This is a genomic window from Bacillus cereus group sp. Bc010 (assembly GCF_027716745.1).
Classification (GTDB): Bacteria; Bacillota; Bacilli; order Bacillales; family Bacillaceae_G; genus Bacillus_A; species Bacillus_A pacificus.
Genome location: NZ_JAQFUY010000003.1, coordinates 1 through 57671, shown reverse-complemented (window position 1 = coordinate 57671; position 57671 = coordinate 1). Strand labels below are relative to the sequence as shown.

Below are 57671 nucleotides of genomic sequence, written 5' to 3'. Positions count from 1 at the left end.
AAGGTGTAGTGCGCCGTGAAGTAGTACAATTAATTACGCCAGGAACGATGATGGAAGGGCGTACGATTGATGAGAAAGAAAATAACTTTTTAGCCGCATTAACACATTTTGAAGATGGATCATATGCGTTAGCTTGTAACGATTTAACGACTGGGCAAAATACAGTAACGTTATTGACTGGTTCAGTAGAAGATATTTTATTAGAAGTGTATGCAACTGGTTCGAAAGAAATTGTTGTAGATTCTTCCTTTTCTAAAGATGAACTAAACAAGTTAACTGAAACGTTAAAAATGACGATTTCATATGAAGATGCAACGGCAATTCCTGAAGGGCTAGAACATCTTGTGAAAAATGTTTCACAAGCAAAGTTAATTAAAGCAGTTGGGCGCTTATTTAACTATGTAATAAGAACGCAAAAACGTTCATTAGATCATTTGCAGCCTGTGGAAATTTATTATACGAATCAATTTATGAAGATTGATGTGCATTCAAAGCGAAATTTAGAGCTGACAGAAACACTTCGAACGAAAGAAAAAACAGGATCATTATTATGGCTATTAGATAAGACGAAGACTGCTATGGGTGGTCGTATGTTAAAACAGTGGATGGAACGTCCACTTATACAGAAAGAACGAATTGAAGAGCGTTTAGAAATGGTTGAAACGTTTGTAAATGATTACTTCTTGCGTGAAGATTTAAAAGAAAAGTTAAAAGAAGTATATGATTTAGAACGTTTAGCAGGGAAAGTTGCATTCGGTAATGTAAATGCAAGGGACTTATTACAGTTAAGACGATCTTTACTGCAAGTACCAGCTATTTTAGAAGCGATTAGTTTGTTAGATAACGCGTATGCAGCGAGATTAATTCAAGGTGCAGATCCATGCGAGAGCTTAACAGAATTACTAGGAAGAAGTATTCAAGAAAATCCACCGCTTTCTATTAAAGATGGAGATATTATTAAAGATGGTTATAATGACAAGCTTGATCAATATCGTTACGTGAGTAAAAACGGAAAAACGTGGATTGCTGAGCTTGAAAAACGAGAGCGTGATATTACAGGAATTAAATCGTTAAAAATCGGATACAACCGTATTTTCGGTTACTACATTGAAGTAACGAAAGCGAACCTTGGAGCATTACCAGAAGGCCGTTATGAGCGTAAACAAACGCTTGCTAATGCGGAACGTTTCATTACAGATGAACTAAAAGAAAAAGAAACATTAATTTTAGAAGCTGAAGAAAAAATTGTACAACTAGAATACGATTTATTTACAGCGCTTCGTGAAGAAGTAAAAGTATTTATTCCGAAATTACAGCATTTAGCGAAAGTGATTAGTGAATTAGACGTACTGCAAAGTTTTGCGACAGTGAGTGAAGAGGAACAGTTTGTAAAACCTGTACTAACAATGAAGCGCGAAATCTTTATTAAAGATGGTCGTCATCCTGTCGTTGAAAAAGTATTGAACGGGAAATTGTATGTACCGAATGATTGTATTATGCCAGAGAATATGGATGTATTTTTAATTACAGGACCGAACATGTCTGGTAAAAGTACGTATATGAGACAATTAGCACTTGTAACGGTTATGTCGCAAATCGGTTGTTTCGTACCAGCAACAGAAGCAGTATTACCTGTATTTGACCAAATCTTTACGAGAATTGGCGCAGCAGATGATTTAATTTCAGGTCAAAGTACATTTATGGTCGAAATGTTAGAAGCGAAAAATGCAATTGCAAACGCATCAGAAAGAAGTTTAATTTTATTTGATGAAATTGGACGCGGTACATCTACGTATGATGGTATGGCACTTGCACAAGCGATCATAGAACATATTCACGACCAAATTGGTGCAAAAACGTTATTCTCTACACATTATCATGAATTGACAGTGCTAGAAGAAAGTTTGGATCAACTGAAGAATGTACACGTTTCAGCTATTGAAGAGAACGGAAAAGTAGTATTCCTTCATAAAATTCAAGACGGGGCAGCAGATAAAAGTTACGGAATTCACGTTGCGCAACTTGCGGAGCTTCCAGATAGCTTAATTGCTCGTGCGAAAGAAGTGTTAGCGCAATTAGAAGGACAAGAAGAAATTATTATTCCAAAGCGTGTAGAAGTGAAAATGCAAGAGCAAGAAGTAATTCCAGAACCTGTAGTTGTAAAAGAAGCGCCAGTAGAAATAGAAGAAACAAAGGTAGAGAATGAAGAAGAATCACAACTATCATTCTTTGGTGGAGAACAGTCCCCGAAAAAACAAGGCAAGCCAGTTCTAGATACAAAAGAAACGGCAGTACTTGCGCAAATTAAAAAAATTGATTTACTTGATATGACACCTTTAGAAGCGATGAATGAACTGTATCGCTTACAGAAAAAGTTAAAGAAAGGATGAGTAAGTAGATGGGGAAAATTCGCAAACTCGATGACCAACTCTCAAACTTAATTGCGGCAGGGGAAGTAGTAGAGCGTCCGGCCTCAGTTGTAAAAGAACTTGTGGAAAATTCTATCGATGCGAATAGTACATCTATTGAAATCCACTTAGAAGAAGCTGGGTTATCGAAAATTCGTATCATTGATAACGGTGATGGTATTGCAGAAGAAGATTGTATTGTCGCTTTTGAACGACATGCGACGAGCAAAATTAAAGATGAAAACGATCTGTTTCGCATAAGAACACTCGGTTTCCGAGGTGAGGCATTGCCGAGTATTGCCTCAGTTAGTGAATTAGAATTAATCACTAGCACAGGTGATGCACCTGGTACGCACCTTATTATTAAAGGTGGAGACATTATAAAGCAGGAGAAAACAGCGAGCCGAAAAGGAACAGATATTACAGTACAAAACTTATTCTTTAATACACCAGCGCGTCTTAAATATATGAAAACTATTCATACAGAGCTTGGGAATATTACAGATATCGTATATCGTATTGCAATGTCACACCCAGAAGTATCGTTAAAGCTATTTCATAATGAAAAGAAATTGCTTCATACATCAGGAAATGGTGATGTAAGACAAGTACTTGCATCGATTTATAGCATTCAAGTTGCAAAGAAGCTTGTTCCAATTGAAGCGGAATCTTTAGATTTCACAATTAAAGGCTATGTAACATTACCAGAAGTAACGAGAGCATCTCGAAATTATATGTCAACGATTGTAAATGGTCGTTACGTTCGAAATTTCGTATTAATGAAAGCTATTCAGCAAGGATACCATACATTATTGCCAGTCGGACGATATCCAATCGGCTTCTTATCGATTGAAATGGATCCAATGCTAGTTGACGTTAACGTACATCCTGCGAAATTAGAAGTTCGTTTTAGTAAAGAACAAGAATTGCTAAAGCTTATCGAAGAAACATTGCAAGCAGCATTCAAAAAAATACAGCTCATTCCAGATGCGGGTGTGACAACGAAGAAAAAAGAAAAAGATGAAAGTGTGCAAGAACAGTTCAAGTTTGAGCATGCGAAGCCGAAGGAGCCATCTATGCCGGAAATTATTTTACCGACAGGCATGGATGAAAAACAAGAAGAACCGCTGGCAGTGAAGCAGCCAGCACAACTGTGGCAACCGCCGAAGCAAGAATGGCAACCACCACAGTCGCTCGTAAGAGAAGAGCAAAGTTGGCAACCATCTACTAAACCGATAATGGAAGAACCGATTCGAGAAGAGAAATCATGGGACAGTAACGATGAAGACTTTGAATTAGAGGAATTAGAAGAAGAAGTTCAGGAAATAGAAGAGATTGAAATGAACGGTAATGATTTGCCGCCACTTTATCCAATTGGACAAATGCATGGAACATATATTTTCGCTCAAAATGATAAAGGCTTATATATGATTGACCAGCATGCCGCGCAGGAACGTATTAATTATGAATACTACCGTGATAAAGTAGGACGAGTAGCACAAGAAGTACAAGAACTACTCGTACCATACCGTATCGATTTATCTCTTACCGAATTTTTACGTGTCGAAGAGCAACTAGAAGAACTAAAAAAAGTTGGACTATTTTTGGAGCAATTCGGTCATCAATCCTTTATCGTCCGCTCACATCCAACGTGGTTCCCGAAAGGACAAGAAACAGAAATTATCGATGAAATGATGGAACAAGTCGTTAAACTAAAAAAAGTTGATATAAAAAAACTACGTGAAGAAGCAGCCATCATGATGAGCTGTAAAGCTTCCATTAAAGCAAATCAATATTTAACGAACGATCAAATATTTGCTTTACTGGAAGAACTTCGTACAACAACAAACCCATACACATGCCCGCACGGAAGACCAATTCTTGTGCATCATTCTACTTATGAATTGGAGAAGATGTTTAAGAGGGTTATGTAGGGATACTGTTCATAGAGAAAATGGTCTCTAGTTATTTTAATAAAATATAGAAAGAAATAAAAAGGAGCGATAGTAACAATTCGCTCCTTTTTTATATAATTCTTTTGCAACTATATTTTAAAAATTTATAAACTAGAGATAACCTCAACCGATTTACAATTTATATGAGCTTTCTCAATTTGTTGTAAGGAAAGAGGTTTTTATTTTACAGATTTATCGGAATTATGTAAAGTATAGATAAAATCATAAAATGGGGTGTTATCTATGTGTACTAGTTTGACATTACAGACAAAAAACGATCAGCATCTTTTTGCAAGAACGATGGACTTCACATTAGATATGAATCAAGAAGTAATAATCATTCCTCGGCATTACCAGTGGAATAATATAACTGGTGAAATCATTAATACGAAACATGCTGCGGTCGGAATGGGAATTAATCATCAAGGAAGGATCATTATGGCGGACGGAGTAAATGAAGCAGGTATGACATGTGCAACACTCTATTTTCCAGGATTCGCTACTTATAGTCAAAGCATAGATGACAACAAAACGAATTTAGCTCCATTTGATTTTGTGACTTGGAGTCTGACACAATTCAATTCTGTCAAAGAGTTAAAGAAATCTGTAGATAGCCTTACCTTTTTGGACATACCGTTACCGGATTTAGGACTTACGCCACCACTACATTGGATTTTGGCAGATAAATGGGGAGATTGTATTGTACTGGAGCCGACAAATGAAGGATTAAAAATGTATGACAACCCACTAGGAGTGATGACGAATAGTCCGGAGTTTAATTGGCATTTGCAAAATTTAAGACAATACATAGGTCTTAAATCGCAGCCATTCGCGCCAACAGAGTGGAGTAATTTACCATTAAGTGCTTTTGGTCAGGGATCGGGCTCAATGGGACTTCCAGGGGATTTCACTCCACCATCAAGATTTGTGCGGGCAGCATATGGCAAACAAAACATTCAAGGTATAGATAGTGAAGAAGAGGGAGTATCAGCTCTTTTTCATATCTTATCAAATTGCGAGGTTCCTAAAGGTGGAGTAATAACAGAAGAAGGTGCACTAGATAATACCATATATACAAGTGTAATGTGTATGGAGTCCGGAACATATTATTATCATACTTACGATTGTAGACAAATTATAGCCATTCATTTATTTCATGAAAATTTAGATACAGATGAGATTAAAGCCTATCCGTTCCAACGGAAACAAAAAATATTTTATGAAAACTAAGTTGCTTTGAAACAACGTTTAGTAAATTTTTAAATATATATAATAGAACAATAATGGCCTATATAATTCATGGGTGCTTCTTTAACTTTGTGATTCATCATAAATCTACTCCTTTCTCCGATGACTTCAACAAGTAAAATTTTGCTGGTAGGCTTTATTTATAAATAGTAAAGGACAAAAAAGGTGCGGAAAATATCCATACCTTTTTTGTTCTTCCATTATCTATGTATAAAAAAGCGCTGTATATCAGCACTTTTTAAAAGTACATGAGTTGTATAAGAAAGATTTATTAACTATACAAGGCCTAATATAGGTTATTATTTGATTCATTGCTATAAGGGTCTATAAGGTTATTTGTTTTTATTATTATTAATTTTTTCCGTATATAGCACCTGTTCCTTATAGTGTTTTTTAATTGGGAAAGTATGTGTACCAGAGCCGTTTTTGAAATTTTTATTGATAGGATTCTTTAGAGGGATTGTTGTAGTTTCTGTAAATTCATATGGGTAGTTGATTTTAGATTTATCTTCAAACATGAAAAAGCCTCCTTTTAGGATTTCCTGAATTCTTTACTATAACATGATATGCATATAGATTTTTTTTGGACTAGTTATTTATATAGGTTAATGGAATTTAATTACGTAACTACTGAAGTGTTCTAAAGGAAAACAATTCGAGAATGATATTGTATGAATAGCTGCTCGCTATTGTTGTTGTTGTTTAAATTATCATGGTGTATGTGAAATTCTGAAGAGACTTAGTATATATGTCTATCTAACAAGCACTATGTGATGAACTCTTTTATGTTAGGTGAAGTGAATTTTGCATATATATTCGTTATAAATTGTTTTTATAATATGATTCATATAGGTTTTTCCTGATAATATAATGCGGAATATTATAGTGTTATTATGTTATTAGGAACATTTAATGCTGTTTCATAACTGAAAGGGAATTGAAAAAAAACTGAAACTTTTCTCATAAAAATTCAATCTAACTTGAAAAATGAAAGGAAAATGAAATTTTCCAAAAGATATTCTTTGTTAAGATAAAAAGCATACATAAATAAAGTGTTGACATATCTTAAAAATGTATTTTCAAGATATAGTGGGGGAAAAGATGAGAATAGAAAAACAATTAATAAAAAAGATGTATTATGAAACATTTCTAATGGAGAATGTAACAAAATCACCTCTTGACGTACTTGGAGAAGCTTATGTAAACGAAGAAAAAAATGAGGTTTCTGATGGATCTTATATTCGTTTTGCACAAGGTGAATTTTATTATCGCCATCAAGATTTTGAAGCAGCTATTTTTAAATGGGAGAAGGTTAGTAATGAATTAGCACCGTGGGCACAAAAAAATATTGCGGATGCGTATTTCGAACTGAATCAATTATCAATTGCTGAAAATGTATACACTTCCATTACTACTGATAATAAAATATTGATGACTGAAATTAGATTACAATTACTTTCTCTTTACATAGAGCAAAATAATTTTGATTCAGCTTTCGCTGTTATTAAAGAAGCAGTTTCTTTAAATCCAGACTATCCGAATGTTACAAAAATTGCCCGTTCCTTTTATGAGGAACAACAAGATTTTGATAGTGCAGTAGAGCTTGCTGTGAATGAGTTGATTCGAACAGAATCTTATCCGTGGTTTGAGGTGTTAAAAGGATATATCGATAAAGGATTTACTAAACATATTTCACCAGATTATTTTTATGATGCATTAGTTACATTAAATAATGTAGATCAAGTACAATTTACGCAAATGGTTTCATCACTTTGGAACAGTTATAAAAATGAACAAAATTACTTATTGTGGCTTAACACAATAAATGAATTTTTCTTACATATTGAAATAGAGTCTTCCGATATATGGGACAAAATTTCTTCTCTTTACGAAGAAACATACTTTGCATTAATTCAAGGGAAATATACGCTTAGACAATTACACGATATCATTCCCAATCTTTTAACAAATTGGTTGAAAGTAGTTAATCCATCGTATGCTGTATTTCCATCAGCAGCTGTATTGGCATGGGATGAAATTTTTCCTACCCAAATAGATTCATCAAATATAAAACATGCGGAAAACCTACTGTCATATTCTATGAATCATGTGAATGCTTTAGAGTACAGTCTACATCTTTTTGAATCTATTACACAGTGGGCACAAAAGCAAAATATAGAAATAGGTCACCGATTTAGATGGTTAGTTGACGAACTTGCGGATTTAAGAACAAATCGTATTTTAATAACGGGAACTTCAGGGAACGGAAAAACTACATTTATTAACTCTATATTAGGAGAAAATATAGTAGAAAAATCAATTTCAAATGTAGTAGTTTTAAAAAATGATGCTCATACAGAAATTAACGCCATAACAGACGCTGCAATTACAACAACGGAAGATATCTCTGATTACCATAATATGATGTCTCAGCACCATCAAACATATAGAGATAGAGCATGTGTCGAATTTAAATTACCATGCAGATTTTTAAGTGAAAATAAACTTACATTTGTAGTTACACCCGGCTTTAATAGGAATAACGACACTAGGGATGAGGTATTTGAATATCTAAATTCTGTAGATGAATTATTGTTTGTATTGAATGCAGATTCACCTTTTACTGATAAAGAGCGTGATATTCTATTAAACATTCAAGAGCATACACCAAATTTACAAGTGCATTTCTTATTAAATAAAATCGATAACATTTATAGTGAAGCAGAAGTAAAAAGAGTACTACATGATACGGCAACGAGAATAAACACATATTTCCCGCATGCGAGGATTTTCCCTTACTCTTCGTTATATACAAGTAATCAACAATTGAATGAATTAACAGAGTTTATTCATTTTAACTTTAATCATAAAAATATCGATGCAGAACGTACTGAAAAGCTATTATTTTTCATTCGAAAAACAATTACATATCTTTTGGATAAACGAGTTGAGAAAGAAAATAATCTAGTGGATGCTATTAATTGGAATGAAGATATGCTAGTGAAACTAAACGGTAGCATGAATAACCTTACTGCATTTGAGAGGGAAAAAATTCATTTCATTACACAGTCATATCGTACAATGAAAATGGAAATTACGAACGATCTTACTGAAAATATACCGAAGATATTACAGAGTTGTTCTGATTTAATGAGTGAAGACAGTGATTTCGGTCACATGGATACAGAACTAAATAAAGCAATGAACGAAAGAGTGCATAAATATTTAGAACAAACTGTATTACCTAATCTTGCTCTTTCTATGCAAAATTGGATTGCCACTTCTCATAATGAGCTCCTTCAAAGTCAATCGTACTTAGAAGAACTTAGTGAAGGACTTAATTCTTTATTTGGAGAAAATCGAATACAGTTAGAATGTGACTTTAAAGTGCTTGATGACTGGCGCAGAGATACTGACAGAATGACGACTAGAATACAAATGGATGAAGTAAATATTTTACGTCGATTTACGCCAGCACAATTTTTATTGAAAAGTGCCGGTAAATTATTTGGAGTTCTTCCGAAAAACAAAACTATGCTATATAACAAATACAAACAGTATGTAGAAAATGAAGATTATACCGAGGTAACGTATTCTATTATGAAGAAATTTTTCTTGCAATTTGAGCTATTCGAAAACACACAAGAGCGAGATATTCATATATTCTTTAGGAATCCATTTAACTCCTTGAAACAAGCTGTAGAGAATATACAATTAGAAATACAAGAAAAACAAGAGATGTTACATAAAATGAAATCAAACCCTGAAGTTTATCATGATTCCATCATGCTCTTTGAATTGAGATTACGTCAATGTGAAGTGATTTTACATATAGGTGATGATCATGCTTATACAGATGTAAGTTTAGAGACAAGCGTAGAATAAAAATGAAATATATGAAACTGCATCATGTATTATAGGAGAATAAAAGGGAGCAACTATAACGAGTTGCTCCCTTTTCATATTAAGATTATTTTTCAGTCTCTTTAATTTTAGTTTGTACTTCACCAGTTTTAATTTTATTACTTTCTGAGAAACGTAATAAATCGCCTTCAATAATTTTGTCAGACATTCGTAATTCATTTTGTGCACGTTTAATGAGTGCTTCTGCTTCTTCTTTTGGTAAGTCTACAATTTCACCTGTTATGCGGTCATAGAAAGTATTGTTTTTGTATGCATACTTGTCTGTAATGAAGCTACCATCACGTAAAACAACAAAACCGGCATATTCATCCGAAAACATATCATGGCCAAAACGAATATCGTTTGTAGTATCAATTCCTAATAAATTGAGAATAGTAGGTTTCATATCGATTTGTCCCGTAGGCTTTGAAATCGTTCGACCTTCTGTTTGTCCAGGGATATGAATATATAAAGGTGTGCGTTGTAAATTTAAAGTATCAAATTCTGTTATTTGATCTTTTTCTAAAAACTGTGCCATCGCGCGATTATGTTTTTCAGAAATGCCATAATGATCACCATATAAAACAATAATAGAATCATCATACATTCCCTCGGCTTTTAAACGCTCAATAAATTTTTTTATTGATTCGTCTAAGTAACGTGCTGTTACAATATAACGATCAAATACGCCATTACCAGAGTTATATGGTTCAATGAATTGTGTATCTTCATCATACGTAAATGGATAATGGTTCGTTAAAGTAAGAAAACGAGCGTAAAATGGTTGATCAACAGTTTTTAATATATCTACTGATTGATCAAAGTATTCGATATCTTTTAAGCCCCAATTTAAATTTGTTTCGGGCGTAATTTTGTAATCAAGTTCATTATAGTAACGATCATAACCGAGAGCAGAGTACATGATGTTACGATTCCAAAATGTGGCGTTATTCGCATGGAATACAGAAGTGAAATAACCTTGCTGACGTAGAATTTCTGGAGTCGCAGTATAATCATTATTACCATGTGTGAAGAATACAGCTCCTCGATTTAATGGATATAACGACGTATCGATTAGAAATTCAGAATCGGATGTTTTTCCTTGCCCAGTTTGGTGGAAAAAGTTATCAAAGTAATAGCTTTCATTTATGAATTCATTCAAAAATGGTGTAACTTCTTGTCCGTTAACTGTTGCTCCTATTAAAAAGGTTTGCAGGGATTCAAGAGTGACAACAATTACGTTTTTTCCTTTCGCTACACCAAACATATTAGGGTTCGGCTCACTTTGGTTTGCCTTCACGTAGTTTTCAGTTTCTTGTAATTTGCTACTATCAGCAAGTGCCTTTTGTGATCCTGCTTTTACTTGCAGTGTTAAATCATAAACTTGATGCGTGTATAGTCCTAAATTTTTAACAAGCATAACTCGGTCAAATGATCTTGTTAATAGTTCAGGTCGCTCTTTTTCTGCAAGATGTAGATTAGCAAAAAATACACCAATCGTTAAAAGAAAATATAACAAGCGTGCCGGATGAGTTACACGTCCTGTTTGGAAGACTATTGATTTTTTCTTCAATAAAATAAAGAAGAAAATAATGTCTACGAATGCGAGTATAATTTTGTAGTTCAATATTTCTATAATACTGCCGCCTAATTGGCCGAAGTTTGATGTTTGTCCAAGTACTGGTAACGTAACGAAATCGCTATAAAAATCATAGAACATTACATTTCCAACGAGTACGATTGTTAATACGAAGTTGATACATAGCGCGATATAATTTCTTTTTTCACCGGTTGCAAATAATGCTAATCCGACAAAAGCTAATGATGTAGCGAGTGGACTAATAAACAAAATAAGCTCTTGTGTAGAAGATTCAATTTTTAAATCAAAACTGAATCTTGTAATAAGATATGTTTTTAACCATACTGCTAAAGCAATTATTAAAACAAAGCTTATATTTTGCATTTGTAAATTGATTTTATTTTTCATTTTTACTCCTTCTTTTTGTAATTTATTTAACTTGTGTTATATATTGTATTTTTATAACTATTAGAGTATACTGAACCATTTAGCTAATGGTTTCTAAAGGTAATAATATAAAGTATTCACATACGTACAATGAGGAAATTTAAAGCGTAAATCTATTTTTTAGAACAGAGCAGAAAAAGTCATAGTTGTAGTAAAAAATACTTATAGACATCCTAACATATTAAACACTATGATGATGTTACAAAATATCGAACAAATGAAAATGGAAATGAATAGAGGATTTTAAAACTGTTGACATTCAATTTGTGAGAATTGAATGTCAATGGCTATGTTAAATATGTATCTCATAAAACCCTGATTTTTTGTGGGGAAATAGTAAGCTATTACTATGGAAGTTAAAATATTTAATTGCAATCTGAATGAAGGAAATTAAATGTGAGATAAATATTTTCCAACATATAACCCACTTGCAGCAGCTTGAGATAATGAATGAGTGACGCCTGAACAATCCCCAACTAAAAATAGGCCATTTATACTCGTTTCAAAATGATTATTGAGTTTTATCCACAATTAAAACTTTTTTGTTACTTTTAACTAGTGAATAAGCCAGAAAAATGCTACTTACTCCAGCGCCGATAATTGTAACATCATACATATTCTTTCACCTGCTAACGAATAGTTTGTTTTTTATTTTTCTAGTGTATAACAATTTTATGAAGGTAAGAAATAAATTTTATTAATAAAGGGGAGTTTTTGAACTTGACGCTTTTTTAATTTCTTAGAGTGATGAAGTAAATATAAGTGTCTTTATTTACAAGAAGAATTAGTTTTCAAAGACCACTATATCACATGATAAATAAATTCTTACATACAAAAAAACAGACCTTTTAAGTGAAGAGGTCTGTTAATGATTTTAAATGTTATTTAGCGAAGACGTGGTTACCAATTACTGCTACTGTTTGACGTGTCGTAATCCACTTGTCTGTTGATGTTTTCGGGTTATAGAAATAAAGCCAATCAGAATGTATTCCATTTGTGGAGATAGCCTCTTCTACAGCCATTTTTGCTTCTGCGCTTGCAGGCTGATTAATTCTTCCATCTGTAACAGGAGTAAATGCATATCCGTATTTAATAGGTTCATAAATAACGCCTGTTATTGTATTTGGAAAACCTTTTGCGTTTACACGGTTTAGTATAACTTTAGCTACTGCTACTTTTCCTTTATATGATTCGCCACCTGCTTCAGCGGTAACTAAGCGTGCCATTAAGTCTTTTTCTTTTTCTGAAATACTTGAGTTGATTTTTAAATGTTGTCCTGTATAAAGCTTGTTTTCGATTGTGTTGTTCATTTGTTTTATAGATTGAACGGTAACATTGTAACGCTTTGCTATCGTTTCTAATGAATCTCCCGGTTGTACCTGATAAATAATTTGTCCAGAAATGTTCGCAGGCTTGGCGTTTTGGCGAACAGTGATTTCATTTGAGTTGACGGAACCCGGGATATGTAACTGTTCGCCAATGAAAGTTTGATCGTTTCCTTTATTATTAGCCTGTTTAATGGATTGTATTGAAACGCCGTATTGTTTACTAATGCCCCAAAGTGTATCATTCTTTTTTACTGTATGAATGGTAGAAGCTTCAGCTGTACTGTGACTACATACGAATGTAATTGCAGCTGCAGATAAAGGGATTATATGTTTTATTTTTAATAATTTCATTGTAAATCCTCCTAGGAAAAATAAGGTAAAACGGTTAAGTAATGTAGCTTAAAATGTCTACATATAATATTTTAATGTAAGTATATTAGCACATATAAAATAAATAATCATTATAAGTTTCTTATTTATTTAGTGTAGAGTCCGAATATGAAATATTGCATATAAAAATACATTGAAGTTCCTTTAAATTTTTCTAATTTAGGATATGTGAATGATTTTTTAACTTTACTTCTATGTAATATTTCATATTTATGAAATGTTATTTATTTTTTACTCACCAGATTATATTATATTCAATAAGTTTGATATAAAACAGAAAAAGGAGGAATGATAATGAGCAGTAAGAAATTTATTTTGAAATTATTTATATGTAGTACGATATTTATCACATTTGTATTTGCTTTACATGATGAGCAAGTAGTTGCAACAAGCTCTGTTAATGAGTTTGAAAATTGGTCAAAGTGGATGCAACCTATACCTGATAATATCCCATTAGCACGAATTTCAATTCCAGGAACACATGATAGCGGGACGTTCAAATTACAAAATCCAATAAAGCAAGTATGGGGAATGACGCAAGAATATGATTTTCGTTACCAAATGGATCATGGAGCTCGTATTTTTGATATAAGAGGACGTTTAACAGATGATAATACGATAGTCCTTCATCATGGGCCATTGTATCTTTATGTAACACTGCATGAATTCATAAACGAAGCGAAACAATTTTTAAAAGATAACCCAAGCGAAACGATTATTATGTCTTTAAAAAAAGAGTATGAGGATATGAAAGGAGCAGAAAGTTCCTTTAGTAATACGTTTGAAAAAAGTTATTTTGTGGATCCTATCTTTTTAAAAACAGAAGGAAATATAAAATTGGGAGATGCTCGTGGGAAAATTGTACTACTAAAAAGATATGGTGGTAGTAATGAATCTGGAGGATATAATAATTTCTATTGGCCAGATAATGAGACGTTTACCACAACTGTAAATCAAAATGTACATGTAACAGTACAAGATAAATATAAAGTGAGTTATGATGAGAAAGTAAAATCTATTAAAGATACGATAAATGAAACGATGAACGATAGCGAGGATTTAAATCATCTATATATTAATTTTACAAGCTTGTCTTCTGGTGGTACAGCATGGAATAGTCCATATTACTATGGCTCTTATATAAATCCTGAAATTGCAAACTATATAAAACAAAAGAACCCTACAAGAGTAGGCTGGATTATTCAAGACTATATAAATGAAAAGTGGTCACCACTGCTGTATCAAGAAGTTATAAGAGCGAATAAGTCACTTATAAAAGAATAAAGATGATGAGGATAAGAAGCGATAAAATACGTCGCTTCTTATTGAAAATACAGTGTACCTTGTAAATGGAACAATTTTCGAGTTATCTCAATCGATGTTTCATTATGAAAAGACTAAACTTTTAAATCGAATTAATTTCAAATGAAAATTGGCATAAATAATCCTGGGAAAAAGCAACTGATCATAAGTGTTCAGTTGCTTTTTATTTTTAAAGTGGATGAGCAAAAAAATATAAAAGTGGTTGGTCCGTTTTTTGCAAACATCTATTATGATAAGAGAAGAAAGGTAGTATGTTATCAACGTTTTAAAGAGGAAGTTCTTAATAAAAATAGACTGGCCTTAGAGAGGTGAAAATACAATGAGCTTTGCGATTTCACTAGTCGTTATTATTGTAATTGTATCACTGTTTGGGACCGTGCTAGTTGCACGAAATGTAGAGGAGAATTACGGCAAGTCCACAAAGAGAAATGTGAAAAATTTATCTGCCATCTATATTGTCCTTCTTTTTGTTCTACTGCTAGGGGTAACATGGTATGCGGTAATAATTTGATAGTTTGTAACCGAACTGCAACGAGAGCATGAAGCTGGAATTTCAGAAGCTATCGAGTAATTAGAGACGGAGCTATTTTAATATATCCATTTTTGGATGAGAAAATGTGACTAATTAATACTATTTTTACGGTGAATACTGTTAGTAATAAATTGAGGATAGTTCGTTTTGAAAGGAGGCAACTATATGGAATGGAAACCAAATCGTGCAGATAAGACGCCTGTATATAAACAAATAGCGGGTTATATTGAAAGGGGTATTTCTTCAGGTGAGTTTCCTTCTGACAGTAAGTTACCTTCTGAGCGTATGTTAGCAAAAGAATTACAGGTGAATAGGAGTACGATAGTAGCTGCATATGAAGAATTAAAATCACTTGGAGTAGTAGAACGGCAAAAAGGAAGCGGAACGCGGGTGAATATAGACATATGGGGTGTTTCGCATAAACGAATACCAAACTGAGGTAGGTACGTCGAGGACGGGTCATTCTTACCTAATGTACCACTTGTTCAACAAATTCGAACGGAAACACAAAAAAATGACTTAATTAATTTAGCGAGTGGTGAATTGTCACCAGAATTAATTCCGAGTGATAGATTCCGAACGATTTTGTCGGAGAAAACATTTATGGAAAACCTCGGTTATGACCATCCACTTGGAAATGAAATGTTGAGAAAAACAATTGCAGCACATGTTCAGCAATATAAACAAATTGAAGCAGATTCGAATTCTATCCTTATTACATCTGGAGCACAACAGGCACTTAATCTTATCGTTCAATGCTTATTAAAACCTGGTGATGCGATTGCAATTGAGGACCCTTCGTATTGTTTTTCACTGCCGATATTTAAATCAGCTGGCTTAAAAATATTCCATTTACCTGTTGATCAGCATGGAATGAATCCAGATGACTTAATTGATTTGCATAAAAAGCATCGTATTCGTATGGTATTTTTAAATCCGGATTATCAAAATCCAACTGGAACCGTGCTTTCATTGGCAAGGCGTAAAAAGATTTTAGAACTGTCTTCTGAATTTGGCATACCGATTGTAGAAGATGATCCGTATAGTTTAACTTCATTTAATGGTGAAGTGAATCCAACATTAAAATCAATGGATCAAAACGGGAATGTTCTTTATATAAGTTCACTATCAAAAATTGTTGCATCAGGATTACGTATTGGCTGGGTAATTGGCCCTACGCGTGTAATAGAGCGTTTAGCGGATGCGAAGCAGCAAGTTGATTTTGGCCATAGTGTATTTACACAGTGGGTGGCAAATCAATTTTTAGAATCAGAAGATTTTCATGCACATATTACAATGCTTCGTGGACAATTGAAAGAAAGAAGAGATGCGTTAATTAGAAAGCTTAAAGAAATATTAGGGGATCAGGTTGAATTTTTTGTTCCAGAGGGTGGAATACATTTATGGTGCAAAGTGCAAGGAACGTTTGATGAATATCATTTATTAGGCGAATCTATACGAAATGGTGTAGCGTTTGTTCCGGGAAGTGTTTTAGGTACTAAAAGTGAATATATTCGTTTTACTTTTGGGAGAGTGAATATAGAACAAATTCAACTTGGAATTGCACGGTTTGCTGATACGTTAAATGAGATTTCATAACATGGATGTGAGATAGTGAAAAGAGGAGAAGAAATGAAGTACGTGACACTTTTACTTCAAGTATGCGTGATATATATATTTAGCTTAGTTGGTCTATGACTTCTAGTTTTGTAGTTGTTGCAGGAATCACAGGTGCTATTATTGGACCAACAGTACTTAAGTTTTTCCGTATAACGAGTACAATTGGAAAAGGAGTGGGAATGGGCGGCTCATCACATATTATCGGGGTAAGTCGTCTTGTGAAGGAAGGCGAGAAAGAAGCGACGATCGGTTCGGTGACGATGATTGTAACCGGAATACTTATTAGTATATAATTATACCGTATGGAACGAAATTTATATTTTAAAATGTAATGGAGATGATGAAAATGACAACATGGTTTATAGTTACATTATTTATTTTTGGTGCGATTAAAGTACTAGTTTCTAGTATGCCGACTTCTGTTGTAGAATCAATTATTAGTAGATTTGAATTGCATCAAAAACTTGAGGAAGAGAATACCACTATATTGATAGACGGAAAAAATATAGAGGGGGAAACGAAACTACAAGTTATTCATGAATTTAACGAAGCTCTATTTTTAGATAAACATTATTTTCCGCCGCACGGGGAAGGAACACCAATCGTTATTAACACGAAGAAAGGGAATAAAGAGGTTCGATTTTCTCTGTATAGTCATGAGGAACATGTTGATGTAATAAAGCAATATAAAAAGAAAATCGTTGCCTATCGTTTGCGTTCAAAACGCCTTCAAAATCCTACATCATTAGCAATAACTGAAGATTATGCTTAAAAAGAGATCGTTATAAAAACGGTCTCTTTATTAAAGCGGGTTATATAATTATTAAATTTTTATTCATATCGTAGTCCATTTGAAAGGGTATCAATAGCTTTCCAATCGTCAACAACAATTTGTTTATTATTTTTATGCATGATATTGTTAGCTATTAGTTTTTCAATGACTCGATTAAGATGACGGGTAGTTGTCCCGATTAATGAGGCTATTTCATGATGATCTTTAGTATGAATTTCGCGCCCAAATAAATTAGATGGATTTCGGGCTGTACATAAATAACTAGCAAAGCGTGTTTCCACAGAAGCTAGTAAATTGATACGTGAAGCTGTTGTGCAGGTTTGTAGTTTATAAGTGACGTGATGAATGAGTTCTTGAAGGAAGATTACATCTTGTAATAAGTAACTTGTTACATAATTTTTATCAATAAAAAGAAAATCCGTCTGTTGTTCGGAGGTTACATGAGATTGTATGTTTACGGACTGAATTAATTCAATATCTCCCATGATAGAAACGGCAGAACAAAATCTTAGTAATAATGCTTTACCTGTAATTACACTTGAAGTTATTTTTGTACGACCTGACATTTGAATATATAGGCCATCAATCATTTCGCCTTCGTGTAGTACAGTTTCTTTCGCTTCATATCTAAGGATCTTAAATGGATGATTGAATTGTTGGAATAGCTTTTTTATGTACTCGTTATTTAAGTAGCTTAATAATAAGGTATTATCTACAATATTTTGCATAATGTTTCTCCTTTTGGGACATCTGTCCTTTCTATTATAAAATAATTCATATACATTAAAAAGAAAGGAGTGATGTATATGAAATTTATTTTTGATATTGATGGTACTATTTGTTTTAAAGGGAACGCAGTAACGAAAGGGATAATTCACGCGCTAGACGTATGTCAAAGTAAAGGGCATGAGGTTATATTTGCATCAGCTAGACCGATTAGGGACTTATTACCGGTGCTACCAAATCATATGCATCATTATTCAATGATTGGTGGGAATGGGGCATTTATTGCAAAGGGAAAGGAGACTATTGAAGTTATAACTTTTGATCCAGGAACGGTAAGTGCTATACATTCAATAATAAAGAAACATAGCCTTTCATATTTGATAGATAGTCATTGGAATTATTCTTATACAGGAAGCGAGAATCATCCTATCTACAAAAACATAGATCCTAATCAATTGGCTAATAATGTACATATTGATGAAATTAAGGAAGTAGTGAAGGTGGTATTATTTCCTGACCATGTTCAAAAAGAATATATTATGAATATGTTAACAGAACTTCCTATACGTATTTATGAACATGATAATGAAGGGATTGTGGATATAAGCCCTGAGAATATTGATAAATGGGTAGGGTTACAACGATTGGGTATAAAAGAGAGAGAATTCGTAGTGTTTGGTAATGATTCGAACGATTTATCAATGTTTCTACACGCTAAGGAAAGCATTTGTGTTGGGAGTCATGAAGTATTATTGGGTCATGCATCCACATGTTTAAAAATAGATGAACAAAGTATTGTTAATAAAATAATTGAGTTATCCGAATTATATGCGTAATAAATATATGAAACATAATAAAAAAGAGTACGAAAAGGTTTGCTAGCCTTTTCGTACTCTTTTTTATTAATTATGAAATAATATACTTTCCAGATAAAAGAAAAGAAAATCATATAGCCAAATAAAGAATATGTATGATTCCAATCCAAACTATGAATAAAGAAACCGAATCTTTCAGAAATCTGTTCAAAAATGCTAGCACAAATACCTATTGAAATAATAAATAGAATTCTAGAAACTGTAGATAATGTTTTTGAAATTTGTATGAAAATCGTTGTTAAAATCGGTAGTACAAATAAAGTAAAGCCAATGTTAATTGAAAATATGGATGAGAAAGGTCTAACCGGAAAGGAATACATTTGTTTCGCAACAAAGAAAGCATCTAAGCAAGTTCCGATAATAGAAGAGAATAAGATTGTAATAACTAATGCGAAAAGGTTATTCTTCTTCTCGAAGGAGGACGTTTTTCTTTGCAAGAATTGCCAACTCAATTTTTTCGAGTGTTTTACAGTAGTCTTCTGTAATTTGTCCATGTATCCTTTCCTCCTTATCGGTTAAATAATGTATGACTTGCCAGTCGTTAAACCAATCTTCATGTTCTGTTTCTTCATGTTTCATATTTTTCCATGAATACATAAGTGCGGGGCTATATATACGGTGGGCATCACTTTTTAATTGGCATTTTTTTATTCTTCGTTTATAAAACTCTCTTGAAAAGGATTCATTCACACTTGAAAATAAATGTGGCCAATAATCTTTTCGTGATCCAGTATGTGGATGAGTGTCAGCCCATTGTAGTATACGAGCTAAAACGTGTTCATCATGAAACAATAATGTATATAATCGTTTTCCGAGCAAAATTCGTTCGTGTAAGGAAGTGAAATGTTTCATTGTATCACCAATTAATATTGTTTTTTGTTCAGTATTTTCTTCAGAGAAAGGGAAGAGAATATGATTAAATTGAAAGAAATCAAAAAGTTTAAATCCAATACTATTTAGTACATTTTTTTTGAAGTATTTATTTTGAATCACTCTTTTTTCTAAGTAGTTTTGTTCATTAATAATAGTCGCAATCGTTAATATTTGTTTGTTTCCAGTTTTCCAAAAAAAGTTCCACATTGTTTCCATGAATGTTGACACATTGAGGTGAGGGAGGAGATGAAAAAGATTTTTGTTTTTTTTAACACTCTGTTCATATAATAAAAATTGTGGATACACATCTTGAAAGATAAGCCAATTACCCCGTTCTAAAAAAGAAAAGAAAGTAAATTGATCTTTCTCAGATAACAATTTCGTATATAAATCCCCCTTTAAATCTGTCATGTTCCAACCGCCGTTCCGCGATACCATATGTCCAAGCAATGCCCAATGTATTTCAGGATATCTTTTGTAAAATTGATAGTAAGCACGAGTTCTTGTAACATTATTTTGATTCAATAATTTTGTTCTTTCTTTAATTGTATGTATGAATACTTTTTCTTCGTTCGAAAGGGGAGAAAGGAAGTTATTTACGTTGATGCATTTTTGTTTTAGCTCATTTTTTATTGAGAAGAGGGGTAGAGGAATGTTTTTGGAAAGTTTATGATTTGGATTGTCGTGTTGCATGTAAATCCCTCCTATTCAAGTCTGTTATCATAAATATATTAGTAACTACTTACATAAATGATATGTGAAGGAAATGAAAAATTGCAAAGTACAAAAAAGGAAAAAAGAGTCCGTCTCTTCTTTCCTTTTCTTGTATGTATTTACGCTACAGAGAATGAACACCTTTTTTGAGAAGAGTAGAAAATGAATCAGCATGAATAGGCTTGCTGTAGTAGTAGCCTTGAATAAATTGACAATTATTTTTTTGAAGGAAACGCACGTGTTCTTTCGTTTCTACACCTTCAGCGATAACTGACATTCCTAATGTATTTGCTAATGTGATGATCGTTTTAATAATTTCCATTCCATCGTCACATGTTTCAGACATTGTAATAAATTCTCTCGGGATTTTTAACGTATCGATTGGATATAAAGGTAAATAAGCTAGCGAAGAATAACCTGTGCCAAAGTCGTCAATTGAAATGTGAACGCCTAAACTCTTTAGTGTACGCAGTTTTATTAATGTTTCTCGCTCATCCATCATTGCAATTCGTTCTGTTAATTCAAGATCAAGAGAACTTGCTGGTAAACCTGTATTTGTTAATGTAGCAGAAATAGACTTTACAAAATCTTCTTGTTCAAATTCTTTAGCAGATAAATTTACGCCTATTTTTAAATGAGAATATCCGAGTGTATGCCAACGTTTCATTTGTTGACATGCTTGTTGTAATGTCCATTTTCCTATTGGAATGATTTGTAGTGTTTCTTCTGCAATCGGAATAAACTCGTATGGAGAAATAATACCTAATTCAGGATGATTCCACCTGATTAAAGCTTCAGCACCGATAATGTCATTAGATTCGCTATCAACTTGAGGTTGATATAAAAGGAACAATTCTTCATTTTGAATTGCATTTGGTAAATCTTTTTCTAATCGTAATCGTCTTTCAATTTTGTTTGCAATTACGTCATCATAAATAGAGACAGAATTAAGTTCTTTTGCTTTCGCATCATACATTGCAACATTAGCGTTTTTCAGAAGTGTAGCGGTATCGATTCCGGAATATGGATAAATAGCGATGCCAATACTTAGTGATAAACTTAATGTATGTTCATGTATGACAAACGATTTTTCCATGCATTCAAATAACTGGTTGCATAACTCGAATAAAGAATCTTCATCAGTATAGTTTTCAATTAAGACTGTAAACTCATCACCACCGATTCTTGACAGATGAGTATGTGATGGAAGACAGGATTGGAATCGCTTCGCTACTTCTTCTAATATGTAATCCCCTGCCGAATGTCCAAGTGTATCGTTAATTGCTTTAAAGCGATCTAAGTCCAAATATAATAATGCAAACTCGCTTTCTGTCGTTTTAGCATTTTTTATAATTCTTTTTAATTTCTTATGGAAAAAGGCACGGTTCCCAATTTTCGTTACAGTATCATGGAATGCTAAATATTTTATTTCTTCTTGTTGTTTTTTGAATACAGTAATATCCTTTACCATAATATAGCTTCCTAAAATTTGTCCATCTACCATGATAGGGACGATGGTAACGTATAAAAAATAAGTAAAGCCATTATTGTATTGAGAACGTAGTTGTAAAGAAGTAGGCTCCTGCTCTTTTACTTTTTCTAATGCGGATGATAATTTGTGTTTATCTTCGCTTAAGATAATAGAAAGACAAGGCTTGCCAAGCAATTCACTTGTAGAGACTCCAAGTAGCATACCTCCTGCTTTGTTCGCATTTAAGAAAATGCCATTTAAATCAATAGTAAAAATAGGATCGGGATGATATTCATATAATGATTCGAATTTTTGTTGTTTCTGAGATAAAGCTTCTGATTTTTGAACTAAGTCAGAAGTTCGTACAGCAACTTTTTCTTCTAATTGTGCATTAAAGAGTTGCAAACGTTCTGTTAAACTCTTGTTTTGCATACCTCCAATAGAATGGCGAATGAGTACGAAAACAAAAGTGATACAGTTTCCCGTAATAAGAATGGAAGAAGATGTTTGTTCTTTAAGGGTAAAGCCAATTAGAAATGTAACAGCAAGATATGGAAACGCGACTAAAACTTTTTTTCCTAGTATAGGGTTTACAATGAAATAGCTTGTATTATTCGTAAGACCGTTTGGAATAGAAGCAGCTATTGCAACAAGTAATAGTGGTATTCTATATAAAAGTCGTAATAATGCTACAGTGTCATGCGATAAATGAGTATTTAAATAAAAATAAATATAATTAAAAGCTGCAGAACTTATTAATACAAAAATAAAAATATATATTTTCCATTTCGACTTAAAAGCAGTTGGGCGAAAAATGAGACTAGCACCTAGTAGTAAAAAGAGTAGGTCTGCAATTGGATATAAAAATGAAAGGAAAATTTCCCCTATTGGTAGAGAGAAAATACTTAAATCTGGTTGATTAAATAAATACCATTCTAATGTGAGTATGGAAGCGAGTACTATACATATATCGCAAATAAAGAAAGCTTTTTCCCACTTATTACATTCCTTTAAAATCTTATAGCAAAAAGCGATAAGGAAGAAGAATAGAAATAGCATGTAAAATATATCTGAAAAAGTAAAGTGATGTACTGGGAATTGGAAAAATTCATGTTGAAACGTATATATTATTTTTCCTAATAAAAAACTGCCCATTGCGAAAGTAATACATAACCAAAAGAAATCAGTACAAACTTTTTTGGAATATAGAGAGTAAATTAATGATATGAATGCGATGCCTTCAACGATGAGAGAAGAGAAGCGTACATTGAAATCAGAAAAATGCACAGGGAACAAAAAGAAATATGTAAGACAATAGCTGGAATAGCAAAGTGTGGTTATTGTTAATATACGTAATTGTAAATTTTTATTTAACTGCAATAGAATCACCTTCTTAAAGTATACACTGTATTCATAATATCCATACGTAAGAATATTACTTGCAAATTGTATCAGATTTATTAGGAAAAATCATGCTTCTGAGTAAAGTAACGAAGAATGTAATGAATTTGTAATTGGGAAAATATCACAAAATAGTTTGATGAAAATTGAATGGAAGCTGTATATTAAATCATTTTTAAAATTGTAATGTTTTTTAGTGCTTTGCAAGTAAATATGCAAAATTGCATAAATATTACTTTCTATTTTATCCCATTTTAATGGGCAGTAAGACTCCCACCTCAAAATTCAGCGAAAGCAAAGAAGTTAGGTGGGGGTCGGGCTGCCCATAAAAGTCCGATTGGTGAGGGCTGATAATCAGTGGGGGATGAAGAAAATCCCCTCACTGATTAAAGTTTCACTTTATGGAAAATGTTTTTGTTATAAAGTATAAACTAAACTTTTGTATGCATCTATTCTCATACGAATGAGGGATTTCAAAAAGATGTTACGTATATACAATAGTACGTAAGCGTATATAAAACATTTAGTATGGGAGGAAAAGTATGAAGAATTGGGTGAAGTTTCGAATAGCACGTCCAACTAATCAGTTTGAAAAGGTGATAGAATTCTATGAAAAAGGATTGGGCTTAAAACGTATAGGTGAATTCTATAATCATGAAGGCTATGATGGGGTCATGTTTGGACTCCCAGGTGAAGAGTATCATTTAGAATTTACAAGACATATAGATGGGAGCCCATGTCCAGCTCCGACAAAAGATAATTTACTCGTATTTTATATGCATGAAGATAGTGAAATGAAAAAGGTGAGTAAAAGGTTGCATGCATTGGGATATGATGAAGTCGAACCAGAGAACCCATATTGGAAAGATAAGGGGATAACGATAGAGGATCCAGATGGCTGGAGAATTGTGTTGATGAAATTAGAAGAATAATGTGTAATTATGCTTGAAGTTCAAGTAGGAGGAAATACGTAAGAGAGCTTTCTTTTGAGGAGATACACTCATGGAAGGCTTTTTTTATTTGGAATCTGAAAAACAAAATTTGAAATTATATTCTGAAAAGTTATAAAATAAGAACGTGTATTCCTATGGGGGTGAGAGGGGTGCCTGTAAAGATGAATAGAACACTAGGGGGACTTTTTTATGATATGCCGGATTAAGGATGCAGAAATATATTATGAAATCATTGGCGAAGGAAAACCTGCCATTATTATACATGGCTGTGCACCTGATCATAGGTTAATGCAGAGGTGCATGGAATCAGTATTCGAAAAATATAAAGGTTACCAAAGAATATATATTGATTTACCTGGCATGGGGAAATCGAATGCTCCAGATTGGATAAATAGTTCAGATCATATGTTAGAACTGTTAATTGCATGTATTGAAAAAATTATTCCAACGAAAAACTTTTTATTAGTAGGGGAGTCCTATGGCGGATATTTAGCTCGAGGTATACTCACAAAGCTGTTTGAAAGAGTTAATGGATTACTATTAGTATGTCCTGTTGTTGTAGCGGAGCAAGAAAAAAGGATCCGCCCGAATAAACAGGTAATTGTACAAGATAAGGAGTTTTTAAATAAGCTTACTTCAACTGATAGAGAAGAATTTTGCGAGTTAGCAGTGGTCGCGAATGAATATACATATACGAGATTTAAAGAGGAGATTAAGCCGGGACTAGATATTGCTAATTATGAGTTTATTGAAAGGTTGCAAAAAAATTACTCTCTTACTATGAATTTTCGTCATATGAAATATGAGAAACCTGTTCTTTTACTAGCTGGAAGACAAGATATATCCGTAGGTTATCAAGATATTATAGAAATTATTGATGATTATCCAAGAGCGACATTAGCGGTGTTAGATATGGCAGGGCATAATTTACAAATTGAACAACCTGAATTGTTCGAGAGTTTAGTAGGAGAATGGATTAAACGGACAAATCAGCAAAGTTTATAAAATATGAATGAATTAATATTTTCGAGGAGGAAGTATGAATACATATATTTATATGGTTAGGCACGGTGAATCACCAAAATTAGAAGCGGGTGAAAGAACACGTGGATTAACTGAAAAGGGAAGTTTAGACGCTCATAGAGTAACAGAGATATTAAAAACAGAGGGAATCGATACTTTCATTTCAAGTCCGTATAAGAGAGCGGTATTAACGATAGAAAAAACAGCCGATTTCTATGAAAAAGAAATATTAATATATGAAAATCTTAAGGAGTGTATGTTTTCCAGTGGAGATCAAGTTATAGCAGATAAAGAAGTGTATCCACTTGTAAAGAAGATGTTCTCTAATCCGGACTTTGCACGAACGGAAGGAGAGTCATATGCGGATTGCCAAAGAAGGGTAGTGAAAGTATTAAAAGAAATCTTAATGGATTTTCAAGGACAAAAAATTATAATTGGTACACATGGACTTGTCATGACACTCATGATGAATTATTTTGATAAGCAATATGGTTTCGAATTTTTAATGAATACGTCAAAACCAGATATATATAAGATGGAGTTTAAAGAAGAACAATTAATGAATGTAGAGAGATTATGGAAAGCAGAATAAAATTGGTTGTATGGGCTTTATTGTAAAAGTTACTTTTATAGCAAAATCTTCTTATTTGAATAGAAAGTATTTTTATCAACTATTTTTAGAATGTTAAATCAATAAGTAATTATTCAGTTTCTGAATAATATAATTGAAAGTTGGTTTAAGTAAACAATTTTAAATGTGACAAAACTCCAAACGTTGGATTTATATTCAATAGGAGAAAAAGATGTAGAATTTTGTCTTACTGTCCTCGTTTACTTTTTATTTCATTACATATAGGCTTTGTGGTGTAAGGGGAGACATCACCTTTACGCAAAATCTATAAGGAGGTCATTGTAATGAAACAAATTAAAAAGTTTGCGGGAGTTGCTTTAGCGGGGACGATTGGATTAAGTGGACTACTGTTTTTAGAACCAAGTGTAAGCGCTGCGGAAGTACAGCAAGTGAAAGAGGAGAATTTCAATGCAATTGATGTATCGATGAATCTAAATGAATTATATGTATTAAGTGGCAGAAGCATTGATGTTCTTTCTGGAGATAAAGAAGCAATTCAGCTAAACAAATACACAATTCGTTTTAGTAAACCAGGGAAGTATGTTATTAGGGTGAATGGTTGTATTTATAATGATGTATATACTTTTATTGTGAATGAGTAGCATATATTCTTAAATTGTGAGATGAAAAAGAAACACCCTATTTGCGGTGAGAGCCGTAAATAGGGTGAATTTATTTGTATTAAGTTGTGTTTTATAAATTTTCATTAATTTGCTCTTTGTTTTTGTTTTGTAAAGTATGTAGGAGTGTTTGAAACATTTTAAATGATTGCTGGAAGATTGGACTTTGAATAAAAGTGTATAGAAAAGTTACGACAAAAACAGGGCCACCGAGCATAAATCCAATAACTAGTACAACGCATTCTACTATGATTCTAGCACGGCTAATAGATAGACCGGTTTTGTCGGAAATAGTAAGCATGAATCCATCACGAGGTCCAGCGCCGATTCCAGCCGCAACATACATACCTCCCCCGATACCTGTAATGGCAATGCCAGAAAATAAAATGAGTAAGTTTAACCATAAATAATCACTAGCGTTTGGAAGAATATTTGATTGTAAGAAAAAGTCCATAATCGGACCGATAAGTAGTGCATTTAAAAATGTTCCTACATTTATGTATTTTCGATCTACTAGTAAAGAAATGAGAACGAGACATAATCCACATACGACACTCCACGTACCAATAGTCCATCCAAACCTTTGGTAGAGAGCCATGTTTAAAACTTCCCAAGGATGTAAACCGAGAAATTTAACTTTTACTGCAAGAGCATTTCCAAGGCCGAAAAAAATTAATTCTAAGAAAAAAAGAAAATAGCGAAAGAGAGTTAGCCTCATTTTTAAAACCTCCCATATTGTATAATTATGTATATTACATGTAAGAGTTCTAATGTACAAATATTACGACTTTTCAGCTGGTATTTAAAATAGCTAAAATGCAAATGAAATATATGTATTCACAGTCAAAAAAGTTAAAATATTTCGTCTCAAGGATTATAATAGAGAAAGAAATATAAAAGGGAGTGAACGAGTTTGAAACAAGAACTTATTGAAAGATTTACGAGATATGTAAAAATTGATACGCAATCAAATGAAGAAAGTCATACAGTGCCAACAACACCTGGACAAATTGAATTTGGTAAGTTATTAGTGGAAGAGCTAAAAGAAATTGGGTTAACAGAAGTGACGATGGATGATAACGGTTATGTAATGGCAACACTTCCTGCTAATACGGATAAGGATGTTCCTGTAATTGGCTTTTTAGCACATTTAGATACGGCGACAGATTTTACAGGGAAAAATGTAAAACCACAAATTCATGAAAACTTTGACGGGAACGCAATTACGTTAAATGAAGAGCTAAATGTTGTGTTAACACCAGAGCAATTCCCAGAGTTACCATCTTATAAAGGTCATACGATTATTACAACGGATGGTACGACACTTCTTGGAGCAGATGATAAAGCTGGTTTGACAGAAATTATGGTTGCAATGAACTATTTAGTACATAATCCACAAATTAAGCATGGAAAAATAAGAGTTGCATTTACGCCGGATGAAGAAATTGGCCGTGGCCCAGCACATTTTGATGTAGAAGCGTTTGGTGCATCATTCGCTTATACGATGGATGGAGGTCCATTAGGTGGTTTAGAATATGAAAGCTTTAATGCTGCAGGTGCTAAGTTAACGTTTAACGGAACGAATACACATCCTGGAACAGCGAAAAATAAAATGCGTAACGCAACTAAACTTGCTATGGAGTTTAATGGGTATTTACCAGTAGAAGAGGCGCCGGAATATACTGAGGGCTATGAAGGATTCTATCATTTACTTTCTTTAAATGGTGATGTTGAGCAAAGTAAAGCGTATTATATTATTCGAGATTTTGATCGTGAAAATTTTGAAGCGCGTAAACATAACGTTGAAAATATTGTGAAGCAAATGCAAGAGAAGTATGGACAAGATGCAGTCGTTTTAGAAATGAATGATCAATACTATAACATGCTTGAAAAGATTGAACCAGTGAGAGAAATTGTTGATATTGCATATGAGGCAATGAAAAGTTTAAATATTGAACCAAACATTCATCCGATTCGCGGCGGGACAGATGGATCACAGTTATCATATATGGGATTACCAACGCCGAATATTTTCACAGGTGGTGAAAACTATCACGGTAAATTCGAGTATGTTTCGGTAGATGTTATGGAAAAAGCTGTTCAAGTTATTGTAGAGATTGCAAGACGATTTGAAGAACAAGCTTAAAAAAAGAACCAAGTAGTGCAGATGTGCTACTTGGTTTTTTAGTATAATACTCGCCACAAATAAAAAGTTGCGTAAGACTCCCAGTTCATCCAATTTGCCGCAAAATCTTTTATTTCCTGTTTAGTCGGTTTACTTTCGGAACCTGTTATATATTTAATTGCATTGTGCAAGCCAACATCGTCAATTGGAAAGGCAGAAGGAAAGCGTAAACAGCGCATTAAAACATAGTTGGCAGTCCACGGTCCTATACCATGTATAGCGGTTAATTGTTTTTCAGCTTGTTTCACATCTTGTATTTGCAGTAAAGATTCTTTTGATAGTTTTCCTTCTGTAATAAGCTTTGCAATACCGATTAAATATTCACATTTTCTAGTCGTCATTTTTAAGTTTTTGAGATCCTCTACATGTAAATTGGCAATCGTTTCAGGAGAAGGGAATATCCAATGTTTTCTATCGTTCCATTCTACATAATTTCCAAAGTGTTCGACTAATCTTCTTTTTAGCGTATAAGCATATGTGAGGTTAATTTGCTGACCGATAATTCCCCAGGAAAGTGCTTCAAATAAGTCTGGAATACCTAAAGTACGAAGTCCATAATATTGTTCAATTGGTCTTTGAAGGAGTACATCATGTTTAGCCAATGTATAAAAGGGAGCTAAATCAGTAGTTAAATCAAACCAATCCTTCACATAGTTAGCTACAGCTTCGTGTATCGATTCTTCAGATGTATATAATTCTTCTAAAAAACGTATTTGAATATGCCCATCTGTATTCATACTAATTGCAACTAAAGGATTTACATCGTGAACAGAGATAACTTTATAAATTTTGTTGTCTTCAATGTGAAACATACATTCATTGTTAGAACGTGATAGATAGCGTAAATTTTCTTGGAAACTAAATTCTGTTGGCACTGCTAAAGTTAATGCGTTACTATATTCTGCTGTCATAAGAATTCTACCTGCGACTTTTCTAATGTAAGCAATTCTTTCTTCATTTCTAATCCCCCTCTAAAGCCAGTTAGTTTCCCATTCTTTCCAATAACACGATGGCAAGGAATCGTAATAAGAAGTGGGTTAGCTGCAATAGCAGTAGCAACGGCACGCACCGCTTTAGATTTTTGAATTCTTTCGGCAATTTCTGTGTAAGAATATGTTTTCCCATAAGGAATTTCACGTACTGTATTCCAAACAGATAATTGAAATTCAGTTCCGTAAGCATCGATAGGAAATGCAAAAGTTTCTCGCTTGTTTTCTAAATACTCGATAATTTCTTTTGTATATACTTGTAAGTAATCTGGACTATGGATCAATATATGTTGGGGAAGCTTTTTTCTAGCCCATATATTTAATTCTTCAAAGGTCTCATCTTGTGATCCAATGAAACATAGTCCATTTTCAGTTGCAGCAATATGAAATTGCCAATTTTCATGTGTAAGTAGCGTCCAATATATATAATCATTTTTGTAGGAATTCATTATTGTAACCCTCTTTCATTTCATTCTTTTTTCGATATGCAGTAGGCGTAAATCCGGTTTTCTTTTTAAATAAAGTTGCGAAATATTCTGGGTTTTCTATCCCAACAGCATTACTAATTTCTTTAATGGATTGATTTGTTTGTAATAGTTGTTCTGCCGCTTTAACAATTCTGAACTGTTGTATATATTCTATAGGACTTATTCCTGTCGTTTTTTTGAAAGTGCGTTGTAAATGAAATGAGCTACCATGGCACATTTCCGCAAGTATGTCGAGAGTTAATAATTCATCAAAGTGTTTTTCGATATACTTTTTAATTTGTTCTACCCACTCTTCATTAGGTAAAGTGAGCCCATTTGGTTTACAACGTTTGCACGGGCGAAAATTTTCACTTAACGCTTGCTCTGCATGATGAAAAATTCGTACATTGTTTTTATTCGGTATTCTTGATTTGCATGATGGCCTGCAAAAGATTCCGGTTGATTTCACAGCATAAAAGAACTTGCTATCATAGGAAGAATCATTATGAATAATCGCTTGCCAATGCTCATTTGTTAACGTAACTCCTTCATTGTACAAAGAACATCACCTCTGAAATTAGTATAACCTGAATAAAGTGCGTATGTATGTATTCACAAATGTAAGAGCAAGATTACAAAGGTGAAAATATTGGATGGCGTTTAGATTATTTTGTTGTTTCCGAAAGAATGAAAGACAAAATAACAGAGGCGAAAATTAATAGTGAAGTAATGGAATCAGACCATGGCCCAGTTGAATTACATATAAATTTCTAAAAAAAGAAGTATCCCCCTAACATTAGGCGGATACTTCTTTTTTATTCATTTTGTTAAAATTTTTCAAATCTTTCTTGAAATAATTGCGTATTAAATATATACTTAGTAACGATAATCATTATCAATGAAAATAATTATCAATGGATGAGGTATAAAAGAATTATAGCTTAGGGGAAGTGAACGCGAATGAGTTCTGGATAGAATTATTAATCTAATGAAATATATGTAAGACAAGTTTCATATAGTTAAATTTTATTGAGAATATAGTTTTGAAAATTCGAGAGGAGATGTATAAAGATGAATAAGAAGTTATTTACATTAGGGATGGTTACAGTTTTAAGCGTAGGGCTAGTAGCATGTAATAGTGCAGATAAAACTTCAGGAGAAAAAACACAACAGACAAAGGCTAGTGAGACGAAAAAAGACGAAAAACGAAAAATTACATATTTAGGTAAAGAATATACAGTGCCAGCAAAAGTAGATAAAATTGCGACAGCTAGTTTAGAGTCAATGGAAGATGCGGCGGTACTTGGTATTAAGCCAGTAGGTGCAATTACTGTTGGTGGTAAATTACCGAAGTATCTTGAGAAAGATTTAGAGGGTGCAAAATCTGTTGGTGAGAAAATGGAACCAAATTTCGAAACATTACTTCAATTAAAGCCAGATGTTATTACATCAAGTACGAAATTCCCAGCAGAAACAGCTGAAAAATTTACGAAAGTAGCTCCTACATTCCCGGTATCACATGTTTCAACAAATTGGGAAGATAACTTAAAGTTAATGGGAGAATTAACTGGCAAAAAAGATAAAGCGGAAAAAATTATTAAAGATTACAATGCGGACGCTGAAAAAGCAAAAGCAAAACTAGGAGATAAGTTAAAAGACAAAAAAGTACTTGTTATTAGACTAAGGGCAAACGAATTATTCCTATATCCAGAAGGAGTATACTTCAACCCTGTAATTTATAAAGATCTTGGGCTAACTGCTCCAGAACAATTAAAAACTGTAAAAGCACAAGAGAAGATTTCATTTGAAAAACTTGCTGAACTTAACCCGGATTATATTTTCTTACAATATGAAACAACTGAAAATAAAAACCCGAAAGTGCTAGAAGAAATTGAAAGTAATCCAATTTGGCAAAGTATGAATGCTGCGAAAGAAAAGAAAGTATTTGTAAACGTTGTGGATCCAATGGCACAAGGTGGTACTGCTTGGAGTAAAACAGCATTCTTAAAAGAAGCAGTGAAAAATTTATCTAAATAATATTTTAAGTAAGGTGCGTTGAATGATATGCAGAAAACAAATGCAGTACCAGTAACCATATTATGTATAGCACCCATACTCATCTTATTTACAGTTATACTTTCTATTTTGTATGGGGCGAAAAGTATTGATGCTGAAACGGTGTGGAACGCATTATTTCATTTTGATTCAAGTGATGTAAATCATAATATCATTATTACTTCACGTTTACCAAGGGTAGTTGCAGCTCTTTTAGTTGGAGCATTTCTAGCCATATCAGGAGCACTTATGCAGGGGATGACAAGAAACTATCTTGCATCCCCTTCTATTATGGGTGTGACGGATGGGGCAGCTTTTGTTATTACACTTTGTATGATTTTTCTTCCAGGAATGTCATCGATTGGTATGGTTGTATGTTCAATGATTGGTTCTGCATTAGGAGCCGGTATCGTATTTGGTTTTGGTTCACTCCTTCAAAATGGCTTATCGCCAGTTAGGTTGGCAATTATCGGAACGGTTATTGGAACATTTTTAAGTAGTGTATCGGCCGCGATGGCTTCATATTTCCAAATTTCTCAAAATGTTAGTTTTTGGTTTAATGCAAAGTTAGATCAAGTTGATCCTAATATAATTAAAATCACAATACCTTTTGGGGTAATTGGAATAGTTTTAGCACTGTTAATATCAAAATCTATTACGATTCTTTCTTTAGGAGAAGAAGTTTCTATTAACCTAGGGCAGCGTACAAAACTAGTTAAAGCAATGGCTATTTTATCAGTAATCTTTTTAACAGGAACAGCAGTTGCTTTAGTGGGGAAAGTAGGTTTTGTAGGTTTAATTATTCCGCACATTACTCGCTTTATAATTGGAGTAGATTATAAGTGGATTTTACCATGTGCAGGCGTTATTGGCGGCGTTTTTCTAGCGTTATGTGACGTTTTAAGTAGATTTGTAAATTATCCATTTGAAACGCCGATTGGAGTCGTAACATCTTTAATTGGAATTCCTTTCTTCCTGTATTTAATCCGGACAAGAGGAGGAGAGAGACATGCTTAAAAGCTCAAATCAACGTTTCGGAATGACGATGGGGATACTTATATTTTTAATACTATGTGCTATTTATATTAGTTTAACGAATGGTACGTTTGATATTACGATTACAGATGTATTTAAAACACTCTTTAGAATAGATCCAGTACCAGACCATGATTTAGTTATTTTTGAGTTCCGTCTCCCGCGCATCATAATTGCTGGATTAGTAGGATTAGGTCTCGGTGTTGCAGGTGCTGTTATTCAAGGGATTACGAGAAATGGATTGGCAGACCCAGGTATTTTAGGAGTTAATGCCGGAGCAGGAACAGCAATCGTCATTTTTATGTTTTTCTTCCAAGGACAATTAAAAAGCACAGACTGGGTTTCTATTATGATGATGCCAATGTTTGGTTTAGTAGGTGGATTAGGTGCAGCTATCATCATTTATCTGTTTTCTTGGAAAAACGGTAAGTTAGATTCGCAGCGACTTTTATTAACAGGGATTGCAATTGGATCAGGATTCGGGGCATTTTCTATGTATTTATCACTCAAAATGAAATCAACTGATTTTGAAATGGCTGCAGTATGGGTGTCCGGAAGTATATATAGTGCAAACTGGAAGTACATTATTGCCATGTTGCCGTGGCTTATCATATTAATTCCTCTCATACAAAAGAAAGCTTATTTATTAGATTTATTTCAGTTGGAAGAAACGAGTATTACAAGTTTAGGGGTTTCAGTAGAAAGAGAGAAATCTATTTTACTATTAAGTAGTATCGGACTTGTGAGCGCTTGTGTTGCAGTTTCAGGAAGTATCGGTTTCATTGGACTAATGGCACCACATATAGCGAAAAGACTTGTCGGTATTCAGCATAAGCATATCATTCCTACGTGCGGAGTAATCGGAATGTTTCTTGTAATTGCTTCAGACTTTATTGCAAAAACAGTTTTCACACCTGTAGAGTTACCAGTTGGAATCGTTATTTCTATTGTCGGTGTACCGTATTTCTTATATTTACTTTATAAGGCGAAAGCGTAAGAGGAGGAATAAAAGTGAGTATTTTAAGTGCAAAAAATTTAGAAACGAGTTATGAAAAGCTTACAGTGTTTCGCGATTTAAATGTGGAAATACAAGAAGGAAAAGTAACGACAATTATAGGGCCAAACGGGTGCGGTAAATCAACATTGTTAAAAACAATGGGAAGAATTTTAAAGCAAAAGAGTGGTAAAGTATATTTGCAAGGGCAAGATCTAAATACAATTCCAACGAAAGAAATTGCGAAGCAGTTAGCTTTACTTCCGCAAACTCCAATTGCGCCAGGAGAGCTTAAAGTAGAAGAATTAATTTCTTATGGACGTTATCCACATCGAAATAATGTAAATAAGTTAACTTCAAAAGATAAAGAAATGATTGACTGGGCATTAGATATAACGAAAACTTCTGCATTTCGAACGAGACAAATTGCAAATTTATCAGGTGGTCAACGACAAAAGGTATGGCTAGCAATGGCTTTAGCACAAGAGACAGAAGTGTTGCTACTAGATGAACCAACTACATATCTTGATATGTCTCATCAATTAGATGTATTACAAATTGTGGAGAAGTTAAATAAAGAACATAATTGTACGGTCGTTATGGTACTACATGATATTAACCATGCAGCAAGGTTTTCAGATGAAATTATTGCAATGAAGGAAGGGGAAATTGTTACAACTGGTAGTCCAGAAGAGATTATTACAAATGAAGTATTAAAAGAAGTATTTCATATTGATGCGCGTGTCATGATCGATCCGTATAACGGGGCTCCTGTTTGCTTCGGTTATGATAGCGTTGTATCTCAAGAAGAAAAAGTAGAAATATATGTAACAAGTTAAAAGGGGGGATATAGGGTGAATACTGCTATTGAAAAACAGCAGATTAAAACATCTAATACAGAACAGTGGAACATGTATTCAAAATTAGAAGGTAACGAGTATCAAATTTATATTTCAAAGCCGAGGCAGCCAGCACCCGAGTCAGGGTATCCTGTTATATACGTATTAGACGGCAATGCCTTTTTTCAAACATTCCATGAAGCTGTTAAAATACAATCAGTTAGAGCAGAAAAAACAGGTGTTTTACCAGCCATTATAGTAGGTATTGGTTATCCGATTGAAGGGGCATTTTCAGGTGAAGAAAGATGCTATGATTTTACGCCTAGCGTAATTTCAAATGATGCACCTTTAAAGCCAGACGGTAAACCGTGGCCTAAAACAGGAGGAGCACATCATTTTTTTACTTTTATTGAAGAAGAATTAAAGCCGCAAATTGAAAAGAATTTTGAAATTGATAAAGGAAAGCAAACACTATTTGGGCATTCTTTAGGTGGTCTATTTGCTTTACATATATTATTTACAAATCTAAATGCTTTTCAAAATTATTTTATAAGTAGCCCGTCGATTTGGTGGAATAACCAATCTGTGCTTGAAAAAGAAGAGAATCTTATAAGTGAATTAAACAATGCAAAGGTTAAAACAGGAGTATTTCTTACAGTGGGTTCACTAGAACGAGAGCATATGGTTGTAGGGGCAAAGGAATTATCAGAGCGCCTTTTCCAAGTGAAACACGATCAGTTTAGATTTACGTTTTATGAAGCTGAAGGGGAGAATCACGCGTCTGTTGTGCCGACTTCTTTAAGTAAAGGATTGAGGTTTGTTAGTCACATATAGAAGAGGGAAAAGGTAAGCGATTGCTTACCTTTTTTTCATTATTGTTTAAAAGCAACGTATCCATCAATTAAAAAGCTAGTGAGAAAGCGAGTAATTTAATATAAACGAGAAACATTCAAATGAATATTTGAATGTTTCTCGTTTATAAGGTATACTACATACATAATCAAATATATATTTGAACAAGAGGTGTTACATATGAAGGAAGAACATTGTGAACTTTGTTATCATGATGAGCAAAAAGTAAAACATGCAAGTGATATGCTAGAGAAAGAAAATATAAGTAGTGTAGCAAAAATGTTTAAGGCACTTGCAGATGAAACACGTTTAAAAATTGCTTATGCGTTGTATACAGAAAAGGAACTTTGCGTACGCGATGTCGCAAGTATTATTCATAGTAGTATTGCAACAGCATCACACCACTTAAGACTATTACAAACGATAGGATTAGCGAAAAAGCGTAAAGAGGGGAAACTTGTTTTTTATTCATTAGATGACTCCCACGTAAATGGATTAATTGAATTAGCGTTTAGTCATAGTAGTGAAATAAGCAAAAAAGAACTAAATATGTAACAATGCATTTTCATAAAGATACTTCTTTATGAAAATGCAACTTTCAAGGGAGAGGGGATAATAAGTATGGTAAAGTTAGTTTTAATACGACATGGACAAAGTGAATGGAATGTTGAAAATCGGTTTACAGGTTGGACGGATGTTGATTTATCTAGTAAAGGTTTGGAAGAAGCAAGAGAAGCCGGAGTAATGCTGAAAGCTAGTGGTTTCTCATTTGATATCGCATATACATCTGTTTTGAGAAGAGCGATGCGTACTTTATGGATTACTCTCGAAGAAATGGATTTGATGTGGATACCTGTTTATAAAACATGGAAATTAAATGAGCGACATTACGGTGCACTTCAAGGGTTAAATAAGGAAGAGACAGCAAGAAAATATGGCGATGAACAAGTAACCTTATGGAGACGTTCAACAAATGTACGCCCACCAGCACTTACAAAAGATGATGAAAGATATGAAGCAGCACATCCGAAATATAGAGATATAAAAGATTATGAGTTCCCTCTTACAGAAGACCTAGAAGATACAGAGAAACGAGTTGTTTCATATTGGAATGAAGAGATAGCTCCTAACGTAAAAGCTGGTAAACAAGTAATTATTGCAGCCCATGGAAATACAATACGTGCTTTAGTAAAACATTTAGATCAAATTTCAGATAAAGATATAGAAAATGTAAACATTCCAACAGGAACACCATTAGTTTATGAATTGGATAACGATTTAAAACCGATAGGCCATTATTATTTAAATAGGGAAATAGAAACTTTAGAAGAAAAACAGGTGTGAAATAAACGATTTATAATACCCTACCTATGTATTGTATATTAACAATGGGGGTGATTAATAGTGTTACATTATACGGTCGTAAATAAAAAGAATTGTAAGTCATGTGGATTATGTACTTCTATAGCACCTGATATATATCAATTAGACGGAAGGGGGAAATCATTTGGTGTATTAGATAACAATCAAGGAATAGTGGGTATACCAAAAATTTTCTTGCAAGCAATGTTGGCGGCAAGTGACGGCTGCCCAACAAGTTCAATTCAGGTCAAAAAAGAGCCATTTATCCCACTTTAATGGGCAGTAAGACCCCCACTAATTGAAGTTTCACTTTATAAAGAAAGACAAAATTAAAAGGAGGCATTTATATGGGACATCATCACGGTCACCAACATCATGGACATGCTCATGGGCATTCACATGGACATCATCATTTTGAGGAAAGCAGGAAAGGAAATAGAAAAGGATTAATTACAGCTTTAGTAATTACAGCAACTATTATGTTCCTTGAATTTTTCGGGGGACTAGTCACAAATAGTTTGGCCTTATTATCTGATTCAGGCCATATGTTAAGTGATACAAGTTCATTATTATTAAGTTTAATTGCTATTGGATTGGCAGCTAGAACAGTTACTTCTAAAAAAACGTATGGATATTATCGTTTTGAGATTTTAGCAGCATTAATTAATGGAGTTACGTTATTTGTTGTAGCGGGGCTTATCGTATGGGAAGCAGTTGGTCGTTTTTTTGAACCACCAACTGTTGCAGGTGGTCCAATGATGTTAATCGCATCAATTGGTTTACTAGCAAATTTAATTAGTGCCTGGGCACTTATGAGACAAGGTGATGTGAAAAATAATGTGAATTTACGTAGCGCGTATTTACATGTTCTTGGAGATGCTTTAGGATCAGTGGGAGCGTTAGTAGCTGGTGTACTTATGTCATTATTCTCATGGTATATTGCAGATCCAATTATTTCAGTAGTTGTTGCTTTATTAATTTTAAAGAGCGCGTGGGGAGTAACAAAACATTCCATTCATATACTTATGGAGGGTACACCCGTTGCAATTGAACTAGAGAAAGTAAAACAAGCGATTAAAGGAGTAAAAGGTGTACGTGATTTACATGATCTTCATATTTGGACAATTACATCTGGATTAGATGCATTAAGCGTCCATGTAATGATTGATAAAAAACAGGATGATCAAGAAGTACTTCAAAATATTATTGATACGTTAAAACAAGAGTTTCATATTGAACATGCTACCATTCAAATTGAAACACTTACTATTAAACATAATGAAATGATCGTCTAATTAAATGTAAGCAAAAGGCTATGGGGAAATTCTCCATAGCCTTTTGTTTGCGTAAGTAGAATTGTCCTTTTTGAAAGTTTTGTTTCAATTTTTCGTCTAAAGAGACAAAAAGTTGTCACAATTCGTTCACAATTAGCATAAACATAAAATAGACGAAATGAACTTATTTCCGAAAAGGCTTGGTTCATTCCAATTATGATTCGTAGAGCTGAAAAAGCACGGATGAAAAGTTCACTATATTCTCAAGGAGGTAGATCGTATGAAAACTATTCTTGCTATTGCTGGGCTTATTTGGGTTTTATCACATGGCATTCCAATTTATGAAGGAGAACAAATTCGCAGTGCTCTGAATAAAAATTTTAATGAATATCATATTATTGATCGGCAAGATAACGTTGTGACTGTTCGTGTAAATGACTGTTTTCATACGGTAACCGTTGAAGGAACTTCAGTAGTGAATGATACAAAAGTATGTGATCAGCAATAATTATATATAGGAAGAAAAAGTCTCAATTTACATGTGTGAAGATTGAGGCTTTTATATTTGGGAATGAATAATAAGCGGGGATGGAAAATCCCCGCTTATTATTGTTTTTTGAAAAAAGGAAAGGGTATAATGAAAATTGAGACTGAGAAGCTAACAATGTATTAAAAATAATCATAAAGTGGAAATATACTCATATGGGGTATCATGCATAGATATTTAATGCTATAATTGGTATACTCGTAAAAGTAATTGTTTTATTGGATGAAGAGAAACTTTAAGAAGGTGATAATATGGGGCATAAAGAGCATGAAGCAGTAACACATAGATCAGAAAAAGAAAAAGAGCAAATTATAAATAGATTAAAGAGAATTGAAGGGCAAGTTCGGGGTATTCAAAATATGATTGAAAACGATCGGTATTGCGTGGATATTTTAGTGCAAATTTCAGCGATTAATGCAGCAATGAAAAAAGTAGGAATGGGTGTATTAAAAAACCATACAAGTCATTGTGTTTCAGGTGCAATTAAAGATGGTAATGGTGACGAAGCAATTGAAGAATTAATGACAGTATTTGAACGTTTTTCAAAAGCGTAAAAACAAGCTAGTACGTAACTGGCTTGTTTTTTGTTTACTTTCATATAAGGTTTCGGGGTATTGATGTGAAAAAGTGTATGTAAAATAAACTTTTAGAAAATAATTGAAAAATCATGATACAAAACTATTGATTACCTTAGGGGGGTATGGTAATATGTAATTGTGATTAACAAACAATAAAGAAACAAGAGGAGGATTTTAAATGGAACAGTTAACATTACAAGTTGAAGGTATGTCTTGTGGACATTGTGTAAATGCTATTGAAAGTAGTGTGAAAGAACTAGATGGCGTTGATCAAGTAAAAGTTCAATTAGCAGAAGGAACTGTTGAAGTTACTATCGACTCGTCAGTTGTAACATTAAAAGATATCATTGCTGTAATTGAAGATCAAGGATACGATGTTCAATAATTATTTTTAGATATGGAAATAAATCGTACTTTCTATAAAGTACGATTTATTTTGCTAATAATTATACCTCATAAGGGTATATAGAGGTGAGAGACATGAATGAACAAAAAGAGGCCAATCTTCAAATATCAGGAATGACATGTGCCGCATGTGCAAATAGAATTGAAAAAGGCCTAAAAAAAGTAGAAGGTGTTCATGATGCAAATGTAAATTTTGCACTTGAAAAAACAAAAATAATGTATGATCCCCAAAAAACAAATCCGCAACAATTTAAGGAAAAAGTTGAATCGTTAGGATATGGAATTGTAAGTGATAAAGCTGAATTTACTGTTTCAGGAATGACATGCGCAGCATGTGCGAATAGAGTAGAAAAGCGTTTAAATAAGTTAGAAGGCGTGAACGAAGCGACAGTAAATTTCGCTTTGGAATCGGCTACAGTAGATTTTAATCCTGATGAAATTAATGTAAATGAAATGAAGAGTGCAATTACGAAATTAGGATATAAATTGGAATTGAAATCAGATGAGCAAGATGGATCAACTGATCATCGCTTACAAGAAATTGAGCGACAAAAGAAGAAGTTTATCGTTTCGTTTATTTTATCATTCCCGTTACTGTGGGCAATGGTAAGTCACTTCTCATTTACATCGTTTATTTATTTACCTGATATGCTTATGAACCCTTGGGTGCAGATGGCTCTTGCAACGCCAGTTCAATTTATCATTGGTGGACAGTTTTATGTTGGAGCTTATAAAGCGTTACGTAATAAAAGTGCTAACATGGATGTTCTTGTGGCACTTGGAACGTCGGCTGCCTATTTCTATAGTGTATATTTAAGCATTCAATCTATCGGTTCTTCGGAGCATATGACAGATTTATATTTTGAAACGAGCGCGGTACTTATTACACTAATTATTTTAGGTAAATTATTTGAAGCGAAAGCAAAGGGACGTTCATCAGAGGCAATTAAAAAGTTGATGGGTTTACAAGCAAAGACAGCTACAGTTGTGCGAGATGGAACAGAAATGAAAATTTTAATCGAAGAAGTAGTAGCTGGTGATATCGTTTATGTAAAGCCTGGTGAAAAAATTCCAGTAGATGGTGAGATTGTAGAAGGAAAGTCAGCAATAGATGAATCGATGTTAACAGGTGAAAGTATTCCAGTTGATAAAACAATTGGGGATGTAGTAATCGGTTCTACAATGAATAAAAATGGATTTTTAAAAGTGAAAGCAACTAAGGTAGGAAGAGATACTGCATTAGCTCAAATTATTAAAGTAGTAGAAGAGGCACAAGGTTCAAAAGCTCCTATTCAAAGGGTAGCTGATCAAATTTCTGGTATTTTTGTACCAGTTGTAGTTGGAATCGCGATTATTACATTTGCAGTGTGGATGATCTTTGTTACACCAGGTGATTTTGGCGGAGCACTTGAGAAAATGATAGCAGTACTTGTTATCGCTTGTCCATGTGCATTAGGTCTTGCAACGCCTACATCTATTATGGCTGGATCAGGAAGATCAGCTGAGTATGGTATTTTATTTAAGGGCGGAGAGCATTTAGAAGCAACGCATCGATTAGATACAGTTATTCTAGATAAAACAGGTACTGTGACAAACGGGAAGCCTGTGTTAACAGATGTAATTGTAGCAGATGGATTCCATGAAGAAGAAATACTACGTTTAGTAGGTGCGGCAGAAAAGAATTCTGAACACCCACTTGCAGAAGCGATTGTAGATGGAATTAAAGAAAAGAAAATTGATATTCCAAGTTCAGAAACATTTGAAGCGATTCCTGGATTTGGTATTGAATCAGTTGTAGAAGGGGAACAATTATTAATTGGTACACGCCGATTAATGAAGAAATTCAATATTGATATTGAAGAAGTTTCTAAATCAATGGAAGAGTTAGAACGAGAAGGAAAAACAGCAATGCTTATTGCGATCAATAAAGAATATGCTGGTATAGTTGCCGTTGCGGATACTGTAAAAGATACTTCAAAAGCAGCTATCGCAAGACTTAAGAAAATGGGTCTAGACGTTGTTATGATTACAGGAGATAATACACAAACTGCTCAGGCAATCGCTAAGCAAGTAGGTATTGATCACGTAATCGCAGAAGTATTACCAGAAGGAAAAGCAGAAGAAGTGAAACAACTGCAAGGGCAAGGGCAAGGTAAAAAAGTAGCAATGGTTGGAGATGGAATAAATGATGCTCCAGCACTTGCAACGGCGGATATCGGTATGGCGATTGGAACAGGAACGGATGTAGCGATGGAAGCGGCAGATATTACGTTAATCCGTGGTGATTTAAATAGTATTGCCGATGCAATCTTTATGAGTAAGATGACGATAAGAAATATTAAGCAAAACTTATTCTGGGCACTAGCTTATAATGGCTTAGGAATCCCGATTGCAGCGCTTGGTTTCTTAGCGCCTTGGGTTGCAGGAGCAGCGATGGCATTTAGTTCTGTATCGGTCGTATTAAATGCATTACGATTGCAAAGAGTGAAGTTAAAATAAAGGCTTTATGTGCATAAAGGAACAAAAGAAACAGCATAATGGTCAGATTTTTATTAATTATGTAATGAAAAAAATAGCCCTCTCGTAAACGAGAAGGCTATTTTTCATTATTTTACAGCTTCTTTTAGTTCTTTACCAGCTTTGAAAGCAGGTACTTTAGAAGCTGCGATTTGCATTTCTTCACCAGTTTGTGGGTTACGGCCTGTACGAGCAGCTCTTTCGCGAACTTCGAATGTACCGAATCCGATAAGTTGTACTTTTTCACCAGCAGCTAGAGTGTTAGTGATTGATTCTACTACAGTTTGTACAACTACAGTAGCTTCTTTTTGAGAAATCTCAGCATTTTGTGCTACGTTTTTAATTAATTCTGTTTTGTTCATGTTTTTCACCTCATATGTAAATAATGCTATTTAAGTTGTTATTATAACGTATAAAACATTCGAGAACAAGTGTACGCACATATATTCGTAAAAAAAATGGAATTTGTAATATTTTTTAGATACGTCTATATAGACGGTTCATTTAAGCGGATACAGATTTTTTCTTTAATTCGGTTTGCTCTTTATTGGAAGGTAGTTTCTTATTATAAGATATGAAATAAGGTAATGCCACAAATAACATACCTCCCACTAAGTTTCCGAAGAAAACAAAAATGAAGTTTGGAAAATATTCAATCCATGTTAAATGACCAGCAAAAATTGCAGCTGGGATGACAAACATATTGGCTACAACGTGTTGAAATCCAATTGCAACAAAAGTCATAACTGGGAACCAAATGCCGATAATCTTTCCGATAAATTCTTTACTTCCCATACTAAGCCAAACAGCTAAACAAACGAGCCAATTACATCCGATGGCAGAAATGAAGGCTTGTAGTGGTGTATCTTGTAGTTTAGCTTGCGCAATAGAAACTGTTTTTGCTAAAAAAGCTCCCTCTGTTAATCCGACGACATGACCGAAAAAATAAGCAACGAATACAGCACCTATGAAGTTGCTAAACGTAACAATAACTAAATTTCGAATGAAGTGAAATAAGTCGATTTTTTTATGAAGCCACGCCATTGAAACGGTCATCATATTGCCAGTTACTAACTCACCGCCTGCAAGAATAACGAGTATAAGACCGATAGGGAATACAGCGGCACCTAGAAAACTAGTAAATGATCCCCAAGCTTTTGGCATTGTTCCAATAACATGAATATCGAGTAAATACCCTAATGCTATGAAAGCACCGCCAAAAAAACCGAGAATTAGCATAGGGAGTAATGATAAATGAGCTTTTTTTCTTCCGGAATTAGCAGCAAGTTCCGTGATTTCTTCTGGTGTAAATACAGACATGAATAATCTCTCCTTAATAAAATGATAAAAGAATAAATGGAACATTTTTAAGAATCTATGTATTATAAAAACATGTTATGACTTCTGTATAAATTTGTCAAAGTGAGCAGGGCTGGAATTGAATATAACTAACATTGTTCGTGTTGTCACATGAATGTAACAATAAGGTTTTAAAGTACTTCTAGAGGTGAGAACATGAATACGTATCACGTAAAAGAAGAACAAAAAAAATCAATCGTCAAGATATCTATAATCAGTTTCGTAAGTGTAGTAATGATTTCTATAAGTTTGTATTTCTATGCGACAGAAATAGAACGAAAACTAGTAACAGTTACGTGGAATGAAATAGAAGCTTCTACAATTCCTAAAGAGTTTCATAATAAAAAAATATTACAGTTCTCAGATGTACATTTAGGACCAGAATTCACACTGAAACAATTAGAAAATTTGGTGGAGAAGATGAATGCATTAAGTCCAGATGTAGTAGTTTTCACAGGGGATTTAATAGATAAGTTTGGATCGTACAAAGCCGAAAGAGAAGAAGCGAAAGGGATTTTACAAAAAATACATGCGCCCTTAGGGAAATATGCAGTGTTTGGGAATCATGATAGGGGCGGCGGAGGTAGTTTATTTTATAAAAAATATATGGAGGAAGCTGGTTTCGCTGTGTTAGTCAATGAAGTGCAGAAAATTAAAGCGGAAAACGGCAAATATATTACAATATCAGGTTTGGATGATTTTTTATTAGGTAAGCCGCAAATAGACTCGACTTTAAAACATGTAAGGCAACAAGATTTCAATATGTTATTAGTACATGAGCCGGATGTTGTAGACAAAATAGTACGTTACCCAGTTGATTTTCAAATGTCAGGCCATAGTCACGGAGGACAAGTTCAAATCCCTTTTATCGGTCCATTCATTACGACAAAACTAGCTGAGAGTCATGTTGAAGGTATGTATGAATTAGAAGGAAAGAATAAGCCATTACATTTATACGTAAATCGTGGGATTGGGACAACTCGAATGCCTGTTAGATTTTTGAGTGTACCTGAACTTTCAGTATTTGTATTGAAGCAAAATAGTAACTAATGTATTCAATTCCACATCATCATTCTTAATTTGATTTTGATGAACGAGCGATGTTAATTGATGGTAAATAAAAAACAACAATAGGTCATATAAAACCTATTGTTGTTTTTTATTATTTTTGCAAGGAAATCGCATCAAAATATGTTCTATAGTTATTAGAGAATTCAAAGTTGTTTTTTGCATCCCAATTAATAGACCAAGACATTAGGCCGCGGAATGCAGGATAGCCACTCTCATTTGAAAGTTTATACTTTCCTCCGAAAGGAATTCCCTTAATGATATAATCTAAAGCTTTTTTCATTTCAGTTGGAGAAATATACCCACCACTTGGAGCGGCCGCTGGTGCTGCAGGAAGTCCAATCATGACTTGATCCGAACGAAGAGCTGGGAACATGTTATTTGCATTACCACCTACAGGAAAACCATGTAAGAGCATATCTGCCATAGCGACCTCGTAGTCTGCAGTACCTTGATTGTAGTTATTACCGTCCATTCCAATGCCACTGCCAGCGTTGTAGTGTTGAACGTGAATGTATGTTAGTTTATCTTCCACTCCGTAAATAATCGGTAAATATGCGCCCCAGATGGTTCCGTATGCGCTATAACCGCCTTGAACATAAGCTGTTTCAGGAGCCATGCTTAATAGAAAGTCGGGACCGTAATGATCTGAGATTGTTCGAATAGCCGAAATAAGATTTACGATTTGAGGAGTAGTTGGGTTTTTGAAATTAGTGTCATTACCGTTTAAGTAAATACCTGATTCAAGGTCAATATCTATTCCATTAAAACCGTATTTATCGATTAGAGATTGTATGGAATTAATGAAACGTTGCTTAGCAGCATTGTCAGGAAGTAAAACGACCCCATTTTGTCCACCTATTGAAAGAACTACTTTCTTTCCTTTACTTTTTAAATAAGAAATATCTGATTTGAATTCTGCATCTGTACCATACACAGGAGAAAATTCAACAGTAGAACGATCACCACCAGTTTCCCCAAAAGATACATTGATTACATCCCATTTTGGTGAAACGTCTCTTAATTTAATAATGCCAGTACCGTTATCAAAGTTATGCCAGTATCCAACGAGTAGTTTTGATCCTAAATTGTTTGCTGCTTGTGCTTGAAAGGGGGATAGTGGTAACAGTAAAAAAATTACTAACGTACAACAAATGAATTTGAACTTGTTTAACATATCAACACTCCTATACAAAAAGTTGTCTAGATGTATAATCTTGTTTATTTAATAATATCTGAAAATTCATTCTTTTGTAAGGTAACTATAATTTTCTCAACAATTGTATATGGGAAATTGTTAAACTTAATGAAATAATTTTTATAGGAGCTTGCATTACAATTGTTAAATTCAGAATATTTTGATATATTTTAAAGTGTAGGCCAAGGTTTTTCACATAATACTCTTACATAAAGTTGAACCAATCGGGCATTTACGGGGAGTAGATTCCCACCTAACTTCTTTGCTTCCCCTGAATTTTGAGGTGGGGGTCTTACTGCCCGTTAATGCGGGGCAAATTTCAAAATTACGTTTGAAAGGGGATGTACAAGAGTTGGAAAAAAATCTTAAGAAAGACCTCAAAATACGCCATATTACAATGATTTCAATTGGTGGCGTAATAGGAGCTGGTTTGTTTGTTGGAAGTGGGGCGGTTGTACATTCAGCCGGACCAGGTTCTATCATTTCATATGCATTAGCAGGACTTCTAGTTATTTTCGTTATGAGAATGCTTGGAGAAATGGCAGCTATTAACCCGACAAGTGGGTCATTTGCAACATATGCAAGAGAAGCAATTGGTCCATGGGCCGGTTATACAATTGGGTGGCTATATTGGTTTTTCTGGGTAATTGTTATTGCAATAGAAGCCACAGCAGGTGCTGGTATTATTCAATACTGGATTCCAGAAATTCCACTTTGGTTATTAAGCCTAATATTAACGATTTTATTAACATTGACGAATGTTTTTTCGGTGAAATCATTTGGAGAGTTTGAATATTGGTTTTCTTTTATTAAAGTAATAAGTATCGTTTTGTTCCTTTGTCTTGGACTAGCTGTTATTTTAGGATTTGTACCAGGAACGGAAGCACCTGGCACTTCGAATTTAGTAGGACAAGGAGGATTTATGCCAAACGGTATAAGTTCGGTGCTACTTGGAATTACTGTCGTTATATTTTCATTTATGGGATCTGAGATTGTTGCAGTAGCTGCTGGAGAATCTGCTGAACCTGTAAAAGCAGTAAAAACAGCAACAAATAGTGTAATTTGGCGTATTCTCGTATTTTTCATTGGATCGATTGCTGTAGTTGTTACACTTCTTCCATGGAATTCAGCGAACATACTAAAAAGTCCGTTTGTAGCGGTACTGGAACATATAGGGATACCAGCGGCAGCACAAATTATGAATTTTATCGTTTTAACAGCTGTACTTTCTTGTTTAAATTCTGGTTTATATACGAACTCAAGAATGCTTTTTTCGATGGCAGAAAGAGGAGATGCTCCAAAGGCGTTTTTGAAATTGAACAATAGTGGTGTTCCAGTTCGGGCAGTTTTATTCGGAACGTTCTTCGCTTATATTGGAGTTGTTTTTAGTTATATATCTCCAGATAAAGTCTTTTTATTTTTAGTGAATGCATCTGGCGGGATTGCGTTGCTCGTTTATCTCGTTATAGCTGTTTCGCATTTAAAGATCCGTAAAAAAATGGGGAAAGTAGAACAACAAAATTTGAAAGTGAAAATGTGGTTTTTCCCGTATGTAACGTATGTTACAATTGCCGCTATTATAGCAGTTTTAGTTGCGATGCTTGCAATTGAATCTTTACGTTCACAAGCACTTTTGACGATGCTTGTTACTGTTCTTATAATACTTTCTTATTTTATTTTTAATAGAAATAAAAATAGTACAGTATCGAATACTACAAGTAAGAATGAGGAATCTGTTCGATTCTAATTTCTTGTTTTCGAAGAGATTTACACCCAATCATTGCTATAAAAGAATCATATATAATCATAGAAATGAGTAATTACTATTGTCATAGTGAATATAAACTTTTTTCTTGACTTTTTATACGAAGGCGAGCAGAATGGTAAAAAAGGAAGGGGGGATGACGATGGAAGATTACGTATTAGAGCTGTATAACCTGCTATATACGACAGAATGGCAAGATATTGTTTCGTTTCTAGGAATCGTATTTTGTATGAAAATAGTAATTGTATATATGGAAGAGCAAGGTATGTTCTATTCCTTCTCATCCCCGTTCGATATGCAACGCGAGCCGTTGCTAAACTATGCCAATGTGAATTACGAACAATTTCCTTTTGTTATTTTCTTTATGATTCGATTTATTACAGCAATTGTAAAGAAAAAGGAAAGTGACGATGAAGAGTGCCACTCAACTTGTAATATAGCGAATGTTTTTTAAGCTAAATACAAGGAGGAGATTTATATGTGGTTTCGATTTCTTATGATTGGTTTCTTTTCATTAACAGCAATTTCTTTAATGGGATACCAAGTGTCTGAAATTTTTCAAGCATATAGCGATACATTTTTTAACAAAAACTAATCGCATTGCTATTTGAATAATAAAGCGATAAAATCCTTCTTAAGAAGTTTTATTAAGAAGGGTTTTTTTCTTTGTTTTGTCTTGCTGTGTCAAACTATTGTCACATTTACACTGTGAATAGTATGTTAAAATAGTGAGGTTACGTATACATATTTGAAGGAAGAGGGAGTGACCATTTTGGTGGATCAATCAACAAATCAGAAAAGCTATGCTCCTATTGTGATAACGCTTTCTGTAATTGTAAATGCGATTATTTTATTTTTGTTCTTTGGACCTGTTGGCTATGAAGGAGAAGTACATTTTGATGTAACGATTTTACCAATGTTAAACGCAATTTTTAATAGCTTTACGTTCGTATTCTTATTAGCAGCGCTATACTCTATTATTAAGAAGAATGTGAAAATGCACCGTGGTTTCATCCTGGCAGCATTTACGACGACGTTGCTATTTTGTGTTTCTTATTTATCGTATCATTACTTAGCGCCGGCAACACATTTTGGCGGAGAAGGGTTTATTAAATATGTGTATTTCATCATTTTAATTACACATATTATCCTGGCAGCAATTATTGTACCACTTGCATTGTTTGCACTTGTATTTGGTTTTACAAATCAATTAACACGTCATCGTAAAATTGTACGTTGGACGATGCCGATTTGGTTATATGTAAGTTTATCTGGTGTTATTGTTTACTTAATGATCTCACCTTATTATCAATAAAAAATCTCAGCCTATAGGCTGGGATTTTTTTGTTAGGCAAATATTTTTGTGAAATGAAAAAAATATGGTATACAAAAGTATAGTTACTTTTCATATAGAAGGGATGGTAAAGGGATATGCAAAATTTTGTATTTCGTAATCCAACGAAACTTATTTTCGGTAAAGGGCAATTAGAACAGTTGAAAACTGAAATTCCACAGTTTGGTAAAAAAGTTCTTCTCGTATACGGGGGAGGTAGTATTAAAAGAAACGGTATTTATGATAATGTAATTTCTATTTTAAAAGATATAAATGCAGAAGTGTTTGAATTGACAGGCGTTGAACCGAATCCACGTGTATCAACTGTAAAGAAAGGAATTCAAATTTGTAAAGATAACGGTGTTGAATTTATTTTAGCAGTTGGTGGAGGAAGTGTAATTGACTGTACGAAGGCAATTGCTGCTGGTAGTAAGTACGATGGAGATGTGTGGGATATTGTAACGAAAAAAGCTTTTGCTAGTGAGGCATTACCATTTGGTACTGTACTTACGCTTGCAGCAACAGGATCTGAAATGAATGCTGGTTCTGTCATTACAAACTGGGAAACGAATGAAAAATATGGCTGGGGTAGTCCAGTTACTTTCCCGCAATTTTCAATTTTAGATCCCGTTCATACTGCGTCTGTACCGAGGGATCAAACAATTTACGGTATGGTAGATATTATGTCGCACGTATTAGAGCAATATTTCCACCACGGAACAAATACAGAATTACAAGATCGTTATTGTGAGTCTATTTTAAAAACAGTAATTGAAACTGCCCCTAAGCTTTTAAGTGATTTAGAAAGTTATGAGCATAGAGAAACTATTTTATACTGCGGTACTATGGCGCTAAACGGTATTTTAGCGATGGGAGTAAAAGGAGACTGGGCAACACACAATATTGAGCACGCAGTTTCTGCGGTTCATGATATACCACACGGAGGTGGCCTTGCGATTTTATTCCCGAACTGGATGAAGCATGTTGTAGATGAAAATGTAAGTCGTTTTAAACAATTCGCTATTCGTGTATTCGATGTAGAAACAGATGGAAAGACTGATCGAGAAATTGCGTTAGAAGGAATTGAGGCGTTACGTCAATTTTGGACTTCAATTGAGGCACCAGTAACGTTATCTGATTATGCTATTGGAGAAAATGAAATTGATGTAATGGCGGATAAAGCGATGGCTTATGGCGAATTTGGTAACTTTAAAAAATTAAATAAAGACGATGTTTTAAGCATATATAAAGCTTCCCTATAAGTGAAGCGAGTAAAGGAACCCATTTGATATAACAATCCAATGGGTTTCTTTTTTGTTGTTTATAACTGTTTGTGACTGATTTTGATTATTTGTGAATGTTTGTGGTTGATTTTTGTGATCGTTTTCATTATACTGTAATCAAAGAAGAGGTGAATGAAATGTTAACTCCTGAACGTCATCAAATGATATTGCAACTTGTAAAAGAGCAGAAGGTTGTTAAATTACAACAATTAGTGGAAAGAACAGAAAGCTCTGAATCAACAATTCGTCGTGACTTAGCACAATTGGAAAAGCAAAGGTTATTAAAAAGAGTTCATGGTGGTGCGGCTGTTTTAACGGGAAAAGGACAGGAGCCAACGATGGTTGAAAAATCATCCAAAAACATTCAAATAAAACAACAAATTGCGAAGTATGCGGCTAACGTTGTGGAACAAGGTGATTGTATTTATTTAGATGCAGGAAGTACAACATTTGAAATGATTCCATTTTTAATAAATAAAGATGTTACCGTTGTTACGAATGGACTTATGCATATTGAAGCTTTAGTTGAAAATAATATTCGTGCATATTTACTAGGCGGAATGATGAAGAGTAGGACGAAAGCTTTAATCGGTGCAATGGCGCAGGAAAGTATGCAGAAGTATCGTTTTGATAAATGTTTTTTAGGAGCGAATGGTGTACATGAACAGCTTGGTTTTACAACACCAGATCCAGAAGAGGCACTTTTAAAGCAAATGGCATTAACATTAGCAAATGAAGGATATTTCTTAATAGATGAAAGTAAGTTTTCGGAAGTTGCGTTTGCGAAAATTGCCAATGTGGAAGAGGCAAATATTATTACAAACCATTTAGAAATTGATTTAGAAAAATATAAAAGACAAACCAATGTAATTGAGGCTGATAAACAATGATCTATACAGTAACTTTAAATCCATCTATTGATTATGTAGTACAAGTTAATTCCTTAGATTTAGGCGCAGTAAATCGAGCGGAGAAAGATATGAAGTTTCCTGGAGGAAAAGGAATTAATGTTTCTCGCGTTCTTCATCGTTTAGGTGTTGAAAATGTAGCGCTTGGATTTACTGGTGGATTTACCGGTCGATTTATTAAAGATGTATTACAGACAGAAGGTGTAATAACACACTTCATCCAAGTAAGTGAAGATACTCGAATTAACGTGAAAATAAAAGGACGAGAAGAGACAGAATTAAATGGACAAGGTCCTAGTGTGACTAAGGAACAATTTGAACAATTAATGAAACAAATTGAAAGTATGGAGCAGGGAGATTGTGTTGTACTAGCTGGAAGTGTACCAGCGTCTATCCCAACTACTTTTTATGCATCAATCGCAGCGTTCGGAGCTGAAAAAGGCATTCGTGTAGTAGTAGATGCAAGTGGTAGTGCCTTGCAGCATGTAGTTAAAAATAAACCATTTTTAATAAAGCCTAATCATCATGAACTTGGTGAGTTATTCGGAGTAGAGATTTCCACAGTAGAAGATGTTTTACCATATGGAAGAAAATTAGTTGAACAAGGTGTAGAGCACGTTATCGTATCAATGGCTGGAGATGGGGCTTTATTATTTACGGCAGAAGGTATATATGAAGCAACTATTCCAAAAGGTGTTGTAATTAATTCGGTTGGGGCTGGAGATTCTCTCGTTGCGGGATTTGTAGGAAGATATGAACAGACAAAAGATATTGAAAAGGCATTTCAATATGGCGTTGCAACAGGGAGTGCAACAGCATTTTCAGCCGATTTATGTGAAAAGAAAAAAGTAGAAGAATTATTGTCGCAAGTAATTGTAACTAAGCGATAGGGGGAAGCAACATATGAAAATTACAGAACTATTAAAAAGGGATGCAGTTATTATGAATTTGACAGCTTCAAATAAAGAAGCTGTCATAGATGAGTTAGTTGAGAAATTAAACGGGGCAAATCGTTTAAATAGCAAAGCTGAATTTAAAGAAGCTATTTTAAAGCGGGAGTCACAAAGTACAACCGGCATTGGCGAAGGGATTGCTATACCTCATGCGAAAACAAAAGCTGTTAAGCAACCAGCGATTTGTTTTGGTAGAAGTGTAAGCGGTATCAACTATGAATCGCTTGACGGACAACCTGCGCATTTATTCTTTATGATTGCTGCGAGTGAAGGGGCGAATAATACGCATTTAGAAACGTTATCACGCCTATCTACACTATTAATGGATGAAGGGTTTCGTAAGCAATTGTTAGAAGCGAAGGATGAAGAAGAACTTCTTCGTTTATTTGATGAAAAAGAAAATGAAAAAGAAGAAGAGGTTGAAGTTGCAAAACCAGAAGGGAATGAACCGTACGTATTAGCTGTTACAGCTTGCCCGACTGGAATCGCTCACACATATATGGCTGCAGATAGCTTGAAAGCAAAAGCAGAAGAGCTAGGAATTGCAATTAAAGTTGAAACGAACGGATCAACAGGTATAAAAAACGGTTTAACGAAAGAGGATATTGAACGCGCAACGGCTATAATTGTTGCGGCAGATAAACAAGTAGAAATGAACCGTTTTGCTGGGAAACATGTTATTCAAGTGCCAGTCGCTGATGGGATTAGAAAAACGGAGACGCTTCTTAATCGGGCTGTAAAACAAGATGCACCAATCTTTAAAGGTGTAAAAGAGGATGGAAAGGTAGAAAATACGGAGAAAGAAAAAGGATTAGGAATTTATAAGCATTTAATGAACGGCGTAAGTAATATGCTTCCATTCGTTGTTGGTGGCGGGATTTTAATTGCGCTAGCGTTTTCGTTTGGTGGTATAAAAGCAGAAGGTCCTTTAGCTGAATTGTTCATGTCTATTGGAGGAGGGGGAACAGGGGCATTTCTATTCCTTGTACCAATTTTAGCAGGATTTATTGCTAGTTCTATTGCTGATCGTCCTGGTTTTATGCCTGGTGTTGTCGGAGGATTTTTAGCGGCACATGCGAATGCTGGATTTTTAGGTGGATTAATTGCTGGTTTCTTAGCCGGATATGTTGTTTTAGGATTGAAAAAATTATTTTCAGGGTTACCAGTACAGTTAGAAGGAATTAAGCCTGTTTTGTTATATCCAGTCTTTGGATTATTGATTACAGGAGTTGTTATGCAAAAAGTAGTAATTCCGCCTGTAGTAGCATTGAATGAAATGTTAACAGGATGGTTAAATGGTTTGAACGGTACAAATGCTATATTACTAGGTCTTATTTTAGGTGCGATGATGGCAATTGATATGGGTGGTCCAATTAATAAAGCAGCATTTACGTTTGGTATTGCTGCGATAGAAGCGAAGAACTTTGGGGTGCATTCAGCGGTTATGGCCGGTGGTATGGTGCCACCGCTTGCAATTGCGTTAGCAACTACCTTCTTTAAATCGAAGTTTACAGAAGCGGAACGTAAGTCTGGTTTAACAAATTATATTATGGGGGCATCGTTTATTACAGAAGGTGCGATTCCATTTGCAGCAGCAGATCCGGTTCGGGTAATTGTCAGTTGTGTTGTCGGTTCAAGTATTGCAGGTGCATTATCAATGTTATTCCAAATTACATTACCAGCACCGCATGGTGGATTGTTTGTTATCGCTTTAGTCAATAAACCAGTGTTATATATTTTCTCGATATTGATAGGGGCAGTTGTTTCTGCTCTTATGATAGGAATTTGGAAAAAGAAAGTTAAATAATACGTGTAAAGGGAGTAGCTTTTATTAGCTGCTCCTTTTTATTACAAAAAAGGAGGTTAATAATTGGAGAATGATGAATTTTGGTAAAAGATGTAATGAAATATGATTTTTTTGTAACAAAAAAGTAATACTGTAATTTTTTCTGGAAAAAAATTCTGGTGCTTGTATGTGGAAAATATATGAAAACTATTGAAGATTCTATTAGAAATGGGGTTCATTAATATGGAAATTTATGTTACAACTCATTAATCGCATATTACGAATGGTTTGTAATTGTGTGATTTCGAAAAATACTAAAAATCTGTTGCTATAATAAAAATACGAAAACAAAGCAAATGGAGGCTATTCATGAAAAAATTATTAGGTATAGCAACGGCGGCAGTTTTTGGTCTTGGGATTTTTGCAGGTTCTGCGAAAGCAGAAACGATTGTAACAACAGACGTATTAAATGTTAGAGAAAACCCAACTGTAGAGTCTAAGCTTGTAGGTAAAATGTTAAGTGGAAATAAATTAGATGTTGTAAATACAGAAAACGGATGGACAAAAATTAAATTAAATGGTCAAGAAGCGTTTGTAAGTGCTGAATTTACAAAAAGTACATATTATGTGACGGCGGGTGTGTTAAATGTTCGCGCTGGAGCGAATACTGACTCAGAAATTCTTGGTAAACTGAATAAAAATGATGTAATTGAAACGACAAATCAAGTTCAAAATGAATGGTTGCAATTTGACTATAATGGAAAAACAGGATATGTTCATGTGCCATTTTTAACAGGAACAGCACCAGTGATTGAAAAGAAAGAAGTTGCAACGAAAGAAGAAGCGCCGGAAAGAGTAAATACGCCGGTTAAAAGTAATAAAGTAGTTAAGGGTAAAGAATCTGTTAAGAATGTAGAATCAAGTAAACCTGTGGCAAAACAGCAGTCAACTACGAAACAAGTTGCGAAATCTAATGAAACAAGTGCACCGGCTGGTGGACGTGAAATAACGGTAGAAGCGACAGCATATACAGCAGATCCGAGTGAGAATGGTTCGTATGGTGGTCGTGTATTAACTGCAATGGGGCATGATTTAACAGCGAATCCAAATATGAAAGTAATTGCTGTTGATCCTAAAGTAATTCCACTTGGATCAAAAGTATGGGTAGAAGGATATGGAGAAGCGATTGCTGGAGATACTGGTGGGGCGATTAAAGGAAATCGTATTGATGTTTTAGTTGGCTCAGATGGTAGTGCGAATAGCTGGGGGCGCAAATCTGTAAAAGTGAAAGTGATAGAGTAGTGTATATGTATTAATATAAAAGGCGGTTGCTTGAAAGTATGTAAGCAACCGCCTTTTATGGATTATTGAAAAGGGTAAATAGTTTTACCTGTAATAATTTTATATGCACTGCAAAATTGGTTTTGTATATACTCTGTATCTTTATTTTCTAGATGTAATGTTGTTTCTTGGAGAGCAGAATGAAAAGAACGTAGTAAACAATTTAAGGCAAAGTATAATTCTTCTTGTGAACAATTGTGTTCTTTTGTAGCAGTAGCTAAAATGAGGTCTTTTGTCAAAGATGAAAAATTGATAGTGGATTGTTTCATAGTTAACTCATCCTCTCGAAGGTATTTTTAATCATGTATATGCGGAATTGGACAAACTATGTTCTTTTTTATTTATAATTTCATGTACCGTAATGAAAGAACTTGCAATCATGCCGTTAAAATTGGTAAGATTGGATATAATCAATAGATGGAGTACATTACATAAAGAGAGTTGAATGATATGGGAGAAGTGCAACGTGAAAAAGTTGCTGTCATCATTGGACCAACTGCTGTTGGGAAGACGAAGTTAAGTATTGATCTTGCCAAAGCGTTAAATGGTGAAATTATAAGTGGAGATTCCATGCAGATTTATCGTACGATGGATATTGGAACCGCAAAGGTGACGAAAGAAAAGATGGACGGAATTCCACATTATATGGTTGATATAAAAAATCCGGAAGAATCATTTTCGGTTGCCGAATTTCAAGAACGTGTTCGTAAGCATATTCGCGAGATTACAGAGCGTGGTAAATTGCCGATTATCGTTGGTGGAACTGGTCTGTATATACAATCTGTTTTATTCGATTATCAGTTTACGGATGATGCTGGTGATGTTATATACCGAGAACAAATGGAAAAGTTAGCATTAGAACGTGGTGTGGAATATGTACATAAGAAATTACAGGAAGTAGACCCAGAAAGCGCTGAGCGTATTCATGCAAATAATGTACGCCGTGTCATTAGGGCGTTAGAAATTTTCCACACGACGGGTGAAAAAATGAGTGATCAACTTGAAAAACAAGAAAACGAGTTATTATACGATGTTTCCTTAATTGGCTTGACAATGGATCGTGAAATGCTATACGATCGCATTAACTTACGAGTTGATATAATGATGGACCAAGGTTTATTAGAAGAAGTAGAAGGGTTGTATAATCGAGGGATACGAGATTGTCAATCTATTCAAGCGATTGGGTATAAAGAGATATATGATTATTTTGAGGATCGTGTCTCTTTAGAAGAAGCGGTATCACAATTAAAGACGAATTCACGTCGTTATGCAAAACGTCAATTAACGTGGTTCCGTAATAAGATGGATGTCACATGGTTTGATGTTACAGACGGTGAAAAAACGTCAGAAATTTTACGATACATAGAAGGAAAGCTACAACTAAAGTCGAATAATAGTAAGTAGAGAAAAAGAGGAGGATTCGACATGAAGCAATCAATCAATATTCAAGATCAGTTTTTAAATCAACTCCGTAAAGAGAATACGTTTGTTACGCTGTACTTATTAAATGGTTTCCAGCTTCGTGGGTTAATTAAAGGATTTGATAATTTTACAGTCCTACTGGAAACAGAAGGTAAGCAACAGCTTATTTATAAACATGCAATTTCTACATTCGTACCACAAAAAAATGTTTCAATTGAATTAGAGTAGTAATAAATTATTGTACATAACAAAAAAAGAGCGAGTTTCTGGTCATCTCCCTGTCAAGTAGACAGTCATAAAAAGAGTATTATGCCACGGCCTTTTCCCGATATTCTATCGGGGA

Annotated in this window: 52 protein-coding genes and 7 pseudogenes (1 of these 59 running past the window's edge); 42 read left to right on the top strand and 17 right to left on the bottom strand. The window is 34.1% G+C overall.

What is annotated here, in order from left to right:
- From mutS to PDQ68_RS05715, 3 genes are all read left to right on the top strand, one after another.
- Positions 1-2390, top strand: partial view of a DNA mismatch repair protein MutS gene (mutS, locus tag PDQ68_RS05725; protein WP_061183979.1) — the 3' portion only. The gene continues 289 nt to the left of window position 1, outside the view; 2390 of the gene's 2679 nt are visible here — the last part of the coding sequence; its start codon lies off the left edge, out of view; its stop codon occupies positions 2388-2390.
- A gap of 8 nt (positions 2391-2398) precedes the next feature.
- Positions 2399-4342, top strand: a complete 1944-nt coding sequence (mutL, locus tag PDQ68_RS05720) for a DNA mismatch repair endonuclease MutL (RefSeq protein ID WP_016718294.1) — start codon at positions 2399-2401, stop codon at positions 4340-4342.
- A 264-nt stretch (positions 4343-4606) separates the two neighbouring features.
- Entirely contained in the window at positions 4607-5593 is a 987-nt protein-coding gene (locus PDQ68_RS05715; RefSeq protein WP_061183980.1) for a choloylglycine hydrolase family protein, read from the top strand.
- Between the two features lie 350 nt (positions 5594-5943).
- Here PDQ68_RS05715 and PDQ68_RS05710 read toward each other — a convergent pair whose 3' ends face one another.
- Positions 5944-6129: a hypothetical protein gene (locus PDQ68_RS05710; RefSeq protein WP_000461128.1), complete on the bottom strand. Its 186-nt coding sequence runs from the start codon at positions 6127-6129 to the stop codon at positions 5944-5946.
- A gap of 553 nt (positions 6130-6682) precedes the next feature.
- Here PDQ68_RS05710 and PDQ68_RS05705 point away from each other — a divergent pair.
- On the top strand, positions 6683-9496 hold the full coding sequence (locus PDQ68_RS05705; RefSeq protein ID WP_153016910.1) for a dynamin family protein: 2814 nt from the start codon (positions 6683-6685) through the stop codon (positions 9494-9496).
- Positions 9497-9581: 85 nt separating this feature from the next.
- Here the strand turns inward: PDQ68_RS05705 and PDQ68_RS05700 are convergent, their stop codons facing one another.
- The 4 genes and pseudogenes from PDQ68_RS05700 to PDQ68_RS05690 all read right to left on the bottom strand — a co-directional run bounded on the left by PDQ68_RS05700 (position 9582) and on the right by PDQ68_RS05690 (position 13219).
- Positions 9582-11501 (bottom strand): LTA synthase family protein, encoded by a 1920-nt coding sequence (locus PDQ68_RS05700; protein ID WP_000791065.1) that lies wholly within the window; start codon positions 11499-11501, stop codon positions 9582-9584.
- Between the two features lie 429 nt (positions 11502-11930).
- Positions 11931-12065, bottom strand: a pseudogene (locus PDQ68_RS05695) (dehydrogenase); the annotation flags it as partial.
- Positions 12052-12156: an NAD(P)-binding protein gene (locus PDQ68_RS28945; RefSeq protein ID WP_113742457.1), complete on the bottom strand. Its 105-nt coding sequence runs from the start codon at positions 12154-12156 to the stop codon at positions 12052-12054. The gene PDQ68_RS28945 and the pseudogene PDQ68_RS05695, both read right to left, overlap by 14 nt.
- Positions 12157-12421: 265 nt before the next feature.
- Positions 12422-13219 (bottom strand): cell wall hydrolase, encoded by a 798-nt coding sequence (locus PDQ68_RS05690; protein WP_016718289.1) that lies wholly within the window; start codon positions 13217-13219, stop codon positions 12422-12424.
- 333 nt (positions 13220-13552) lie between these two features.
- Between PDQ68_RS05690 and plcA the strand changes: the two genes are divergently transcribed.
- From plcA to PDQ68_RS05655, 6 genes and pseudogenes are all read left to right on the top strand, one after another.
- Positions 13553-14542 (top strand): phosphatidylinositol diacylglycerol-lyase, encoded by a 990-nt coding sequence (gene plcA, locus PDQ68_RS05685; RefSeq protein WP_016718288.1) that lies wholly within the window; start codon positions 13553-13555, stop codon positions 14540-14542.
- Positions 14543-14573: 31 nt separating this feature from the next.
- A pseudogene (locus PDQ68_RS05680) lies at positions 14574-14687 on the top strand (GntR family transcriptional regulator); the annotation flags it as partial.
- A 213-nt stretch (positions 14688-14900) separates the two neighbouring features.
- Positions 14901-15092 (top strand): hypothetical protein, encoded by a 192-nt coding sequence (locus tag PDQ68_RS05675; RefSeq protein WP_000006463.1) that lies wholly within the window; start codon positions 14901-14903, stop codon positions 15090-15092.
- 186 nt (positions 15093-15278) lie between these two features.
- Positions 15279-16712, top strand: a pseudogene (gene pdxR / locus PDQ68_RS05670) (MocR-like pyridoxine biosynthesis transcription factor PdxR).
- A gap of 92 nt (positions 16713-16804) precedes the next feature.
- Positions 16805-17058: pseudogene (locus PDQ68_RS05660) on the top strand (LrgB family protein); the annotation flags it as partial.
- Positions 17059-17079: 21 nt separating this feature from the next.
- Positions 17080-17505, top strand: a complete 426-nt coding sequence (locus PDQ68_RS05655) for a YfmQ family protein (RefSeq protein WP_000214612.1) — start codon at positions 17080-17082, stop codon at positions 17503-17505.
- A gap of 59 nt (positions 17506-17564) precedes the next feature.
- On the opposite strand, the gene PDQ68_RS05650 is transcribed toward PDQ68_RS05655, so the two are convergent.
- Positions 17565-18254 (bottom strand): Crp/Fnr family transcriptional regulator, encoded by a 690-nt coding sequence (locus tag PDQ68_RS05650; protein ID WP_001179788.1) that lies wholly within the window; start codon positions 18252-18254, stop codon positions 17565-17567.
- Between the two features lie 78 nt (positions 18255-18332).
- On the opposite strand from PDQ68_RS05650, the gene PDQ68_RS05645 reads away from it, so the two are divergent.
- Complete coding sequence (locus tag PDQ68_RS05645; RefSeq protein ID WP_000668601.1) at positions 18333-19088, top strand: HAD-IIB family hydrolase; 756 nt, start codon at positions 18333-18335, stop codon at positions 19086-19088.
- 71 nt (positions 19089-19159) lie between these two features.
- Here PDQ68_RS05645 and PDQ68_RS05640 read toward each other — a convergent pair.
- From PDQ68_RS05640 to PDQ68_RS05630, 3 genes and pseudogenes are all read right to left on the bottom strand, one after another.
- Positions 19160-19621: pseudogene (locus PDQ68_RS05640) on the bottom strand (CBO0543 family protein); the annotation flags it as partial.
- Positions 19527-20693, bottom strand: a complete 1167-nt coding sequence (locus PDQ68_RS05635) for a DUF2515 domain-containing protein (protein WP_061183114.1) — start codon at positions 20691-20693, stop codon at positions 19527-19529. The pseudogene PDQ68_RS05640 and the gene PDQ68_RS05635, both read right to left, overlap by 95 nt.
- Positions 20694-20838: 145 nt before the next feature.
- On the bottom strand, positions 20839-23565 hold the full coding sequence (locus tag PDQ68_RS05630; protein ID WP_016718285.1) for a sensor domain-containing protein: 2727 nt from the start codon (positions 23563-23565) through the stop codon (positions 20839-20841).
- 563 nt (positions 23566-24128) lie between these two features.
- Here PDQ68_RS05630 and PDQ68_RS05625 point away from each other — a divergent pair.
- The 4 genes from PDQ68_RS05625 to PDQ68_RS05610 all read left to right on the top strand — a co-directional run bounded on the left by PDQ68_RS05625 (position 24129) and on the right by PDQ68_RS05610 (position 26795).
- Positions 24129-24518 (top strand): VOC family protein, encoded by a 390-nt coding sequence (locus PDQ68_RS05625; protein ID WP_061183113.1) that lies wholly within the window; start codon positions 24129-24131, stop codon positions 24516-24518.
- A 210-nt stretch (positions 24519-24728) separates the two neighbouring features.
- A complete protein-coding gene (locus PDQ68_RS05620) occupies positions 24729-25544 on the top strand; it encodes an alpha/beta fold hydrolase (protein WP_016718283.1) in 816 nt (271 codons plus the stop codon).
- 34 nt (positions 25545-25578) lie between these two features.
- Complete coding sequence (locus tag PDQ68_RS05615) at positions 25579-26154, top strand: histidine phosphatase family protein (protein ID WP_061183112.1); 576 nt, start codon at positions 25579-25581, stop codon at positions 26152-26154.
- A gap of 323 nt (positions 26155-26477) precedes the next feature.
- Positions 26478-26795, top strand: a complete 318-nt coding sequence (locus tag PDQ68_RS05610; protein ID WP_016718281.1) for a hypothetical protein — start codon at positions 26478-26480, stop codon at positions 26793-26795.
- Positions 26796-26886: 91 nt separating this feature from the next.
- On the opposite strand, the gene PDQ68_RS05605 is transcribed toward PDQ68_RS05610, so the two are convergent.
- Positions 26887-27531 carry a YczE/YyaS/YitT family protein gene (locus PDQ68_RS05605; RefSeq protein WP_270786612.1) on the bottom strand — a complete coding sequence of 215 codons (645 nt, stop codon included), beginning with the start codon at positions 27529-27531 and terminating at the stop codon, positions 26887-26889.
- Positions 27532-27726: 195 nt separating this feature from the next.
- Between PDQ68_RS05605 and pepT the strand changes: the two genes are divergently transcribed.
- Positions 27727-28959, top strand: coding sequence for a peptidase T (gene pepT / locus PDQ68_RS05600; protein ID WP_000807021.1), 1233 nt, complete (start codon positions 27727-27729; stop codon positions 28957-28959).
- 38 nt (positions 28960-28997) lie between these two features.
- On the opposite strand, the gene PDQ68_RS05595 is transcribed toward pepT, so the two are convergent.
- Genes PDQ68_RS05595 through PDQ68_RS05585 form a run of 3 tightly spaced genes read right to left on the bottom strand, consistent with a single transcriptional unit; the run spans position 28998 to position 31013 of the window.
- Positions 28998-29909 carry a DNA-3-methyladenine glycosylase family protein gene (locus PDQ68_RS05595; RefSeq protein WP_000123529.1) on the bottom strand — a complete coding sequence of 304 codons (912 nt, stop codon included), beginning with the start codon at positions 29907-29909 and terminating at the stop codon, positions 28998-29000.
- Positions 29906-30436 (bottom strand): methylated-DNA--[protein]-cysteine S-methyltransferase, encoded by a 531-nt coding sequence (locus PDQ68_RS05590; RefSeq protein WP_001089810.1) that lies wholly within the window; start codon positions 30434-30436, stop codon positions 29906-29908. The genes PDQ68_RS05595 and PDQ68_RS05590 overlap by 4 nt, the downstream gene beginning before the upstream one ends.
- Positions 30417-31013, bottom strand: a complete 597-nt coding sequence (locus PDQ68_RS05585) for a bifunctional transcriptional activator/DNA repair enzyme AdaA (RefSeq protein ID WP_000282156.1) — start codon at positions 31011-31013, stop codon at positions 30417-30419. Before PDQ68_RS05585 ends, PDQ68_RS05590 begins: the two co-directional genes overlap by 20 nt.
- Before the next feature lie 77 nt (positions 31014-31090).
- On the opposite strand from PDQ68_RS05585, the pseudogene PDQ68_RS05580 reads away from it, so the two are divergent.
- The 15 genes and pseudogenes from PDQ68_RS05580 to PDQ68_RS05510 all read left to right on the top strand — a co-directional run.
- A pseudogene (locus tag PDQ68_RS05580) lies at positions 31091-31228 on the top strand (exodeoxyribonuclease III); the annotation flags it as partial.
- A gap of 297 nt (positions 31229-31525) precedes the next feature.
- The gene (locus PDQ68_RS05575) at positions 31526-32491 is read left to right on the top strand and encodes an iron-hydroxamate ABC transporter substrate-binding protein (protein ID WP_001035516.1); all 966 of its coding nucleotides are present in this window, start codon (positions 31526-31528) and stop codon (positions 32489-32491) included.
- Between the two features lie 27 nt (positions 32492-32518).
- The gene (locus PDQ68_RS05570) at positions 32519-33526 is read left to right on the top strand and encodes a FecCD family ABC transporter permease (protein ID WP_001173062.1); all 1008 of its coding nucleotides are present in this window, start codon (positions 32519-32521) and stop codon (positions 33524-33526) included.
- Positions 33519-34541 (top strand): FecCD family ABC transporter permease, encoded by a 1023-nt coding sequence (locus PDQ68_RS05565; protein ID WP_061183110.1) that lies wholly within the window; start codon positions 33519-33521, stop codon positions 34539-34541. The genes PDQ68_RS05570 and PDQ68_RS05565 overlap by 8 nt, the downstream gene beginning before the upstream one ends.
- Before the next feature lie 14 nt (positions 34542-34555).
- Positions 34556-35377 carry an ABC transporter ATP-binding protein gene (locus tag PDQ68_RS05560; RefSeq protein ID WP_000025777.1) on the top strand — a complete coding sequence of 274 codons (822 nt, stop codon included), beginning with the start codon at positions 34556-34558 and terminating at the stop codon, positions 35375-35377.
- A gap of 15 nt (positions 35378-35392) precedes the next feature.
- Positions 35393-36211: an alpha/beta hydrolase gene (locus PDQ68_RS05555; RefSeq protein WP_061183109.1), complete on the top strand. Its 819-nt coding sequence runs from the start codon at positions 35393-35395 to the stop codon at positions 36209-36211.
- A 198-nt stretch (positions 36212-36409) separates the two neighbouring features.
- Positions 36410-36784, top strand: coding sequence for an ArsR/SmtB family transcription factor (locus PDQ68_RS05550; RefSeq protein WP_000656811.1), 375 nt, complete (start codon positions 36410-36412; stop codon positions 36782-36784).
- A 66-nt stretch (positions 36785-36850) separates the two neighbouring features.
- The gene (gpmA, locus tag PDQ68_RS05545) at positions 36851-37573 is read left to right on the top strand and encodes a 2,3-diphosphoglycerate-dependent phosphoglycerate mutase (protein WP_000240143.1); all 723 of its coding nucleotides are present in this window, start codon (positions 36851-36853) and stop codon (positions 37571-37573) included.
- 60 nt (positions 37574-37633) lie between these two features.
- Positions 37634-37867 carry a ferredoxin gene (locus tag PDQ68_RS05540; RefSeq protein WP_061183108.1) on the top strand — a complete coding sequence of 78 codons (234 nt, stop codon included), beginning with the start codon at positions 37634-37636 and terminating at the stop codon, positions 37865-37867.
- Positions 37868-37938: 71 nt separating this feature from the next.
- On the top strand, positions 37939-38886 hold the full coding sequence (locus PDQ68_RS05535; RefSeq protein ID WP_061183107.1) for a cation diffusion facilitator family transporter: 948 nt from the start codon (positions 37939-37941) through the stop codon (positions 38884-38886).
- Between the two features lie 259 nt (positions 38887-39145).
- On the top strand, positions 39146-39373 hold the full coding sequence (locus PDQ68_RS05530; protein ID WP_000849103.1) for a hypothetical protein: 228 nt from the start codon (positions 39146-39148) through the stop codon (positions 39371-39373).
- 290 nt (positions 39374-39663) lie between these two features.
- Positions 39664-39966 carry a metal-sensing transcriptional repressor gene (locus PDQ68_RS05525; protein WP_000509876.1) on the top strand — a complete coding sequence of 101 codons (303 nt, stop codon included), beginning with the start codon at positions 39664-39666 and terminating at the stop codon, positions 39964-39966.
- 202 nt (positions 39967-40168) lie between these two features.
- Positions 40169-40375: a copper chaperone CopZ gene (copZ, locus tag PDQ68_RS05520; protein WP_061183106.1), complete on the top strand. Its 207-nt coding sequence runs from the start codon at positions 40169-40171 to the stop codon at positions 40373-40375.
- A 95-nt stretch (positions 40376-40470) separates the two neighbouring features.
- Entirely contained in the window at positions 40471-42894 is a 2424-nt protein-coding gene (locus PDQ68_RS05515) for a heavy metal translocating P-type ATPase (RefSeq protein WP_270786609.1), read from the top strand.
- Positions 42890-42982, top strand: a pseudogene (locus PDQ68_RS05510) (GNAT family N-acetyltransferase); the annotation flags it as partial. The gene PDQ68_RS05515 and the pseudogene PDQ68_RS05510, both read left to right, overlap by 5 nt.
- A gap of 19 nt (positions 42983-43001) precedes the next feature.
- Here PDQ68_RS05510 and PDQ68_RS05505 read toward each other — a convergent pair.
- A complete protein-coding gene (locus PDQ68_RS05505) occupies positions 43002-43274 on the bottom strand; it encodes an HU family DNA-binding protein (protein ID WP_001043904.1) in 273 nt (90 codons plus the stop codon).
- 142 nt (positions 43275-43416) lie between these two features.
- Positions 43417-44232, bottom strand: coding sequence for a formate/nitrite transporter family protein (locus tag PDQ68_RS05500; RefSeq protein ID WP_000110523.1), 816 nt, complete (start codon positions 44230-44232; stop codon positions 43417-43419).
- 195 nt (positions 44233-44427) lie between these two features.
- On the opposite strand from PDQ68_RS05500, the gene PDQ68_RS05495 reads away from it, so the two are divergent.
- Complete coding sequence (locus PDQ68_RS05495) at positions 44428-45321, top strand: metallophosphoesterase (RefSeq protein WP_061183104.1); 894 nt, start codon at positions 44428-44430, stop codon at positions 45319-45321.
- A 112-nt stretch (positions 45322-45433) separates the two neighbouring features.
- Here PDQ68_RS05495 and PDQ68_RS05490 read toward each other — a convergent pair whose 3' ends face one another.
- Entirely contained in the window at positions 45434-46516 is a 1083-nt protein-coding gene (locus PDQ68_RS05490; RefSeq protein ID WP_061183103.1) for a chitinase, read from the bottom strand.
- 373 nt (positions 46517-46889) lie between these two features.
- Here PDQ68_RS05490 and gabP point away from each other — a divergent pair, with 373 nt between their 5' ends.
- The 8 genes from gabP to entD all read left to right on the top strand — a co-directional run bounded on the left by gabP (position 46890) and on the right by entD (position 55867).
- Entirely contained in the window at positions 46890-48284 is a 1395-nt protein-coding gene (gabP, locus tag PDQ68_RS05485; protein WP_016718271.1) for a GABA permease, read from the top strand.
- Between the two features lie 133 nt (positions 48285-48417).
- The gene (locus PDQ68_RS05480; protein WP_116733334.1) at positions 48418-48756 is read left to right on the top strand and encodes a hypothetical protein; all 339 of its coding nucleotides are present in this window, start codon (positions 48418-48420) and stop codon (positions 48754-48756) included.
- A gap of 318 nt (positions 48757-49074) precedes the next feature.
- Entirely contained in the window at positions 49075-49617 is a 543-nt protein-coding gene (locus PDQ68_RS05475) for a DUF420 domain-containing protein (RefSeq protein ID WP_000228316.1), read from the top strand.
- A gap of 116 nt (positions 49618-49733) precedes the next feature.
- Positions 49734-50897, top strand: a complete 1164-nt coding sequence (locus tag PDQ68_RS05470) for an iron-containing alcohol dehydrogenase (protein ID WP_061183102.1) — start codon at positions 49734-49736, stop codon at positions 50895-50897.
- Positions 50898-51055: 158 nt separating this feature from the next.
- Positions 51056-51808, top strand: a complete 753-nt coding sequence (locus PDQ68_RS05465; protein WP_000957276.1) for a DeoR/GlpR family DNA-binding transcription regulator — start codon at positions 51056-51058, stop codon at positions 51806-51808.
- On the top strand, positions 51805-52716 hold the full coding sequence (pfkB, locus tag PDQ68_RS05460; protein WP_061183101.1) for a 1-phosphofructokinase: 912 nt from the start codon (positions 51805-51807) through the stop codon (positions 52714-52716). The genes PDQ68_RS05465 and pfkB overlap by 4 nt, the downstream gene beginning before the upstream one ends.
- A gap of 13 nt (positions 52717-52729) precedes the next feature.
- Positions 52730-54586 (top strand): PTS fructose transporter subunit IIABC, encoded by a 1857-nt coding sequence (locus tag PDQ68_RS05455; protein ID WP_061183100.1) that lies wholly within the window; start codon positions 52730-52732, stop codon positions 54584-54586.
- Between the two features lie 348 nt (positions 54587-54934).
- Positions 54935-55867 (top strand): cell wall-binding protein EntD, encoded by a 933-nt coding sequence (entD, locus tag PDQ68_RS05450; RefSeq protein WP_000734632.1) that lies wholly within the window; start codon positions 54935-54937, stop codon positions 55865-55867.
- Between the two features lie 62 nt (positions 55868-55929).
- On the opposite strand, the gene PDQ68_RS05445 is transcribed toward entD, so the two are convergent.
- A complete protein-coding gene (locus PDQ68_RS05445) occupies positions 55930-56175 on the bottom strand; it encodes a hypothetical protein (RefSeq protein ID WP_000814415.1) in 246 nt (81 codons plus the stop codon).
- A gap of 181 nt (positions 56176-56356) precedes the next feature.
- On the opposite strand from PDQ68_RS05445, the gene miaA reads away from it, so the two are divergent.
- Positions 56357-57310, top strand: coding sequence for a tRNA (adenosine(37)-N6)-dimethylallyltransferase MiaA (miaA, locus tag PDQ68_RS05440; RefSeq protein WP_061183099.1), 954 nt, complete (start codon positions 56357-56359; stop codon positions 57308-57310).
- Positions 57311-57331: 21 nt separating this feature from the next.
- The gene (gene hfq / locus PDQ68_RS05435; RefSeq protein ID WP_000813896.1) at positions 57332-57556 is read left to right on the top strand and encodes an RNA chaperone Hfq; all 225 of its coding nucleotides are present in this window, start codon (positions 57332-57334) and stop codon (positions 57554-57556) included.
- Positions 57557-57671: the final 115 nt, after the last annotated feature.

Excerpts from the sequence above, each read along its gene's own strand:
- mutL (WP_016718294.1), top strand. The coding sequence starts at position 2,399 with ATGGGGAAAATTCGCAAACTCGATGACCAACTCTCAAACTTAATTGCG.
- PDQ68_RS05715 (WP_061183980.1), top strand. The coding sequence starts at position 4,607 with ATGTGTACTAGTTTGACATTACAGACAAAAAACGATCAGCATCTTTTT.
- PDQ68_RS05710 (WP_000461128.1), bottom strand. The coding sequence starts at position 6,129 with ATGTTTGAAGATAAATCTAAAATCAACTACCCATATGAATTTACAGAA.
- PDQ68_RS05705 (WP_153016910.1), top strand. The coding sequence starts at position 6,683 with ATGTATTTTCAAGATATAGTGGGGGAAAAGATGAGAATAGAAAAACAA.
- PDQ68_RS05700 (WP_000791065.1), bottom strand. The coding sequence starts at position 11,501 with ATGAAAAATAAAATCAATTTACAAATGCAAAATATAAGCTTTGTTTTA.
- PDQ68_RS28945 (WP_113742457.1), bottom strand. The coding sequence starts at position 12,156 with ATGTATGATGTTACAATTATCGGCGCTGGAGTAAGTAGCATTTTTCTG.
- PDQ68_RS05690 (WP_016718289.1), bottom strand. The coding sequence starts at position 13,219 with ATGAAATTATTAAAAATAAAACATATAATCCCTTTATCTGCAGCTGCA.
- plcA (WP_016718288.1), top strand. The coding sequence starts at position 13,553 with ATGAGCAGTAAGAAATTTATTTTGAAATTATTTATATGTAGTACGATA.
- PDQ68_RS05675 (WP_000006463.1), top strand. The coding sequence starts at position 14,901 with ATGAGCTTTGCGATTTCACTAGTCGTTATTATTGTAATTGTATCACTG.
- PDQ68_RS05655 (WP_000214612.1), top strand. The coding sequence starts at position 17,080 with ATGACAACATGGTTTATAGTTACATTATTTATTTTTGGTGCGATTAAA.
- PDQ68_RS05650 (WP_001179788.1), bottom strand. The coding sequence starts at position 18,254 with ATGCAAAATATTGTAGATAATACCTTATTATTAAGCTACTTAAATAAC.
- PDQ68_RS05645 (WP_000668601.1), top strand. The coding sequence starts at position 18,333 with ATGAAATTTATTTTTGATATTGATGGTACTATTTGTTTTAAAGGGAAC.
- PDQ68_RS05635 (WP_061183114.1), bottom strand. The coding sequence starts at position 20,693 with ATGCAACACGACAATCCAAATCATAAACTTTCCAAAAACATTCCTCTA.
- PDQ68_RS05625 (WP_061183113.1), top strand. The coding sequence starts at position 24,129 with ATGAAGAATTGGGTGAAGTTTCGAATAGCACGTCCAACTAATCAGTTT.
- PDQ68_RS05620 (WP_016718283.1), top strand. The coding sequence starts at position 24,729 with ATGATATGCCGGATTAAGGATGCAGAAATATATTATGAAATCATTGGC.
- PDQ68_RS05615 (WP_061183112.1), top strand. The coding sequence starts at position 25,579 with ATGAATACATATATTTATATGGTTAGGCACGGTGAATCACCAAAATTA.
- PDQ68_RS05610 (WP_016718281.1), top strand. The coding sequence starts at position 26,478 with ATGAAACAAATTAAAAAGTTTGCGGGAGTTGCTTTAGCGGGGACGATT.
- PDQ68_RS05605 (WP_270786612.1), bottom strand. The coding sequence starts at position 27,531 with ATGAGGCTAACTCTCTTTCGCTATTTTCTTTTTTTCTTAGAATTAATT.
- PDQ68_RS05595 (WP_000123529.1), bottom strand. The coding sequence starts at position 29,909 with ATGACAGCAGAATATAGTAACGCATTAACTTTAGCAGTGCCAACAGAA.
- PDQ68_RS05590 (WP_001089810.1), bottom strand. The coding sequence starts at position 30,436 with ATGAATTCCTACAAAAATGATTATATATATTGGACGCTACTTACACAT.
- PDQ68_RS05575 (WP_001035516.1), top strand. The coding sequence starts at position 31,526 with ATGAATAAGAAGTTATTTACATTAGGGATGGTTACAGTTTTAAGCGTA.
- PDQ68_RS05570 (WP_001173062.1), top strand. The coding sequence starts at position 32,519 with ATGCAGAAAACAAATGCAGTACCAGTAACCATATTATGTATAGCACCC.
- PDQ68_RS05565 (WP_061183110.1), top strand. The coding sequence starts at position 33,519 with ATGCTTAAAAGCTCAAATCAACGTTTCGGAATGACGATGGGGATACTT.
- PDQ68_RS05550 (WP_000656811.1), top strand. The coding sequence starts at position 36,410 with ATGAAGGAAGAACATTGTGAACTTTGTTATCATGATGAGCAAAAAGTA.
- gpmA (WP_000240143.1), top strand. The coding sequence starts at position 36,851 with ATGGTAAAGTTAGTTTTAATACGACATGGACAAAGTGAATGGAATGTT.
- PDQ68_RS05535 (WP_061183107.1), top strand. The coding sequence starts at position 37,939 with ATGGGACATCATCACGGTCACCAACATCATGGACATGCTCATGGGCAT.
- PDQ68_RS05530 (WP_000849103.1), top strand. The coding sequence starts at position 39,146 with ATGAAAACTATTCTTGCTATTGCTGGGCTTATTTGGGTTTTATCACAT.
- PDQ68_RS05525 (WP_000509876.1), top strand. The coding sequence starts at position 39,664 with ATGGGGCATAAAGAGCATGAAGCAGTAACACATAGATCAGAAAAAGAA.
- copZ (WP_061183106.1), top strand. The coding sequence starts at position 40,169 with ATGGAACAGTTAACATTACAAGTTGAAGGTATGTCTTGTGGACATTGT.
- PDQ68_RS05515 (WP_270786609.1), top strand. The coding sequence starts at position 40,471 with ATGAATGAACAAAAAGAGGCCAATCTTCAAATATCAGGAATGACATGT.
- PDQ68_RS05505 (WP_001043904.1), bottom strand. The coding sequence starts at position 43,274 with ATGAACAAAACAGAATTAATTAAAAACGTAGCACAAAATGCTGAGATT.
- PDQ68_RS05500 (WP_000110523.1), bottom strand. The coding sequence starts at position 44,232 with ATGTCTGTATTTACACCAGAAGAAATCACGGAACTTGCTGCTAATTCC.
- PDQ68_RS05495 (WP_061183104.1), top strand. The coding sequence starts at position 44,428 with ATGAATACGTATCACGTAAAAGAAGAACAAAAAAAATCAATCGTCAAG.
- PDQ68_RS05490 (WP_061183103.1), bottom strand. The coding sequence starts at position 46,516 with ATGTTAAACAAGTTCAAATTCATTTGTTGTACGTTAGTAATTTTTTTA.
- PDQ68_RS05480 (WP_116733334.1), top strand. The coding sequence starts at position 48,418 with ATGGTAAAAAAGGAAGGGGGGATGACGATGGAAGATTACGTATTAGAG.
- PDQ68_RS05470 (WP_061183102.1), top strand. The coding sequence starts at position 49,734 with ATGCAAAATTTTGTATTTCGTAATCCAACGAAACTTATTTTCGGTAAA.
- PDQ68_RS05465 (WP_000957276.1), top strand. The coding sequence starts at position 51,056 with ATGTTAACTCCTGAACGTCATCAAATGATATTGCAACTTGTAAAAGAG.
- pfkB (WP_061183101.1), top strand. The coding sequence starts at position 51,805 with ATGATCTATACAGTAACTTTAAATCCATCTATTGATTATGTAGTACAA.
- PDQ68_RS05455 (WP_061183100.1), top strand. The coding sequence starts at position 52,730 with ATGAAAATTACAGAACTATTAAAAAGGGATGCAGTTATTATGAATTTG.
- entD (WP_000734632.1), top strand. The coding sequence starts at position 54,935 with ATGAAAAAATTATTAGGTATAGCAACGGCGGCAGTTTTTGGTCTTGGG.
- PDQ68_RS05445 (WP_000814415.1), bottom strand. The coding sequence starts at position 56,175 with ATGAAACAATCCACTATCAATTTTTCATCTTTGACAAAAGACCTCATT.
- miaA (WP_061183099.1), top strand. The coding sequence starts at position 56,357 with ATGGGAGAAGTGCAACGTGAAAAAGTTGCTGTCATCATTGGACCAACT.
- hfq (WP_000813896.1), top strand. The coding sequence starts at position 57,332 with ATGAAGCAATCAATCAATATTCAAGATCAGTTTTTAAATCAACTCCGT.